This is a genomic window from Rathayibacter sp. AC182, from assembly GCF_979253875.1.
Map to the genome: position 1 here is coordinate 169025 of NZ_CEEDEK010000003.1, position 56753 is coordinate 225777.

Below are 56753 nucleotides of genomic sequence, written 5' to 3' on the forward strand. Positions count from 1 at the left end.
CGCCGCAGCGGGCTTCACGGTCTCCACCTCCGGAGCCGCCGAGCGCGCGGGCATCGTGCACCGCCTCGATGCCGGCACCAGCGGTCTCATGGTGGTCGCGAAGTCCGAGCGGGCGTACACGCACCTCAAGCGCGCCTTCCACGACCGCACGGTCGAGAAGGTGTACCACGCGGTCGTGCAGGGCCACCCGGATCCGCTGGCCGGCACGATCGACGCCCCCTGGGGCGTCATCCCTCGTCGGACTGGAAGTTCGCGGTCCGGTCCGACGGCAAGCCCTCCGTGACCCACTACGAGACCATCGAGGCCTTCCCATTCGCCTCCCTGCTCGAGATCCATCTCGAGACCGGTCGCACCCACCAGATCCGGGTGCACATGGCCGCTCAGCGCCACCCCTGCGTCGGCGACGCGATGTACGGCGCCGATCCGACGCTGTCGGCTCGGCTGGGTCTCACCCGGCAGTGGCTCGACGCGGTGCGCCTCGGCTTCGCCCATCCGGGCACGGGGGAGTGGGTCGAGTTCGAGGGCGTCCTACCCGGACGACCTCGCCCACGCGCTCGCGGTGCTGCGCGGCGAGTGAGCGGAGGGAGCGATCCGTCGCTCCCCGCCGTCCTGCCGCGCTCGCGCGGTTAGACTTTTCCACCGCGGTCGTTCACGACCCTCCCCGGGTCCCCGGTCCCCTCGCTCGCAGTCCGTCGGAGGCGCATCCTTGCCGAGTAACGATTCCTTCGTCCACCTCCACGTGCACAGCGAGTACTCGATGCTCGACGGTGCCGCGCGGGTGAAACCGCTCATCGACGCCGCCGTCGAGGAGGGATGCCCGCGATCGCCGTCACCGACCACGGCAACGTGTTCGGTGCCTTCGACTTCTGGCGCACGGCGACGGCCGCGGGGATCAAGCCGATCATCGGCACGGAGGCGTACCTGACGCCGGGCACGCACCGCTCGGACAAGACCCGGATCCGCTGGGGCGACGGCGGCGGCGACGACGTGTCCGGCTCGGGTGCCTACACGCACATGACGCTCCTCAGCTCGACGACCACGGGCATGCACAACCTGTTCCGGCTGTCGTCGAGGGCGTCGATCGAGGGCTACTACTTCAAGCCGCGCATGGACCGCGAGATCCTCTCGCAGTACTCCGAGGGCCTCATCGGCACGACCGGCTGCCCGAGCGGCGAGGTGCAGACGCGCCTGCGGCTGGGGCAGTACAAGGAAGCCCGCCAGGCGGCCGCCGACTACCGCGACATCTTCGGCAAGGAGAACTTCTTCGCCGAGATCATGGACCACGGTCTCGACATCGAGCGCCGCGTCATCGGCGACGTGATCAGGCTCGCGAAGGACCTCGACCTGCCCCTCGTCGCCACGAACGACCTGCACTACACCCACGCGCACGACGCGACCTCGCACGCGGCGCTGCTCTGCGTGCAGTCGGGCACGACGCTGGACGACCCCAAGCGCTTCAAGTTCGACGCCGACGAGTTCTACCTCAAGTCGCCGCGCGAGATGCGCCAGGTCTTCCGCGACCACCGCGGAGGCGTGCGACAACACCCTCCTGATCGCCGAGCGCTGCGACGTGCAGTTGCGACACCAGCGCGAACTACATGCCGCGCTTCCCGGTGCCGGAGGGCGAGACCGAGGACACCTGGTTCGTGAAGAGGTCGAGGCAGGGCTGCGCGAGCGCTACCCCGACGGGATCTCGGACGAGGTGCGCGCGCGTGGCCGACTACGAGACGCAGGTCATCCTGCAGATGGGCTTCCCGGGCTACTTCCTCGTCGTCGCCGACTTCATCAACTGGTCCAAGCGCAACGGGATCCGCGTGGGCCCCGGCCGTGGATCCGGCGCGGGTCTCGATGGCCGCGTGACGCATGAAGATCACCGACCTCGATCCGCTGCGCCACGGCCTCATCTTCGAGCGGTTGCAGACCCGGACCGCGTCTCCATGCCCGACTTCGACGTCGACTTCGACGACCGTCGACGCGGCGAGGTCATCCGGTACGTCACCGAGAAGTACGGCGACGAGCGCGTGGCGCAGATCGTCACCTACGGCACGATCAAGGCCAAGCAGGCCCTGAAGGACGCCTCCCGCGTCCTCGGCTTCCCCTTCGGGATGGGCGAGAAGCTGACCAAGGCGATGCCGCCGGCGATCATGGGCAAGGACATCCCGCTCAGCGGGATCAACGACCCGAGCACGCCCGAGCACAAGGAGGCGCTCGACGTCCGGAACGTCATCGCCGAGGACCTGCAGGCGAAGCTCGTCTTCGAGACGGCGCTCGGGCTCGAGAACCTGAAGCGCCAGTGGGGCGTGCACGCGGCCGGCGTCATCATGTCGAGCGACCCGCTGCTCGACATCATCCCGATCATGAAGCGGGAGCAGGACGGCCAGATCGTCACGCAGTTCGACTACCCCGCGTGCGAGTCGCTCGGCCTGATCAAGATGGACTTCCTGGGGCTGCGCAACCTCACGATCATCGACGACGCGCTCGACAACATCCGCGCCAACCGCGGGCAGGACCTCGTGCTCGAGGACCCGGAGCTCGACGACCCGGCGGCGCACGAACTGCTCGCCCGGGGCGACACCCTCGGCGTGTTCCAGCTCGACGGCGGGCCGATGCGCGGGCTCCTGCGCCTGATGAAGCCCGACAACTTCGAGGACATCTCGGCCGTCCTCGCCCTGTACCGGCCGGGCCCGATGGGCGCGGACTCCCACACGAACTACGCGCTGCGCAAGAACGGCGTGCAGCCGATCACGCCGATCCACCCCGAGCTGGAGGAGCCGCTGGCCGAGGTGCTCGGCGGCACGTACGGACTGATCGTGTACCAGGAGCAGGTGATGTCGATCGCGCAGAAGCTCGCCGGCTTCACGCTCGCTCAGGCGGACCTGCTCCGACGCGCGATGGGCAAGAAGAAGAAGTCCGAGCTGGACAAGCAGTTCGAGGGCTTCTCGGGCGGGATGATCGCCAACGGCTACTCGATGGAGGCCGTCAAGACGCTGTGGGACATCCTGCTGCCGTTCTCGGACTACGCCTTCAACAAGCGCACTCGGCGGCGTACGGGGTGGTCTCGTACTGGACGGCCTACCTCAAGGCGCACTACCCCGCGGAGTACATGGCGGCGCTGCTCACGAGCGTCGGCGACTCCAAGGACAAGATGGCCGCCTACCTGAACGAGTGCCGGCGGATGGGCATCAAGGTGCTCCCGCCGGACGTCAACGAGTCGATCGGCTTCTTCACCGCCGTCGGGACGGACATCCGATCCGGGCTCGGCGCCGTCCGCAACGTCGGCACGAACGTGGTCGAGGGCATCCGCGCGGCCCGGGAGGAGGGCCGGTTCGAGACCTTCCACGACTTCCTCCGCAAGGTGCCGATGCAGGCGACCAACAAGCGCACCATCGAGTCGCTGATCAAGGCCGGCGCGTTCGACTCGCTCGGGTCCACCCGTCGTGCGCTCGTCGAGATCCACGAGGACGCCGTCGAGGCCGCAGTGGGGGAGAAGCGGAACGAGGCGAACGGCCAGGTCGGCTTCGACTTCGACAGCCTCTGGGACGAGGCCTGCAGGCCGCGATCCAGGTGCCGGAGCGGCCCGAGTGGGCCAAGCGCGACAAGCTCGCCTTCGAGCGCGACATGCTCGGCCTCTACGTCTCTGACCACCCGCTCGCCGGCCTCGAGACGGAGCTCGCGAAGCACTACAGCACCACGATCGCCGACCTCCTCGTCTCGGAGACGATCGGCGACGGCGAGACCGTCGTCGTGGCCGGTTTGGTCACCAGCGTCCAGCACCGCATGGCGAAGACCTCGGGCAACCAGTACGGCATGATCCAGGTCGAGGACTTCGGCGGCGAGATCACCTGCATGTTCATGGGCAAGGCGTACCAGGAGTTCGCGCCCGCCCTCACCAACGACTCCATCGTGGTCGTGCGGGGACGGGTGAGCATGCGCGACGACGGCAGAACCTGCACGCGTTCAGCCTCTTCGCCCCCGAGATGAGCCAGGACGGCGACTCCGGACCCCTGACCGTCTCGATGCCCGAGGCCCGGGCGACGACGGACACGGTCTCGCAGCTCAGCGACGTGCTCATCCGCCACCCGGGGCGACCGAGGTGCGACTGAAGCTGATCAAGGGCGACACGGCGCGGTGTTCGAGGTGCCGTTCCCGGTGCGGATCACGCCCGACCTCTTCGGCGAGCTCAAGTCGCTGCTCGGGCCGAACTGCTTGTATTGAATACGAAGCCGGTCCTCGCCCGGCTTCGCGCGGTCGGCTTCGCGACGGGGTGCGGTCCGGGGAGCGGGGTGCGTTCGGCTACGGCGATCCGCTGGGACGCGGATCGGCGGTTCGCCTCGGAGAGGGCGCCAGGAGGAGGCGCGCCTGCGGCGGCGCGGGTTCCTCACCGACCCTGGGGTGGAGACAGCGGCTCCCTTCGGGGTAGTGGCGGCTCTCTGCTGGTCGAGTAGCCGCGGAGCGGCGCTATCGAGACCCCTGCACCCGCGGAGCGGATCCGGTGTAGCCCGCCAGATGGCGGAGCAGGCTCGGAGCGAACCACAATCGACGGGACATCGGCCGGCGACGCACGTCGGCCGCGATGGCGATCGAGTTCCGCTCCTGGCCGAGGTGCTGCGTTTGACGTCCCGGGCGGCGGGCCGCGGTCCTCGGAGCGCTCCCGCACGCCGGCGGCGCCGGGAGTGGCGGGGAGGGCGGCCGGTAGACTGGGGCGGCCATGATCCAGACTCTCGACCTCCGCGGCCGTCGTCCCTCCGCCGCCGAGCTGCTCGCCCTCGTGCCGCGCAACCCGGGCACCTCCGCCGACGTCGGTCCGGTCGTCGCCGATCTGATAGCCGACGTCCCGCGCGGCGCTGAGGCGCTCCTCGACCAGTCCGAGCGCCTCGACGGAGTCCGTCCACCGCACCTGCGCGTGCCGGCAGAGCAGATCGCGGCCGCCGTCCGCGACCTCGATCCCGCGATCCGCCCCGCCCTCGACGAGGCGATCTCGCGCGTGCGCCGGGCGAGCGCGGCGCAGATCCCGCCCGAGCGCACCACCGTCCTCGACGACGGGGCGACCGTCGTCCAGCGCTGGACCCGATCGCCCGCGCAGGCCTCTGCGTCCCCGGCGGCAAGGCGGTGTACCCGTCGAGCGTCGTCATGAACGCCGTGCCCGCGCAGATCGCGGGCGTCGAGTCCATCGCTATCGCTCTCCGCCGCAGAAGGCGTTCGGCGGAGCGGTCCACCCGACGATCCTCGCGGCCGCGGGCCTGCTGGGCATCGACGAGGTGTACGCCGCAGGAGGCGCGGGCGCGGTCGCCGCCCTGGCCTACGGCGTCGAGTCGATCGGCCTCGAGCCGGTGGGCATGATCACCGGCCCCGGCAACATCTGGGTCACGACCGCGAAGCGGCAGGTGCTCGGACAGGTCGGGATCGACTCCGAGGCCGGTCCGACGGAGATCCTCGTCATCGCCGACTCCACGGCGGATCCCCGCCTGATCGCCGCCGACCTGGTCAGCCAGGCCGAGCACGACGAGGCCGCCTCGGCCGTCCTGGTCACCGACGACGCCGAGCTGGCCCGCGCGGTCGGCGCGGAGATCGAGCGGCAGTCGGCGTCGACCACGCACTCCGCGCGCGTGGCGATCGCCCTCGACGGGCCTCAATCGGCCCTCGTGATCGTCGACGACCTCGAGACCGCCTGCGCCTTCAGCGACGCCTACGGCCCCGAGCACCTCGAGCTGCACACCGCCGACCCCGCCGCCACCGCCGTCCGCATCCGCGACGCGGGCGCGATCTTCCTCGGGCCGACCTCGCCGGTCAGCCTCGGCGACTACCTGGCCGGGTCGAACCACGTGCTGCCGACCCTGGGTCAGGCGCGCTTCTCCTCCGGGCTCGGCGCCTACACGTTCCTGCGCCCGCAGCAGCTCATCAGCTACGACCGCGCCGCTCTCCGAGCGCGTCGCCCCGCACATCCGCGCGCTCAGCGACGCCGAGGCGCTCTCCGCGCACGGCGACGCCGTCGACGCGCGCTTCGCCTGACCGAGAGGCACCTCCCGATGTTCTGCCCGTTCTGCCGGCACCCCGACTCCCGGGTGATCGACTCCCGCACCAGCGACGACGGCCTCTCGATCTCGGCGCCGCCGGCGCTGCGCTTCCTGTGGCCGCCGCTCTCGACGACCGAGACCGCCAGCCTCGTCGTGATCAAGCGCAGCGGAGTCGTGGAGCCGTTCAGCCGCAGAAGATCGTCAGCGGAGTGCGCAAGGCCTGCCAGGGCCGCCCCGTGACGGACTCCGACCTCGCGGTGCTCGCTCAGCGCGTGGAGGAGAGCATCCCGCTCGACGGGAGCGTCGCAGATCGACGCGAACGACATCGGCCTCTGCTATCCTGGCGCTGCTGCGCGAGCTCGACGAGGTGGCCTACCTCCGCTTCGCGAGCGTCTACCAGGCGTTCGACTCGCTCGACGACTTCGAATCGGCCATCACCCTCCTGCGTGCCGAGCGCACCGAGGCCGTGCAGGGAGGCGGCTCTGATGCCCGCGATCTACCCGGTCCTGTTCAGGACCGTCCTGCGCCGCCTCGACCCCGAGCGCGCGCACCACCTCGCCTTCCCGGTCATCCGGGCGCTGGGGATCGTCGCCCCCGTCGTCCGGCGCTTCACGCTGCCGAAGCGAGGACCGCTCGGTCGAGACGCTCGGACTGCGGTTCGCCACCCCGTTCGAGGTGGCCGCAGGCTTCGACGAGGACGCGACCGCCGTCCTCGGGCTCGGAGCCCTCGGATTCGGGCACGTCGAGGTCGGCACGCTGACCGCGCGTCCGCAGCCGGGCAACGACCGGCCGCGCCTGTTCCGCCTCAAGGTCGCGGATCGCGCGCTGATCAACCGTATGGGCTTCAACAACAGCGGCGCGCGGCCGCCGGTCGGCTCGCCCGCCTCCGAGGCGTGGCGGACGCCCCGTCATCGGCGTCAACATCGGCAAGAGCCGCGTGGTCAGCGTCGACGACGCCGTCGAGGACTACCTGGTCAGTGCGCGGATGCTCGCGCCGCTGGCCGACTACCTGGTCGTCAACGTCAGCTCGCCCAACACCCTGGGCTCCGCGGCCTGCAGGAGATCGACAAGCTCGAACCCCTGCTCGCCGCGGTGAAGGACGCGGCCGACGCGACTCCGCTGCTCGTGAAGATCGCCCCGGACCTGTCCGATGACGAGGTCGTCCGCGTCGCGGAGCTGGCCGTGCGCCTCGGGCTCGACGGCCTCATCGCCACGAACACGACGCTTTCGCGGGACGGCCTCGAGACGACCGCCTCCGTCGTCGACGCCGCCGGTGCGGGCGGCCTGTCGGGCGCGCCACTGGCCGCGCGCTCGCTCGCCGTCCTCCGAGTGATCCGAGGAGTCGTCCCCGAATCGTTCTGCGTCATCTCGGTCGGCGGCGTCGAAACCGCAGCCGACGTGCGGGACGCCTCGCCGCCGGCGCCACGCTGGTCCAGGGCTACACGGCCTTCATCTACGAGGGCCCCCTCTGGGCCCGGGCGATCAATCGGTCCTGAGCCGCGATTGCGGGGTGTGCTCGCGTTCGGCTGCGACGATCCGCTCGCACGCGAATCAACGGTTCGCCTCGAGGGCATCACCGGGCCGGGAGGCCGAGCACCGGACCTGCGGCGGCGGCTCCGCAGCGTTCCGGCTGGGCGTGTGCTCGACCCGGCGGGTCGTCGCGGGGTGAGAGGCGCTCGCCTTGCTCCGCAGCGGGACGCTCTCCGGGACGCGCCCTGGAGCACCCGAGCCGCGGGCGGTAGCTCGGCGAACCTGTTCCGGCAAGGAGATGCCTGAGGGGCGTAGGACGCCGTTTTGATCTGCGGAGATCGCCGACGCGAGGGACGTCCCGAGCGTCGGCGGGCCGACCGGCCGCGCGAAGCGACGAACGGTCGATCCGTGTGTCAGCGGATCGACCTGGTCGGACGCAGGTCGCTCCATCAGACGCGACTTCCTACTCAGCCGACCGCGACGAGGCCGGAGGCCGAGCGATCGAGCACAGGACCGCGCTACGCGCTCACCGGGAACGCCCCGCGCTTCACCTGGGGCTTGGGGAGGCGCACGACGCGCAGCCGGAGGGCGCGCATCGCGGCGTACCAGCGGATGCCCTTCTCGACCTTGTCGGTGCCGAAGCGCTCGCCCAGCTTCTGCGCAGGCGCAGGCCCAGCAGGAGGCAGTCGATGACCGCCACGACGAAGAAAGCCCAGAGCACGATCAGGGTCACGTACTGAAGCTCGGGCTGCGGGAAGAAGCTGAGCAGCAGCACCACGACCATCACGGGGATGAGGAACTCGCCGAGGCTGTAGCGCGCGTCCACGTAGTCGCGGACGAACTTGCGCTGCGGACCCTCGTCGCGCAGCGGGAGGTAGCGCTGGTCTCCCGCGGCAAGTCCGATGCGGGCCTGCTCGCGGGCCACGGCGGCCTCGCGGGCGTCGCGCGCGGCCTGCTTGCGGTCGGTCGTCACGAGCGGCCGCTGGTTGGCGAGCTCCCGCTCGCGCCGGGTGGGCGTCGGCCGCCCTTGCCGGTCGCCGGCGCGGAGTCGGCGTCGTCTGGCGTGTCGGTTGCGATCGGGTGCTTGGCCACGGTGAACGTCCTTGGAATCGAGGGTCTCTTAAGATTACCCGCATGGCTCACGACGCTCCGACTCCGACGTCCACTCTCCCAGCAGCCGAGGATGCGGTCCTGGCCGCGGTCCGCGACGACCTGCCCCGCTCGCTCGCCGAGCTCGGCCGCCTGGTGCGCATCCCCTCCGTCTCGTGGGACGGCTTCGACGCGACGCGGGTGGCCGCGAGCGCCGAGGCGATCGCCGAGCTCGCCCGGGAGACCGGCGCCTTCGAGGACGTCTCCATCCGCCGCTCCACCATCGGCGACTCCGGCGTCCTCGGGCAGCCGGCGGTGCTCGCGACGCGCGCCGCCCGCAACGGCGCTCCGACCGTCCTCCTCTACGCGCACCACGACGTGCAGCCCCAGGGCGCGGAGTCGGCGTGGCAGACGCCGCCCTTCGAGCCGACCGTCCGCGGCGACCGGCTCTACGGGCGCGGTGCCGCCGACGACAAGGCCGAGTGGTGTCGCACCTCGCCGCCGTGCGCGCGCTGCGCGAGGTGGCGGGCGACGGCCACGACCTCGGCCTCGTGCTCTTCATCGAGGGCGAGGAGGAGTTCGGCTCCCGCTCGTTCCCGACGTTCCTCCGCGAGCACCACGACGCCCTGCGCGCGGACGTGATCGTGGTCGCCGACAGCGACAACTGGGACGTCGACACTCCGTCGCTGACCGTCGGCCTCCGCGGGAACGTCACTCTCACGCTCACCGTGAGCACACCCTCGAGCACGCCTCGCACTCCGGGATGCTCGGCGGCGCCGTCCCGGACGCGATGCTCGCGACGGTGCGCCTGCTGTCCACGCTCTGGAACGAGGACGGCTCCGTCGCCGTCGAGGGGCTGCGCTGAGCACGACGGCGCCGTCCCCGAGATCAGCGAGGACGAGCTCCGGCGCGATGCGGGCCTGCTCGACGGCGTCTCGCCGATCGGCTGCGGACCCTTCCTCTCGCGGATCTGGTCGAAGCCGTCGATCACCGTGACCGGCATCGACGCGCCGAGCGTCGTCGACGCGTCGAACACCCTGAGCCCGTCGGTGCGCGTGAAGATCAGCGCCAGGATCGCGCCCGGACAGGAGGCGCCGGAGGGCTTCACGGCGCCTCGAGCGGCACCTGCGCGCCCACGCCCCGTTCGGTGCGCACCTCGCCATCGAGGACGTCGACACGGGGAGCCCTTCCTCGTCGACACCTCGGGCTGGGCGGTGGGCCTGGTCAAGGAGGCGATGGCCGACGCGTGGGGCCGTGCGGCGCTCCGAGACCAGCGCGGGAGGCAGCATCCCCTTCATCGCCGACCTCGTGCGCGAGTTCCCCGCCGCCCAGATCCTGGTGACCGGCGTCGAGGACCGGACTCCCGCGCGCACAGTCCGAACGAGTCGCTGCACCTCGGCGTCTTCAAGCGCGCGGCTCAGACGGAGGCGCTCTTCCTCCTGCGCGCCGCCGCCCACCGGGACTGACCGCGGGTGGATCCGGAATACCCGGCCGCACCTAGCGGTTGCCCCCGTAGAATCGACATGGCATCACGCCGTCCATCACGCACCGACCTCTCGAGGAGTGACATGTCCGACACGACACTGACCGTCGACCAGACGACCGCGGCGCACGGCGTCCCGGATGACCCCCGTCGCCGCCGCCAAGGTGAAGAGCCTCCTCGAGCAGGAGGGTCGCGACGACCTGCGCCTGCGCGTCGCCGTGCAGCCCGGCGGCTGCTCCGGCCTCATCTACCAGCTCTACTTCGACGAGCGCACCCTCGAGGGCGACGCGGCGGTCGAGTTCGAGGGAGTCGGCCTCGTCGTCGACAAGATGAGCGTCCCCTACCTCGATGGCGCCTCCATCGACTTCGAGGACACCATCCAGAAGCAGGGCTTCACCATCGACAACCCCAACGCGGGCGGCAGCTGCGCCTGCGGCGACAGCTTCCACTGACGCCCGAGCGGCGACACGCCGCTCCCGCTCCTCCGGACGGCGTCCGACGGCTTGCATCTGCGGCTCGTCGGGCGCCGTTCGTCGTCCGTCGCACCGTCGGGCCCGGAGGTCAAGAGCGGTGTCCCGTGCACTCCGGCCGCCGGGGGGAAGGTAGGCTGGAGCCGGTCTAATACAGTTTCGTGTGAACTGGTCCCCAGTCTTCCGAAAGGTCACCGGTGCGCTTCAATCGCCGAATCCGCAGATGGGTCGCTGCACCCGTTGCAGGAGCCCTCGCCCTCGTTCTCGCGGGCTGCACGCAGGAGCAGCTCCAAGGCTGGCTCCCCACCGAACCCGGGACGACGAACCACGTCGACCGGGTCATCGGACCTGGGTCACCTCCTGGATCGTCCTCCTCGCCGTCGGCGTCGTCACGTGGGGGCTCACGGATCTGGGCCGTCGTCGTGTACCGCCGCCGCAAGGGCCAGACGGGCCTCCCGGTGCAGCTGCGCTACAACATGCCGATCGAGATCTTCTACACGATCGTGCCGCTGATCCTGGTGATCGGCTTCTTCGCCTTCACGGCGCGCGACCAGGCCGCGATCGAGGAGCCCTACGAGAACCCCGACGAGACCATCCAGGTCTACGGCAAGCAGTGGGCGTGGGACTTCAACTACGTCGACGAGGACGTCTACTCGGCGGGCATCCAGGGCCAGTACGAGGGTGCCGACGGCGACGCGAACGGCTCGCTCGTCGAGTCCGAGGTGCCGACGCTGTACCTGCCCGTGGGCGAGAAGATCAAGATCCAGCTCGACGCGCGCGACGTGATCCACTCGTTCTGGGTCGTGGACTTCCTCTACAAGAAGGACATGATCCCCGGCAAGACGAACTACATGTACGTCACGCCGCTCAAGGAGGGCACGTACGCCGGCAAGTGCGCCGAGCTCTGCGGCGAGTACCACTCCGCGATGCTCTTCAACGTCGAGGTCGTTGATCGCGACACCTACGACGACTACATCCAGTCGCTCCGCGACGCGGGCCAGACCGGCCAGCTGGGCGCCGAGTACGACCGCAACAGCAACCTTCCCGGAACCGGTGCGCCGGTCCGCACCGAGAACGAGGAGTAGGGAGCATGAGCACCGCCACCGCACCCGCCCCGTCGTCCCGCACCTTCGGAACACCCCCGTCGAGCGCAAGGCGAACGTCCTCGTTCGCTGGATGACGTCCACCGACCACAAGGTCATCGGGTACATGTACCTGATCACCTCGTTCATCTACTTCTGCATCGCGGGAGTGATGGCCCTCGTCATCCGCGCCCAGCTGTTCGAGCCGGGTCTGGCCGTCGTCGAGACGCGCGAGCAGTACAACCAGCTCTTCACGATGCACGGCACGATCATGCTGCTGATGTTCGCGACGCCGCTCTTCGCCGGCTTCGCCAACGTCCTCATGCCGCTGCAGATCGGCGCACCCGACGTCGCGTTCCCGCGGCTCAACGCGTTCGCCTACTGGCTCTACAGCTTCGGCTCGCTGATCGCCGTCGCCGGCTTCGTCACCCCCCAGGGCGCCGCGTCGTTCGGATGGTTCGCCTACGCGCCACTCTCGAGCACGACGTTCTCGCCAGGGCTCGGCGGCAATCTGTGGGTCTTCGGACTCGGCCTCTCCGGCTTCGGCACGATCCTCGGCGCGGTGAACTTCATCACGACGATCATCACGATGCGCGCACCGGGCATGACCATGTTCCGCATGCCGATCTTCACGTGGAACATCCTCGTGACGTCGATCCTCGTGCTGCTGGCCTTCCCTGTCCTCGCCGCGGCCATGTTCGCGCTCGGCGCCGACCGCGTGTTCGACGCGCACATCTACGACGCGGCCAACGGCGGCGTCCTGCTCTGGCAGCACCTCTTCTGGTTCTTCGGCCACCCCGAGGTGTACATCATCGCGCTGCCGTTCTTCGGCATCGTCTCCGAGGTCTTCCCGGTGTTCAGCCGCAAGCCGATCTTCGGCTACAAGACGCTGATCTACGCGACCATCGCGATCGCAGCGCTGTCCGTGACCGTATGGGCGCACCACATGTACGTCACCGGCTCCGTCCTGCTGCCGTTCTTCTCGCTGATGACGATGCTCATCGCGGTTCCGACCGGCGTGAAGATCTTCAACTGGATCGGCACCATGTGGCGCGGGTCGGTCACCTTCGAGACCCTGATGATCTGGGCGATCGGCTTCCTGATCACCTTCACCTTCGGCGGGCTCACGGGCGTCATCCTGGCCTCGCCTCCGCTCGACTTCCACGTCTCGGACTCGTACTTCGTCGTGGCGCACTTCCACTACGTGGTGTTCGGCACCGTCGTCTTCGCGATGTTCTCGGGCTTCTACTTCTGGTGGCCCAAGTGGACCGGCAAGATGCTCAACGAGACGCTGGGCAAGTGGCACTTCTGGCTGCTGTTCATCGGCTTCCACACCACCTTCCTCATCCAGCACTGGCTCGGCGTCGTGGGCATGCCCCGCCGCTACGCGAGCTACCTCCCCGAGGACGGCTTCACCTGGATGAACCAGTTGTCGACGGTCGGAGCGATGATCCTCGCGGTCTCGCTGATCCCGTTCTTCCTCAACGTGTACATCACGGCTCGCAAGGCGCCGAAGGTCACCGTGAACGACCCGTGGGGCTTCTCGCGGTCACTCGAGTGGGCGACCTCCTGCCCGCCGCCCCGTCACAACTTCACGTCCATCCCGCGCATCCGCAGCGAGGCTCCGGCCTTCGACCTGAACCACCCCGAGGCCGGCATCCCCGTCGGAATCGGTCCGGCGAAGGACGCTCCGGACGCCCCCACATACGACAAGTCCGAAGGCACGGTGAAGTAGGGCCATGCGCGCCAACGTCAATCTGTTCTGGCTCCTGGCCGGCTTCTTCCTCCTCGCGGGCGTCGCCTACACGACGTGGTCCCTCATCGACACCGAGCAGGTGGAGTGGGTCGGCACCGTCGGCATCTTCCTCTCGGCCGTGCTGGGCGCGTTCATCGCGTTCTACGTCGGCCGGGTGCACAAGGCGCAGGGCGCCGAGCTGCTCGAGGACCGCCTCGACGCCGACATCGACGACGGGGACCCCGAGCTGGGCTTCTTCAGCCCCTGGAGCTGGTGGCCGTTGATCCTGGCCGGCGCTGCGGCGCTCGCCTTCCTCGGCCTCGCCGTCGGCATCTGGATCACCTACATCGCGGCCGGGATCTTCCTGATCTCGATCACGGGCTGGGTGTACGAGTACTACCGCGGATACTTCGCGCGCTAGGCGGAGGACTCCGGCAGAGGGCCGGGTGCGGTGGGCGACAGCCCACGGCACCCGGCCCTCTGCTGCGCTGAGCGTCGTCTGCGCGCGTTCCAGGGCGGCCTGCGGCGTGCGATCACCACTGCGTACGAGCGCGGGCTGTCGGTCGCAGCACGACGGGGAGGGGCGGCCCCGGACGCAGGGGGCCACAGCCCGAGGAACGGCTCCTGTGGCGCCTCGACGGCCGCCGTGTGCGGGTGCGGTCGGGTGGGGCGAAGGGACGTCCGACAGGCTTCAGTTGCCTTCGAGGGCCCGATACGAAGCGGGGCGATCCGTTGCACTTGACGGCGGCGTCCTCGAAGCCCCGGACCGGATCGGAAATGCAGGACCCGGAGTCGGGAGAGCTCGACTCAGCGCCTGCCTTCCTGAGCAGACTCGTCGTCCCGGCCCTGACTTCGCTCGACGGCCGCGACCAAGGCTCCGACGTCGATCTCTCGCGCGTTTCCCCGTTCTCGCTGCGAACGGCTCGGACGAGCACGACCCTGCTGTCGGCCGGCGGCAGGGCGGCTCGGAACCCGCTCCGGCGCGAGGGCGACGTCGCTGATCTGATGGGTCTTCACGTGAGCCGGACTCTCCGCTCGTGCCTGTCGGAGGTGTCGTGGCAGGACCAGCCGGTTCGTGACCGCGAGGATCCGGAGTAGCTGCAGCGAAGCTGCACTCGTTCCAGTGCATGACCGTCTTCGGTGACGGGTCGCACGGGAAGGCGCCGGGGGAGATGCGAGGGGGCGAGGGGCCCGAACTGCGCAGCCCGTTCCTCCTCCCGTCGCGCACTCCGACCTCGAGCTGCGCGTCGACTGCGCCGACGTCGACATCGTCGACACGCGGGGCGCTCGGCCGCCGCTGCCGCCTCGGCGCGGCCCGACGACGTGAGAACGGGGCCGCGGTCCTCCTCACGAACCCGTCGCGTCCTCGCAGGACGGAACCGGCGCCGTGACGAGGAGGATGCGCCGCTCGTTCTGGGGTCGATCGTGACCAGGCAGCGGTGAGCGCGGAGGACCAGCCCGGGGACGACGAAGGGCCCGGACGACGGATCGTCCGGGCCCTTCGGGAAGGAGGTCAGTGCTCGCTGTGCGAGCTCTCGAGCTCCTTCTGGGTGACGGGGTGATGCGGTCCTCGAAGAACCAGCGGGAGAGGCCGGCACGGACGCGCTGCGGGGCGGTGATGCGACCACGCGAGTCCGGGCGGATCATCAGCGGCTCGTACTCGTCCTGGCTGACCAGCTTCCAGCGCTCGTACTCGTCGAGCTGCTGGTGCACCTCGATGAACTCACCGCCGGGGAGGCGGACGATGCGGCCGGACTCGAAGCCGTGCAGAGCGATCTCGCGGTCCTTCTTCTGCAGGGCGAGGCAGATGCGCTTCGTGATGAAGTACGCGATGAAGGGGCCGGCGATCAGGCTGAACTGCAGGGCGTGGATGACGCCTTCCATCGTGAGGTGGAAGTGCGTGGCGATGATGTCGGAGGACGCCGCGGCCCAGAGGACGGCGTAGAACGTGACTCCGGCGGCGCCGATCGCGGTGCGGGTGGCGGCGTTGCGCGGGCGGTCGAGCAGGTGGTGCTCGCGCTTGTCACCGGTGATCCAGGCCTCGAGGAACGGGTACAGCATGACCGCGACGATGAACAGACCCAGGCCGACGAGCGGGATGAGGATGTTGAACGACAGCGTGCCGATGCCCGGGATGGCCCACTCGAGTCCCGGCGGAACGAGGCGCAGCGCGCCGTCCGCGAAGCCGATGTACCAGTCGGGCTGGGTGCCTGCGGACACGGGCGAGGGGTCGTAGGGGCCGTAGTTCCAGATCGGGTTGATCGTGAACAGCGACGCGATGAGGACGACGACACCGAAGACGATGAAGAAGAACCCACCGGCCTTGGCGGCGTACACCGGGAGGACCGGGTAGCCGACGACGTTCTGCTCGGTCTTGCCCGCACCGGGGAACTGGGTGTGCTTGTGGACGACCACGAACACGAGGTGCAGCGCGATGAACGCGAGCACCAGCGCCGGCAGGAGCAGGATGTGCAGGGTGTACAGGCGGCCGACGATGTCGGTGCCCGGGAACTCGCCGCCGAAGAGCAGGAACGAGATCCAGGTGCCCACGATCGGGATGCCCTTGACCATGCCGTCGATGATGCGGAGGCCGTTGCCCGAGAGCAGGTCGTCGGGGAGCGAGTAACCGGTGAAGCCCTCGGCCATCGCGAGGATGAAGAGGACGAAGCCGATGACCCAGTTGAGCTCGCGCGGCTTGCGGAACGCACCGGTGAAGAAGATGCGGAGCATGTGCAGGCCGATCGAGGCCACGAACAGCAGTGCCGCCCAGTGGTGGATCTGGCGCATCAGCAGGCCGCCGCGGATGTCGAACGAGATGTCGAGCGACGAGGCCATCGCCGCGGACATCTCGATGCCCTTCATCGGCAGGTAGCTGCCCTCATAGTGCGTCTCGACCATGGAGGCCTGGAAGAAGAACGTGAGGAAGGTGCCCGACAGCAGGATGATGACGAAGCTGTAGAGCGCGACCTCGCCGAGGAGGAAGGACCAGTGGTCGGGGAAGATCTTGCGGCCGAACTCCTTGACGACGGCCGAGATGCTCGTGCGCTCGTCGATGTAGTTCGATGCGGCTCCGACGTAGCCCTTCTGAAGCTTGCCGCTGCCGAGGATGACGCCGTTGCCGTCGCCCTGGGGCGACGACGCGAGGTCGTGACGGTGTGGTGGTGGACATGTGAGTCATCGCTCCCAGAAGGACGGTCCGACGGGCTCCGTGAAGTCGCTCTGCGCGACCAGGTAGCCCTCGTCGTCGATGGTGATGGGCAGCTGCGGAAGCGGGCGCTTCGCCGGGCCGAAGATGACGGCAGCCTCGTGCTTGATGTCGAACTGCGACTGGTGGCACGGGCACAGCAGGTGGTGGGTCTGCTGCTCGTACAGCGCCACAGGGCAGCCGACGTGCGTGCAGATCTTCGAATAGGCGACGATTCCGTCGTAGTTCCAGGTCTCGCGACCCTCACTGACGACGAGGTCCTCGGGCTTCAGGCGCATCAGGAGGACGGAGGCCTTGGCCTTCTCCTCGAGCTTGCCCTCGACCTGGTCGAGGCCTTCGGGGATCACGTGGAAGGCGGAGCCCAGGGTGACGTCCGACGCGAGGATCGGGGCACCGGAGGGGTCCAGCGTGAGCCGGGTGCCCTCCTTCCACATGGTGGTCTTGAGGAGTGCGACGGGGTTCTGGTCCTGCGGGCCGAGGCCGCGGAACAGGATGACCGCGGGCAGCGGGAACACGACGAGCGACGCGATCAGGCTGTTGCGGATGACCGAGCGCCGACCGAAGCCGGACTCCTTGTCGGACTGGTCGAAGATCTCGAGCGCACGCGCGCGGGTGTCCTCGGAGGAGCGGACCGGGTGGCGGATGTCGATGCCCTCGTGGTCCGACATCAGCTGCTTGCCCCAGTGGACAGCCGCGATGCCGATCGCGAGGAGGGCGAGGGACATGCCCAGTCCGATGAACAGCGTGTTCAGGCGGACGGACTCGATCTCCTCCGTGATGGGGAAGGCCATGTACGCGGCGACCGCGAACAGGGATCCCGCGAAGGAGAGGTAGAAGAGCGTGTACACCGTGCGCTCGGCACGCTTCTCGACCTTGGGGTCGAGATCGGTCATCCGGGGGCGGTGCGGCGGGAGGCCCGGGTCCTGGACCCGGCCCCGCGTGACGACCGCGGTGCCGGCCGGAGCCGAACCGTGCCCGGTGGCCGACGAGGTGGCGAGGTCCGTGCCACCCTCATCGTGCTCTGCCATGGTTCTCCTTTTCACGCCTATCGGCTCCGTACGGGGCCGTGGGGGTTGTCACGCCCGTCAGGGCGCTGATGTCTACTAGTTCGAGCGGGCGGTGATCCACACCGTGAGCGCGACGATCGCGCCGAGGCCGAAGATCCAGAGGAAGAGGCCCTCCGCGACCGGCCCGAGGGAGCCGAGCGCGAATCCGCCCGGGGACGGGTTCGCCTCGAGGTACTTGAGGTACGAGATGATGTCGCGCTTGTCCTCGGGCGAGATGTTCAGGTCGTTGAAGACCGGCATGTTCTGCGGGCCGGTGACCATCGCCTCGTAGATGTGCGCCTCGGTGACGCCGCCGAGCGGGGAGCGAACTTGCCCTCGGTCAGCGCACCGCCGGCTCCGGCGACGTTGTGGCACATGGCGCAGTTGATGCGGAAGAGCTCGGCGCCGTTGGCGGTGTCGCCCTGGCCGTCGAGGACCTCGCCGGTCGGGATGGCGGGTCCGGGAGCGAGGGACGCGACGTACGCGGCCAGCTCGGCGACTTGCTCGTCGGTGAACTGGACAGGCTTCTCGAGCGCCTGCGGGCCGTGCATCTGCATCGGCATGCGGCCGGTGCCGACCTGGAAGTCGACGGAGGCGGCTCCGACGCCGATGAGCGACGGAGCGTTGTCGGTGCCGGCGGCGTCGAGGCCGTGGCAGGTGGCGCAGTTCGCGGCGAAGAGCTTCGAGCCCTCGTCGATCGTCTGCTGGCTGTTCGCCGAGGTCTCGGCGGAGGCCGAGGTGGCGACTCCGACGGCCGCGTAGGTGCCGCCGGTGAGACCGAGGCCGATGGCGATCAGGGCCAGCGTGGCGAGAGGGTGACGGCGACCCTTCTTGGCACGGCTCTTCGTCTTCGGGGAGGCCATCGAGGCAACCTTCCTGCGGGGGTCGGGGGTGGAGGAGTTCATCGGAGCGGCACGCATCACTTCAGGAAGTAGATGACCACGAAGAGGCCGACCCAGACGACGTCGACGAAGTGCCAGTAGTACGAGACGACGATGGCGCTCGTCGCCTCCTTGTGACCGAAGTTCTTGACCGCGAACGCGCGGCCGATGACGAGGAGGAAGGCGATGAGCCCGCCGGTGACGTGCAGGGCGTGGAAGCCGGTGGTCAGGTAGAACGCGGAGCCGTAGGCGTTGCTCGAGGCTGACGCCCTCGGAGACGAGGGTCGCGTACTCGAAGACCTGGCCGCAGACGAAGATCGCGCCGAGGGCGTAGGTGAGGAAGAACCACTCGACCATGCCCCACTTGAACGGGCTGAGCCCGGTGGAGCGCGCCTGCAGGTCGCTCGGCCGCGAACACGCCGAACTGGCACGTGAACGAGGAGGCGACCAGGATCACCGTGTTGACGCTCGCGAACGGCACGTTGAGGATGCTCGTCTCGGCCTCCCACAGCTCCGGGGAGGTGCTGCGCAGGGTGAAGTAGATCGCGAACAGGCCCGCGAAGAACATGACCTCGCTGCCCAGCCAGACGATCGTTCCGACCGCGACCGGGTTGGGTCGGTTCACTACGGGCGCGGTGGCCGTGGGGGTAAGAGTGCTGCTCGTCACACAGACCATTATGGACGATGGCCGGAGGGGTGATTCGCACTTCCCGTACGGCGTTCCTACCCGGATAATCTGAGTGCCATGTCGGAAACCCTGTCCTGGCCGCGTCTTCTCAGCTCTCTGCTCGACTCCTCCGATCTGAGCGTCTCGGAGGCGACGTGGGCGATGGAGCGGGTGATGCAGGGCGAGGCGACCCCGGCGCAGCTCGCCGGGCTGCTGATCGCGCTGCGGGCGAAGGGCGAGACCGTCGACGAGATCGTGGGCTTCCGCGACGCGATCCTCGAGCACGCGGTGCCCCTGGACGTGGATCCGATGGCGCTGGACATCGTCGGGACGGGCGGCGACCGCTTCGGCACCGTGAACATCTCCTCCACCGCGTCGATCATCGCCGCGGCGGCGGGCACTCCCGTGATCAAGCACGGCAACAAGGCCGCGTCCTCCTCGTCCGGGTCCTCGGACGTCCTGGCCGCGCTGGGCGTGGATCTGACGCTGCCGCCCGAGCGCGTCGCCGAGGTGTTCCGGCGCACCGGCATCGCCTTCGTCTTCGCCGCGATGTTCCACCCCGGCTTCCGCCACGCGGGGGCGGTGCGGGCCGAGCTCGGAGTGCCGACCGTCTTCAACTTCCTCGGCCCGCTGTGCAACCCGGCGCGTCCCGAGGCCTCGGCGGTGGGGGTCGCCCACCTGGATCGCGTGCCGCTGTTCGTCGGCGTGTTCCGGACCCGCGGCGCGACGGCGCTCGTCTTCCGCGGCGACGACGGGCTCGACGAGCTGACGACCACGGGCCACAGCCACATCTGGGAGGTGTCGCGCGGCCTGGTCGTCGAGCACGACCTCGACCCCCGCGACCTCGGGCTGCGCCGGGCGAGCATCGACCAGCTCCGCGGCAAGGACGCCGCGTACAACGCGCAGGTGGTGCGCTCGGTCCTGGCGGGGGACGGCGGACCCGTCCGGGACATCGTGCTGCTCAACGCGGCCGCGGGGCTCATCGCCTACGACCTGGCCCGCGACCCGTCCCTCATCCAGACCGCGATCCTGGAGCGCTTCCGCTCCGCGATGGAGCGAGCGGCCGAGGCCGTCGACTCCGGAGCGGCCGCGGCGAAGCTCGACGCGTGGGTCGCCGAGACGCAGCGGGAGGACTGAGCGTCCCCGACCCGCGTCGAGGAGCCTGCGCCTCCGCGGTGCCAGGGCGTAACGTGGCAGTGCTGTCCGCGACGGAGCGGGCCGTGATCCACCCCGAGCCGGATCGCCCCGGACGTCGAGCGGTGGTCGGACCCTGGAGGAGACCTCGATGAAGAAGCTCATCAACGACCCCAAGAACGTCGTCGCGGAGTCCGTGGCCGGTTTCGGCCTCGCGCACGCCGATCTCGTCCGGGTCGAGACGGACCCGCTGTTCGTCGTGCGCGTCGACGCACCGCGCTCGGGCAAGGTCGGGATCGTCAGCGGTGGAGGGAGCGGCCACGAGCCGCTGCACGCCGGTTTCGTCGGTCACGGGATGCTGGACGCGGCGGTGCCGGGGCCGGTGTTCACCTCGCCCACCCCGGATCCGATCGTCGCGGCCACGCAGGCCGTCGACGGCGGAGCGGGTGTGCTCCACCTCGTGAAGAACTACACGGGGGACGTGCTCAACTTCGAGACCGCCGCCGATCTCGCCGAGGCCGAGGGCATCGAGGTCCGCTCCGTCGTCATCGACGACGACGTCGCGGTCAAGGACTCGCTCTACACGGCAGGGCGCCGCGGGGTGGCGGGGACGGTGCTCGTCGAGAAGATCGTGGGAGCGGCCGCCGAGCGCGGCGACTCCCTCGACGCGGTCGCCGCGATCGCCGAGGCGGTGAACGCGAACGTCCGCTCGATGGGCGTCGCGCTCTCGCCGTCGATCGTCCCTCACGCGGGGGAGCCCAGCTTCGAGCTCGGCGACGACGAGATCGAGATCGGCATCGGGATCCACGGCGAGCCCGGCCGCGAGAAGATCGCCCTCGAGCCGGCGGACCGGATCGTCGACCGCATCCTCGGCCCGATCCTCGAGGACCTGCCGTTCTCCTCCGGCGACAGCGTGCTGCTCTTCGTCAACGGCATGGGCGGAACGCCCCTGGTCGAGCTCTACATCGCCTACCGCCGCGCCGCGGAGGTGCTCGCCGAGAAGGGCATCGAGGTCACCCGCAGCCTGGTCGGGAACTACGTCACCTCGCTCGAGATGCAGGGCTTCTCGCTGAGCGTGCTGAAGCTGGATGCGGCGATGACCGAGCTCTGGGACGCGCCGGTCGAGACCGCCGCGCTGCGCTGGGGACGCTAATCGACGCGCACGGCGCCCGGGACGCAGACGACACGACGGCCGCGGGAGCGGTCGCGGGAGAGGGAACGATGCAGGACGGACGGACGGCGCTCGACGCCGAGTGGGCGACCCGGTGGGTGCGGGCGGCGGCGCAGTCGATCGCGGAGCACCGGGTGGAGCTCATCACCCTGGACCGGGCGATCGGCGACGGCGACCACGGCGAGAACATGGACCGCGGCTTCCAGGCCGTCGTCGCGAAGCTCGAGGCGACGGGCGGCGGGTCGACTCCGGCCGAGGTGCTGAAGCTCGTGGCGACGACGCTGATCTCGACGGTGGGAGGCGCGTCCGGCCCGCTCTTCGGCACGGCGTTCCTCAAGGCGTCGGCGGCGGTCGCCGGGAAGGAGTCGCTCGACGGCGAGGCCCTCGTCGCACTGCTGACCGCGGCCCGCGACGGCATCGTGCTGCGGGGCAAGGCGGAGGCCGGCGACAAGACGATGGTCGACGCGTGGATCCCGGCGGTCGAGGGCGGCAGGGACCGCGGTCGCAGGGGGAGCGGCGCCGGCGGAGGTCCTCGCCGCTGCAGCCGAGGCCGCGCAGACCGGAGCCGAGGCCACCGATCCGCTCGTCGCGCGCAAGGGCCGAGCGAGCTACCTGGGGAGCGGGCCGTCGGTCACCGCGACCCGGGAAGCGTCTCGACCGTGCTGCTGCTGCGCGCGGCGGCCGAGGGCGGCAGCGTGAGCGTCGGGCTGGTCCTCGTCTCGCACAGCGCACGGCTCGCCGAGGGCCTGGTGGAGCTGGCGGAGCAGATGGCGCCGTCCGTGGCACTGGTCGCCGCCGGCGGCACGGACGAGGGAGGGGATCGGCACCAGCTTCGATCGCATCTCGACCGCCCTCGGCGAGGCGGACTCGGGCGAGGGCGCGGTGGTGCTCTGCGATCTCGGCTCGGCGATCATGACGGCCGAGACGGCTCTGGAGTTCCTCGACGACGACGCGCGGGCGCGCGTGCGCCTCGTCGACGCTCCGCTCGTCGAGGGCGCGGTCGCCGCGGCGGTGGCGGCGGAGACGGGAGCCTCGCTCGAGGAGGTCGTCCGCGCCGCGGAGTCGGCCCGCGGTGCCGGTGCGCCGGCGTCCGAGGAGCCGCCCGTCGCGGCTGGCGTGCGCCGCAGCGTGGTGCTCGTCAATCCCAACGGGCTGCACGCCCGCCCGGCGGCCGACTTCGTGAAGCTCGCGACCACCTTCGACGCGCGGATCGACGCGAACGGCAAGGACGCGACGAGCCTGCTGGGCGTGATGTCGCTGGGCCTGGACCGGGGGGACGAGGTCGTGATCTCTGCCACCGGACCGCAGGCGGAGGAGGCGGTGGGCCGGCTCGGCGACCTCGTCGAATCGGGCTTCGGCGAGGTCTGAGCGGTCGGCGCTCCGTCAGGCCCGGACTCCTAGGCTGAGGCCATGGCCCTGCGCGGAACACGACCCCCACTCGTCCTGCTCCGGCGTCTGACGGGCGTGCCGCGGGCGGTGCGTCGCGCGGACGCCCGTGCGGCGCGGCGCCTGAATGCGAGACGCTCTCCGGCCGTCGTGGACGGCGCCCTCGTCGCCGCGTCGCGGGCGGCGGATCACGGGGTGCTCTGGTTCGCGCTCGGAGCGGTGCTGCTGGCGGCGGGCCGTCCCCGGGAGGCCGTGCGCGGCGTGCTGTCGCTGAGCGTCGCGAGCGCGGCGGCCAACCTGATCGGCAAGCGCGTCTTCGGCGGCGCGCGGCCGCTGATCGTCGACGTGCCCGTGGGGCGCAGGCTCGCCCGCGTGCCCGCGTCGCCCTCGTTCCCCTCCGGTCACGCGGCGAGCGCCGCCGCCTTCGCCGTCGGCGCCGCCCTGGAGAATCCGAAGGTGGGCGCCGCCGTCGTGCCGCTGGCCGCGGCGGTGGCGTTCTCGCGTCTGCACGTCGGGGTCCACTGGCTGTCGGACGTGCTCGGCGGTGCGGCGCTCGGCGCGGCCGTCGCGACGCTGGGGCGCGTGCTGGTGCCGGCGACCCCCGGCACGTGCCCGTCTCGGAGCGCGCGCTGCTGCCCCCGGTCGACACGCGGCCGCTGGGCGACGGGGCGTCGCTGCTCGTGGTGCTGAACCCGGGGGCGGGCCGCGACTCGCACCGCCCCGATCCCGAGCCGATGATCCTCGACCGCTTCCCGCGGGCCCGCGTGCACCGCCTCGCGGACGGGGAGGAGCTCGCGGACGTCGTGCGCGAGGCCCGATCGGGCGGGACGCCTCCGGAGGTGCTCGGCGTCTACGGCGGCGACGGCACGATGTCGGTCGGCGCGGCGCTCACCCGCGCGGAGGGCATGACCCTGCTCGTGCTGCCCGGCGGCACGATGAACCACTTCGCGAAGGCGCTGGGGCTGCTCACGATCGAGGACGCCCTCGACGCCGCCGCCCACGGCCAGCGCCGCGACGTCGACGTGGCGGAGGTCGTGGCGGGCGACTCCGATCCGATCACGGTGCTCAACACGGTGTCGGTCGGCGTCTACCCCGAATTCGTGGCCGCGCGGGAGAAGCACGAGAAGGTGCTCGGCAAGCCCGTGTCCGCCGTGCTCGCGGCCCTGCGGGTCGTGCGCAGCACGGATCCGTTCGAGCTGCGGCGCGACGGGCGGAGCGAGCTCGTCTGGTCGTACTTCGTGGGCGTCAATCAGGAGCACCCCCGCACGGCCGCGCCGCTCGCGCGCCGCCGGCTCGACGACGGGAAGCTGGACGTGCGCATCCTGCACGCGGGACGCCGCCCGCGCACCCGCGGGGCGGTCTCGCTCGTGCTGGGCCGCACGGCGACTCCGATCGTCGGGCGGATCCCCGGCTGGCGCGCGCCGGTCGTGGAGTCGTACTCGACCGACGCCCTGACCATCTCGGTGCGCCGGGACGCCGGGGAGGACCCTGGCTGGGCCCACGACGGCGAGACCGAGGTCTTCGACGGGAGGCGCGACGGCTACGAGGAGGCGTCGGTGCGGATCGTGCGCCCTCGCGCTGCGGGTCTACTCCACCGCGGACTGACGCGACCGCCTCCGACGGAGCGGACCGCCGCCGGTGAGCGAGCGCAGCGCCGGAGCGATGCTCTCGCGCCGCAGGGCCGCCGTGGCCAGCAGCAGCGCGAGCAGCACGACGCCGCGCAGGAGGCCCTGCCAGTAGAAGGACAACCCGATCAGCACCATGCCGTTGTTGAGCAGGCCGAAGATCAGCACTCCCACCGCGGTGCCGAGGACCGTGGGGCGGCCGAGCCGGCTGAGCGTGGCGCCGATGAAGACGGCTCCGATGGCGTCGAGCACGTAGGGCTGCCCGCCCGCGGGCGGAAGCCGTAGCTGCGCGAGGCGAGGACGATCCCGCCGACCGCGGCGATGAGGGCCGCCACGACGTACGCCGAGGCGAGCACCAGCGAGGTGCGGCGGCCGGCGATGCGCGCCGCCGTGGGCTGCTCGCCGGTCGCGGTCAGGACGCGGCCCCAGCGGGTGCGGTCCAGCAGCAGCCAGACCACGACTCCCAGCAGAGCGGCAGTGATGACGGGCACCGGCACTCCGGCGAGTGTCGCGTTGCCGATCGCCGCGAAGTCGTCGGGCGTCCCCGTCCGCCGGAGGTAGACCAGGGCGCCGCCGCCCGTCGAGAAGCTGCTCGACGCTCGTGCCGATGAACCAGACGCTGAGGGTCGCGAGGAAGGCGCGGATGCGCAGCACGACGATCAGGACCGCGTTGACGAAGTCCGGCGAGCGCGCCGAAGGCCAGGCCGATCGAGACGGCGAACCAGCCCACGTAGCCGTCGGCGATGAGTCCGGCGGCGCCGAGCGCGGCGAGGTCGATCGCCACTCCGATCGAGAGGTCGATGCCGCCCGTGCGGACGACGACGGTCATGGCCGTGGCGGCGATCAGGAGGATCGCGCCGGCGCTGAGGACGCTCAGCAGGTTGCCCGCCGCGCAAGTACCCGGGGGCGAGCGTGCCGAACACCAGCAGGATCAGGGCGACCGTCCCGGGGGCGAGCAGGCGCACCGCGAGGAGCGCGCCGCCGCTCGGACCGGACCGCCGGAGCGATGTCCGCGGGTGCGACCGCAGGGTCTCGGTGATCGTGCTCATCGGCGGGTGCCTCGCTCTCGGACGGCCGCGAGGCCGAGGACCAGCAGGATCAGGATCCCCTTGATGGCGCCGACCCACTGGCTGCCGACCCCGAGGAGGGTGAAGCCGTTGCCCAGCGCGGCGACGAAGACCGCCGCGAGCAGCGTGCCTCCGATCGTCACGACGAGCCGACGGGAGAAGACGACGGAGAGGAACGCGGTGAGGATGATGTCGAGCAGGATCTGCGCGCCGATGCCGGGCACCGCCGCGGCGAGGCGCGCGGCGAGCAGGACGCCGGCGACCCCCGCCAGGAGGCCGGCGATCACGTAGCTGCCGCCGACGTACCGCCACACAGGACGCCCGCGACGCTCGCCGCCGTGCGGTTCTGCCCGACGGCGTAGCTGCGGATCCCCAAGGCGTGCGTCCGACCAGGAAGCCGGTGAGCAGCGCCGTGACGCCGAGCACCAACACCGGAGCGGGCACTCCGAGGACCGATCCGGAGCGCAGCCACACGAAGAGCGGATCCTCGAGCGGCACCTTGACGTTGTCGGTGGCGAGGAAGACCGTGCTCGTGACGATCCCGGAGGTCGCGAGCGTGGCGAGCAGGGGGCGGAGGCCGAGCACCACGGCCGTGCCGTTGACGGCGCCGAAGCCGGTGCTGACGAGGAGCGCCAGCCCGATCGCCGCCGGCGCCGTCCAGCCGGACTGCAGCGCGACGGCGGCGACGACTCCGGAGAGCCCGACCACGGGGCCCGAGGAGAGGTCGATGCCGCCGGTGACGACATCGTCGCCGCCGGTGATGACGACGATCGCGAGACCGAAGCCCGCGATGGCGGGCACGGCCGCCTGCAGGAGGATCGTCGCGGCGTTCCCGGGTGTCGCGAAGGACGGCGACGCGAGGGAGAAGAGGAGGATCTCGGCGGCGACGACGAGGTAGCCGATCACGGCGAGAGCGCCGAGGCCGCGCCGACGGGGCGCGGCGCCCACGGGAACGCGGGACGGGGCGAGGGCGGTCATCGTGACTCCTGGGGGACGGGCGCGTCGGCGCCGGAGGCGAGGGCGAGGATGCGGTCGCCGGTCGCGTCCCGGCGCGGGAGCTCGGCGCGGACGGCCCCGCGGTGCAGCACCACGACGCGGTCCGAGAGCCCCACGAGCTCCTCGAGGTCGAGGCTGACCAGCAGGACGGCGGCGCCGGAGTCGACCAGCGCCTCGATCCGCCGGTAGAGGGCGGTGCGCGCGCCGATGTCGACGCCGGCGGTGGGGGAGTCGAGCACGAAGACGCGGGAGCTCGCGGCGAGCCACTTGCCAAATGCGATCCTCTGCTGGTTGCCGCCCGACAGGGTGCCGACGACGGCGTCCGGATCGGCGGGGCGGATGTCGAGGGTCCGGATCCACTGCGCGGCGAGCGCCCGCTCCCGCCGGCGGTCGGACACGAAGCCCAGGCGCGAGACGGCGCCCAGCGCCGCGAGGGAGAGGTTCTCGGCCACCGTGTAGCCGGACGAGCACCCCGTCGCGGCGGCGGTCGCTCGGCACGTACGCGCCGCCGGCCGCCACGAAGGCGCGGGCGGAGGAGACGCGGCGTCCCGCGACCCGCACGCGGCCCCCGTGCGGCACGACTGCGGCGACCGCGTCGGCGAGGATCTCGACGCCGGAGCCGACGAGTCCCGTCACTCCGACCACCTCGCCGGGGCGGACGGCGAGCGAGAGCGGGTCGAGTCCGGGCGCCGAGAGCCCCTCGAGCTCGAGCAGGGCGACGGCGTCCTGATCGACGACGCGCCCGGGTCCCTCGGCGAACTCCTCGACGTCGCGGCCGATCATGAGGCCGCACGACGTCGTCCAGCTCGCCGGGTGCTCCGTGCAGGAGGACCTCGCCGGCGTTGGCGCCGTTGCGGAGGACCACGACCCGGGACGCGATGCGGCGCACCTCCTGCAGGTAGTGCGAGATGTAGACGACCGCCGTGCCGCGGGCGGCCAGACGGCGCAGCGCCGAGAAGAGCATCTCGACCTCCTCCGAGGCCAGCGGAGCGGTCGGCTCGTCGAGGACCAGCACCCGCGGGTCGCTGGAGAGGGCCCGCGCCACCTGCACGAGCTGCTGCTCGGCCACGGTGAGGTCGTCGACGAGGGTGTCGCCGCGGAGGGCGAGTCCGACGCGCTCGAGCAGCTCGCGCTCGGCCCGCAGACGCAGGGCGCGCGGCGAGACGAGGCCTCGGCGCCCCTCCGACCGGCCGAGGAAGAGCTGCTCGGCGACGGTCAGCCGGCCTGCGACGTGGCGGTCCTGGTGCACCACCTGCACGCCGGCCCGCTCGGCGTCGCGCGGGCTCGCGATCGCGACGGGCTCGCCGTCGATCGCGACGGATCCCGCGTCCGAGGAGTAGAGGCCCGTCAGGATCTTGATCAGGGTGCTCTTGCCCGCGCCGTTCTCGCCGACGAGCGCCACGATCTCTCCCGCCACCAGCTCCAGCCCGACGTCGCGCAGGACCGGCACTCCCGCGAACGCCTTGCCGATGCCGCGCATCGACAGGGCGGGCGCGGACGGGAGCGGCTCAGCCACCGAGACCGAGCTCCTGGATCGTGGCCGCCGCGTTCTCCTTCGTGATCAGGACGGGGGCGAAGTAGCTGGTCGTGGGGACGCTGTCCTCCTCGCCGCCGAGGAACCGTGCGACGTTCTCGGCCGAGCCGCTGCCGATAGCCTCGGTCTGCTGGGCGACGGTGGCGGTGTAGGAGGAGGCGGGGTCCAGGATCAGGTCCAGCGCGCCCTGGTCGGCGTCCACCCCGTAGATCTTGATCTCGTCGCGGCCCGCGGCGTCCACGGCCTGGGCGGCGCCGATCTGCGGGGTGTCCCAGCACGACCAGATCGCCGAGATCTCGCCCTCGGGGTAGCGGGAGAGGGCATCCGTGATCTGCTGCTTCGCGTCCTCGATGGTGCCCTCGTACTTGTCCTGCAGCTCGGGCTGGATCAGCGTGATGCCGGGGTAGTCCTCGAGTACGAGAGCCAGCTCGTTGTAGCGGATGCGGCAGGGCGCCACTCCGGGGAAGCCGTTGAAGACGAGGATCTGCCCCTGGCCGCCGATGTCCTCGGCGATGGTGCGGGCGAGCGTCGATCCGATCTGCCAGTTGTCGCTCGTCGCGTTGTTGATCGACAGCGGCGACACGTTGTCGATCGTGAACAGCGGGATGCCCGCGTCGTCGACCTCCTGCAGCGCCGGGGCGAGGGTGGTCGCGTCCCCGAGGATCACGATGATGGCGTCGGGCTTCTGCGCGACGAGGTTCTCGATGTCGCTGACGTGCTTGTCGTCCTTGGCCTCGGCCTGCGTGGCGACGACCTCGCCGCCGAGGGCCTCGATCCGGTCCTGGACGCTCTCGTACACGATGCGGCTGAAGTCGTGGACGATGTCCTTCGCCGCGACGCCGATCGTCTTCCCCTCGAGGCTCGGCACGTCGACGGCGGCGCTCGCCGCGGCCGGAGCGGCGTCGGCGGCCGAGTCGTCGTCGGCGGCCCCGGTCTTGAGGCTGCAGCCGGAGAGCACGAGCGCGGCGGCTCCGAGGAGCGCCACGGAGGCGGTGAGGGTGCGGGTGGATCGCATGGTCTGTCCTGATCGTCGGGCCGGGGCCGGGTCGTCGTGGGGAGTCGGCACCGATCGTGGTGGACGCGGACGTCCCGCGTCGCCCCGCCGCTCCACGGTTCGTCACACAGGCCTCGTGTGACGAAAGGCTGCGCCGCGCGGCGGAGACGCGTCGCCGGTCGGGGCTACCGTCGAGCCCGCCGAGGCGCTGCCGCGCCGCCCGCGACGAAGAGGATCCCCCCATGCCCCAGGACGTCCCGCTGCCCCAGGACACACCGCGCGACGACGCACCGCTCGAGCAGGAGCCGTCGAGCGGACGCCCGCGTCGCATCGTGCTCAACGCCTTCGACATGACGTGCGTCGGGCACCAGGCGCCGGGGCTCTGGCGCCACCCCGACAGCCAGGCCCACCGGTACACCGACCTCGAGTACTGGACGACCCTCGCCCGGACGCTCGAGCGCGGCACCTTTGACGCCCTGTTCCTCGCCGACGTGCTGGGCGTCTACGACGTGTACCGCGACTCCGCCGGACCCGCGCTGATCGACTCGGCGCAGATCCCCGTCGGCGACCCGATCCTGCAGATCCCGGCGATGGCGGCGGTCACCGAGCACCTCGGTTTCGGGGTGACCATCGCCCCCACCTACGAGCAGCCCTACGCGCTCGCCCGCCAGCTCTCGAGCCTGGACCACCTGACGAAGGGGCGGATCGGCTGGAACGTCGTCACCTCCTACCTCGAGAGCGCCGCGAAGAACCTCGGCCTCGGAGACGCAGATGCCGCACGACGACCGCTACGAGCTGGCGGAGGAGTTCCTCGACGTCTCGTACAAGCTCTGGGAGGGCTCGTGGGAGGAGGGCGCGGTGCTGCGCGACCGCGAGCGCGTGAGTCTTCACGGATCCGCGCAAGGTGCACCCGGTGGCGCACGACGGCCGCTTCTACCGCGTCCCCGGCATCCACCTGGCCGAGCCCTCGCCCCAGCGCACCCCGGTCGTGTTCCAGGCCGGAGCATCGCCCCGCGGCCGCGACTTCGCCGCGCGCCACGGCGAGGCCGTCTTCATCAACGGGGTCACCCCCGAGCTGACGAGGCGGACGACGGACGACATCCGCGACCGCACCGAGGCGGCCGGCCGCGACCGCGACGCGATCAAGATCCTCGTGCTCGCCACCGTCATCGTGGCCGAGACCGACGAGGCCGCCCGCGCCAAGCACCAGGAGTACCTCGGCTACGCCAGCCGCGAGGGCGCGCTGACCTTCTACGGCGGCTGGTCGGGCCTGGACCTCTCGCTCTACGACCCGGAGGAGGCGCTGCGCTACGTCGACACCGAGGCGGTCCGCAGCGCGCTCTCGATCTTCACGAAGGCGGATCCCACCCGCGAGTGGACACCGGACGACGTGGCGGACTTCCTCGCAGATCGGAGGCATCGGCCCTGTGATCGTCGGCAGTCCGAGCACCGTCGCGGACGAGCTCGAGCGCTGGGTCGACGTCGGCGGCATCGACGGCTTCAACCTCGCCTACGTCATCACCCCCGGCACCTTCGAGGACTTCGTCGACCTGGCGGTCCCCGAGCTGCGCCGCCGCGGCCGCGTCTGGGACGAGTACGAGGGCTCGACCCTCCGCGAGTACCTCCAGGGATCCGGGAACGCGCGCGTCGCCGACAGCCACCCCGCCGCGGCCTACCGCGGCGCCTACGCTCGGGGGCCCGTCCGCCGCCGACGGCCTGCCTCCCGAGGTCCTGGCGGTCCTGCCGCCGGAGCCCGCCGCCACCCCCATCCCCGATCAGGAGTCCGCACGATGACGCTCGACAGCACCCTCGCCCGCCCGCTGCACGCACTGGGTCGGCACCGCCTCCGCCCGAGAGACGGCGCACTGGACCGCGGTCGCCGAGGAGGTGGGGCGCGTGCTCGCCGCCGACGTGCTCGAGCGCGACCGCGCAGGGCAGGACCCGACCGTCGAGCTCGCGCCGCTGCGGGACTCGGGCCTCGTGAACCTGCTCGACCCCTCGGAGCTCGGGGAGGCGGTGCCCACTGGAGCACGGCGTTCCGCGTCGTGCGGATCCTCGCCCGCGCCGACGCGTCACTCGCGCAGCTGCTGCTCTACCACTTCGTCAACTCGGCGAACATCGCCTTCACCGCGCGGGCGGAGGAGCGCGAGCGCTTCTACCGCGCGACGATCGAGGGCCGGCACCTGTGGGGCGACTCCGTGAATCCCGTCGACCCCGACCTGCGGCTGACCCCGGAGGGCGACGGCTACCGGCTCGACGGGCTGAAGCGCTTCTCGACCGGTGTGTCGGCGGGGGACGTCGCCCTCGTGAACGCGGTGATCGCGGAGGGGCCCGACGCGGGCACCGCCGTGGCCTTCGTGATCGAGCGGGACCGCGACGGGGTGGAGCCCCTCGGCGACTGGGACTACCTCGGTCAGCGGCAGAGCGCGTCGGGGTCCGTCCGGCTTCACCTCGGTGCGGGTCGAGCCGGAGGACCTGCTCGGGCCGCTCACGGACGAGCCCTTCGCGACGCTGATCACCCCGAGCATCCAGCTCGGCTTCGGGAACCTCTACCTCGGCATCGCCGAGGGGGTGCTCGCCCGCGCCCGCGAGATCACGGTCGCCCGACCGAACGCCTGGTTCCTCAGCGGGGTCGACCGCTACTCCGAGGACCCCTTCGTGCGACGCCTCTACGGCGAGCTGGTCGCGCACACCGCGGCCGCCGAGGCGCTCGCCGACCGGGTCGCCGTGCTGCACGACGCCGAGATCGCGAAGGGCGACGGAGTGACCGCCGCCTCCCGCGCGGCCCTCGCGATCGAGATCGCCAAGGTGAAGGTCGTGACGAACGACCTCGCCCTGGACGCCGCCTCCCGCGTCTACGAGGCGACAGGCTCGAGCTCGGCCAAGAGCTCCGTGGGCCTGGACCTGTACTGGCGCAACGTCCGCACCCACTCGCTGCACGATCCGGTGGACTACAAGAAGCTCGAGGTCGGAGCGGCGTTCCTCACGGGCGAGGTGCAGCCCCTGTCGCTCTACACCTGACTCCCGCGCCTGCACGTCGTACCGCCCCGTGGGAAGCCCCTCCGGACATCCGCCGTGCGAGCGGCGCCCGCCGGAGCGCGTGCGACCCTGGAAGAGCGGGCAGGGACACGGTTCCCCGCCGCAGAGGGAGACACCCGTGAGACGCATCCACTACGCGGAGGACAGCATCGTCACGGGGGACGAGATCGCCGACGCCGTCCTCGAGTACGCGCGCATGCTCGCGGTCACCTCCACCGCCGACACCGTCGAACTGCCGACCCTGCACCACGACTCCGTGCGGCCCGTGCGCCTGCTGCTCGGACCGGCCAGCCAGATGCTCGTGACCGAGGAGGACACGCGGGCGGACGAGATCGTCGACGACGCTCTCGTGTCCGACCTCCGCGGCCGGGCCGGGCACCTCCAGGCCGTCGCCGGTCTACTCCGACGACGACGTCTCGGTGCCGCTCGTGACGGCCGACGGCGAGCTCTTCTAGGAGCCGGAGGCCGATCCGCCGGCGATCGCCGCCCTCGAGCGCGTCGAGCGCCGGCACCTGCCCGGCGACGAGCTCGGAGCGGGCCTGGTGGATCGGCATCCAGCGCGCGGTCTCGATCTCGGGGTACTCGCGCATCCGGCCGGACCCTCGCGGCCACTCGAGCGCGAACGTGTTGCTCGCCACGAAGCGCACGGAGTCGTCGCCAGGAGCGTCGAAGACCGTGACGATCTTGCCGGAGCCCTGCCGGTACGACCCGAGGAGCCGGTACTCGGCGTCGGGCGGGAGCGCCCCGATCTCCTCCTCGAACTCGCGCTTGGCGGCGTCCAGCGGCGCCTCCTCGACGGTGTGCTGCCCCTTGGGGATCGACCAGGCGCGGGGCCGCCGCCTCCAGAACGGTCCGCCCATGCGCCCGAGGAACACCTCGAGGCCGTCCGCAGTGCCGCGGTGCAGCAGGAGGCCCGCGCTCGTCGGGGCGGTCATCGCGGGCTCCGGTCCATCCCTCCATCCTGCCGTGCCCGCGTGGAAGGATCGAGGGACCGACCACGAGCGCACGGAGTGGACCATGAGCAGCACCGCCGTCCTGCGGGCACTGGGCGAGGCCGTCCCCGAGGCGCTCGTCGTCTCCGGCCCGGAGTTCGAGGCCGTGCACACCGACAAGTCGGGCTTCGTGACGGGGGAGCGGGCGCTCGCCCTGGTGCAGGCGCGCTCGATCGCCGAGGTCCGAGGCCGTGCTGCGGATCGCCACCGAGCACCGCGTGCCGGTCGTCCCCCGTGGTGCGGGGACGGGTCTCGCCGCCGGAGCGGTCGCGAGTGCCGGAGCGATCGTCCTCTCGACCGCCCGGATGGACCGGATCCTCGAGATCTCGCTCGAGGACGAGCTCGCGGTGGTCGAGCCCGGCGTGATCAACCAGGCGCTCTCGGACGCCGTCGCTGCGGACGGGCTGATCTTCTCGCCCGATCCGGCCAGCAAGGCGATCTCGAGCATCGGCGGCAACATCGCCACGAACGCCGGCGGCCTGCTCTGCGCGAAGTATGGGGTGACGCGGGAGGCCGTGCTCGGTCTCGCGGTGGTGCTCCCCGACGGCCGCCTCGTCCGGACCGGTCGGCGCAGCGTCAAGGGCGTCACCGGCTACGACCCTGACCGCGCTGCTCACGGGGTCGGAGGGCACGCTCGGCGTGATCGTCGAGGCCACCGTGCGGCTGCGGCCGATCCCGCAGGGGCCGGTCGTCACCGTCGGCGCCTACTTCCCCAGCGTGGTGGCCGCGGCCGCCGCCTCCGCCGCCGTGACCGCCGCGCGGCTCCGGCCGGCCGTGATGGAGCTGATGGACGAGGCGGCGCTCGCCGCCATCGGCCGGTACACGGGCGTGCCGATGGACCGGGGCGCCGCGTACCTGCTCGTGCAGACCGACGGCGGGGGAGCGCGGGACGAGGCGGAGCGCGTCCTCGCGATCATCGCGGGAGCCGGAGGAGACGCCGAGTCCACCGAGGACCCGGTCGCGGGCGAGGCGCTGCTCGCGGTGCGGCGCGCCTTCCACCCGGCGCTCGAGGCCGAGGGGGAGGTGCTGATCGAGGACGTCTGCGTCCCGCGCTCGGCGCTGCCGGCGATGTTCGCCGCGATCCGGTGCATCGAGGAGCGGACCGGTCTGCGGATCCCGACGGTCGCGCACGCGGGCGACGGCAACCTGCATCCGAACTTCGTCCTGCCGCGCGGGTCCCAGGTCGTCGGCGAGGAGGTCTGGGCGGCGGCCGCCGAGCTCTTCCGCACGGCGGTGGCGCTCGGCGGGACCCTCACGGGGGAGCACGGCGTCGGACTGCTCAAGCGGCGCTGGCTCGAGGAGGAGCTGGGCGAGGACTCCACCGCCCTCCAGCGGGGCATCAAGGCGGTCTTCGATCCGCTCGGGATCATGAACCCCGGCAAGGTCTTCTGAGACGTCAGGCGGGCAGCAGCCCGCCCACCAGGAGTGCGGCCGTGAGGACGAGGGTCGCGGTCGACATCAGCCAGTAGAGGATCGTCTCGCGCCACGAGCCGGCCGAGCCGAGGACCGGCAGGGCCGCGTACCCGCCGGAGGTCCAGAGCCGGCGGATCACCGGGGTGCGGCGGACGAGGCGGGGCGCGCGGATCCGCAGCGGCCAGAGCCAGTTGATGCCCCCGGTGGTGAGGGCGTCGCCCGCGATGTGCACCAGGTAGCCGAGGGTCGCCGCGACCCGCAGCCACGCCCAGCTGCCGTCGGCGAGACCGACGAGCAGCCCGGTGACCACCGCGGCCACCGCCCACGCGAGCGGCCAGGAGCGGGCGGTCGCGGTCGCCTTCGCCGCGAAGGCGAGGGCGGGGAGCGTCAGCACCGCGGCGAGGGAGACCGTGCCCAGCGGCGGCAGCGGGAAGCGGATCGCGGTGAGCACCGGGACGAGGTACCAGACGACCGCGATCGCCAGGAGGGAGTGCATGCCGTGGCGGTGGCCGCCGCTGATGCGGCCGGCGGTCGCGGTGAGGAGGGAGGCGCCCGGAGCCGAGCGGGAGATGGTCGCCCGAGCGTGGTCGGCGTCGGGCGCGAGCGCCCAGCCCGCGGTGACGCCGAGACCCACGAGGCGGATGTCGAGCGGCAGGTCCGAGACTCCGAGCGGCCCCGCGAGGGCCGGGACGCTCGTCGCGACCGACCAGGCGAGTGCGCCGGAGACGGCGTGGGAACGGCCCATCACGGCGGGAGGCACCTCGTCAGCGGATCGGGTGCACGGCGGTGCACGAGAAAACCCCCGGCGCCGCGCTGCTGCACGGGCCGGGGGTGAGGGTGGGCGATACCGGACTCGAACCGATGACCTCTTCCGTGTGAAGGAAGCGCGCTACCAACTGCGCCAATCGCCCAGAGGGACGTCGCGTGGACGACCCGAGAGACGATGTTAGCGGATCCTCGGGCGTCCGACGCACGCGCACGTCGCGCCACGCCCGGGTGAACGGGATGTGACGGGCCGGTTTCCGGCGGAAAGACGGGCGAGCGGCCGATCCGCTCCGGATTCGCGTCCGCTCGATTTGGTTTCTCGAGCAGCCGTCCTATAAAGTCTTCTAGGTCGAGCCGGGCAGCGAAAGCGCCGGGGAGGCGAAGACGGGGACACATCAGGCAAGGTGTGCGACCGGCAAGGCAGCAAGGAACAGCACGGCAGAACAACTGAATACGACCTACATGCGGATGTGGCGCAGCGGTAGCGCATCACCTTGCCAAGGTGAGGGTCGCGAGTTCGAATCTCGTCATCCGCTCGAATATCGGCCTCCGGGCCGATGTTTCTGAGAGGGCCTCCGGGCTCTCCCACCCCGGTCGGCTCGCCTCGCGGGTCGCCGACACCGAACCCAATACACGGTGGATTGGCCGAGAGGCGAGGCAGCGGCCTGCAAAGCCGTATACACGGGTTCGAATCCCGTATCCACCTCGATCGTTCCGACGAACGAGGCGCTCCTCGCGGAGCAACGGGCGATTGGCGCAGCGGTAGCGCGCTTCCCTGACACGGAAGAGGTCACTGGTTCGATCCCAGTATCGCCCACCACCTGGAACCCCGGCCCTTGGCCGGGGTTCCGTCGTTACTCGGTACTCGACACCGGAGGAGCGCCACTGCTCGGCGGGACTCGTTCGACGAGGTTCTGCGCACCCGGCACCCGGGCTACCCTCGGGGACGTGCCTGCTGCGATCCGTCTCGACGAGAGCACGATCCTCCGTCTCGTCGCCCGCGAGGACGGCCCCGCGCTGTCGGCCGCGTACCGCCGCAATCGCCGGCATCTCGCGCCCTGGGAGCCGCTGCGGTCGTCCCGGTTCTTCGAGTCGGGTGGCCAGACCGACGCGATCGCCGACTCCCTCTTCGCGCACCGCTCCGGCAGCGTGCTCCCTCTCGTCCTCGCGCAGGGCGACGCGATCGTCGGCAGGATCACGCTGTCGAACATCCTCCGGGGCGCCTTCGAGAGCGCCGAGATGGGCTACTGGCTCGACGCCGATCTGCAGGGACGCGGGCTGATGACCCGCGCCGTCGGCGAGGCGGTCCGTCTCGCCCGCGACGAGTTGAATCTGCACCGGGTGCAGGCGGGGACGTTGCTTCACAACGTCGCCTCGCAGACCGTGCTCGAGCGCAACGGCTTCGAGCGCATCGGTGTCGCCCGGCGGTACCTGCGCATCGCGGGGGAGTGGCAGGACCACCTCCTCTTCCAGCGCCTGCTCGAGCTCTCGGCCGAGGCGCCTCTGGTGCCGCCCGGGCCGCAGGCCCCTCCGAGCCGCAACGTCTAGGGTGGGCGGCGGCCGCGCGGGCGATCGACCGGCGCACGGACCGAGAGGGACGGCTGGAGCATGACCCGCACCATCGGCGGACGCGAGTTCGACTTCGAGCGGCAGGTCGCCGTGATGGCGGTCGTGAACCGCACCCCCGATTCCTTCTACGACAAGGGCTCGACCTTCGCGCTCGACAGGGCGGTCGCCGCATCGGTGCGCGCGGCCGAGCAGGGCGCCGACTGGGTCGACATCGGCGGGGTGCCCTTCGGGCGCGGGCCCGCGGTGTCGCTGCAGGAGGAGATCGACCGGGTGGTCCCGGTCGTGGCCGGGATCCACGAGCGGAGCGACGTGGTCGTGTCGGTCGACACGACCCGCGCCGAGGTGGCACGGCTGAGCATCGCCGAGGGCGCCTCCGTCGTCAACGACACGAGCGGCCTGCACGATCCGGCGATGCTCGGGACCGTGGCGTCCTCGAGCGCCCAGCTCGTCATCACCCACAGCCTGGGCGAGCCGCGGAGCGAGCCCGTTCGACCCGAGTACGACGACGTCGTCGCCTCGGTGATCGAGCACCTGCGCGAGCGGATGGAGCGGGCACTCGCGGGCGGGATCCCGCGCGAGCGGATCATCGTCGACCCGGGCCACGACCTCAACAAGAACACCCTGCACACGCTCGAGCTCACGCGTCGGCTCGGCGAGGTGGCGGCTCTGGGCCTCCCCGTGCTCGCGGCCGTGTCGAACAAGGACTTCATCGGCGAGACGCTCGACCGGCCGCAGGGGGAGCGGCTGGAGGGCTCTCTCGCCGCCGCCGTGATCTGCATCCTGAACGGAGCGAGGATCGTGCGGATGCACGACGTGCGGCAGGCGGTGGACGCCGTGCGGCTCACCGAAGCGGTGCTCGGCTGGCGGGCGCCCGCCTTCCTCCGTCACAACATCGAGCCCGTCGCATGAGCGCGGCGATCGATCGACTGCTCCCCTCGCCGCTGCGCGCGCTCGACGACGACGCGCTCCTCGCGCTCTACACCGAGGACTCGGCCGACGAGTGGCTGCGGGTCAACTTCGTCTCGAGCATCGACGGAGCAGTCACCCGCGACGGGGTGTCCGGCGCGCTCGGCGGCGAGGCGGACGAGCGGGTCTTCGATCTGCTGCGCCGACTCGCCGACGTGGTGCTCGTCGCGGCCGGCACGGTGCGCACCGAGGGCTACGGGCCGATGGTGCTGGGGGAGGAGTCGGCGCGCGCGCGATCCGCCCAGGGCCGGGAGCCGCATCCGGTGTTCGCGATCGTCTCGGGCTCGCTCGAGCTCGATCCTGCGTCGCGGATCTTCACCGAGGCGCCCGTGCGCCCGATCGTCGTCACCACCGCGGCGTCCCTGTCGCGCAGGCGCTCGGAGCTCGGCGAGGTGGCCGATGTGCTCGTCTGCGGGGAGCAGGCGCTGGACGCCGTGCGGATGAGGGACGCCCTCGCCGACCGCGGCCTCGCCCGCATCCACTGCGAGGGCGGGCCGGGACTGCTCGGACCCTCCTCGCCCACGACGTGGTCGACGAGCTCGACCTGACGATCAGCCCGACGCTGGAGTCGGGCGGCGCCGGGCGCATCGCCCGCGCGGACGCGCCGGAGGCGAGGACGCAGCGCCTCGCGCACGTCCTCGCCTCCGGGGACACCCTCCTGCTGCGCTACCTGCGCGCCCGCTGACGGGGCGCGCAGGTAGCGCAGGCCGCTAGTCCGCCAGGACGAACTGCGGCGACACGCTGCGCGGCGCCAGGCGCTGGAGCTGCGTGACGTGCGACGGGTTCAGCTCCTCGAGGGAGTTGACGCCCAGCAACCGCATGGTGCGGGTGATCTGCTCGGAGAGGATCTCGATCATGCGGTTCACGCCCGCCTCTCCGCCGGCCATGAGGCCGTAGAGGTACGCGCGGCCGACGAGCGTGAATCGGGCGCCGAGCGCCACCGACGCGACGATGTCCGCACCGGACATGATGCCGGTGTCGAGGTGGATCTCCATGCCGGAGGTGCTGCCGGTCCCGACCTCGCGCACCACCTCGGGGAGGAGGTGGAAGGGGATCGGCGCGCGGTCGAGCTGACGGCCGCCGTGGTTCGAGAGCACGATCCCGTCCACGCCCAGTTCTGCGACGCGGCGGGCGTCGTCGACCGTCTGGATGCCCTTGACGACGATCTTCCCGGGCCACTGGTCGCGGATCCACGCCAGGTCCTCGAAGCCGACCGTCGGGTCGAACATGGTGTCCAGCAGCTCGCCGACGGTGCCCGACCAGCGGTCCAGTGACGCGAACGACAGCGGCTCGGTGGTGAGGAAGTCGACCCACCACCACGGGCGCGGCATCGCGTTCACGACGGTGCCCAGGGTGAGCTGCGGCGGGATCGAGAAGCCGTTGCGCTTGTCGCGCAGTCGGGCGCCGGCCACCGGGACGTCGACCGTCACGAGGAGGGTGTCGAAGCCGGACGCGGCGGCCCGGTCGACCAGAGCCATCGACCGGTCGCGGTCCTTCCACATGTAGAGCTGGAACCAGTTGCGCCCGTCGGGGTTGGCGGCCTTCACGTCCTCGATGGCGGTGGTCCCCATCGTGGAGAGCGAGAAGGGGATGCCCCACTTGGCCGCGTTGCGCGCGCCGGCGATCTCGCCCTCGGTCTGCATCATCCGGGTGAAGCCGGTCGGCGCGATGCCGAAGGGGAGCGAGACCGGGGCGCCGAGGACGTCCCAGCCGGTGCTGACCTCCGACACGTCGCGGAGGATCGCCGGGTGGAACTCGATGTCCTCGAACGCCTGGCGCGCGCGGCCGAGCGAGATCTCGGCTTCGGCGGCGCCCTCTGTGTAGTCGAACGCGGCCTTGGGCGTGCGCCGCTTCGCGATGCGCTGCAGATCGTGGATCGTCAGCGCCTTGTCGAGCCGGGCCTTCTTGAGGTCGAGCTCGGGCTTCTTGAACTGCATCAGGGGCGCGAGATCGCGCACCTTCGGGATTCGTCGGTCGACCATGGTCAGTCCTTCTCCGCTTCGCTGGGTGTCAGGTGGGTCTCGGCGTAGTAGCCGGAGATGTGGGCCTCGACGAGCGCGCGGGCGCGGTCGGGGTCGGCGGCCGCGATCGCGGCGACCAGGGCTCGGTGCTCGCTGCGCAGGCGGTCGCGGGTGCGCGGCCAGTCGGGCAGGGTCTGCGCGGCTGCGAGCACGTAGCTCTCGACGGCGTCGCGCAGCCCCGCCGTCATCGCGGCGATGACGGCGTTCCCGGACGCCTCGGCGAGGGAGAGGTGGAACTGCTGATCGAGCGCCAGGAAGGCGTCGTGATCGATCGCGTCCGCGTCCATGGCGTCCAGGAGCTCGCGGCTCTCGCCCAGTGGGATCGACACCGTGCGCGCCAGGTCGTCGACCACGGCCGTCTCCAGGACCAGGCGCGTGCGGACGACGTCCTCGACGGCGAATCCGCTCGCGGCGACCTGGAGTCGCAGGAGGGCGCTCATCCCTCCTGTCGGCCGGGCGACGATGACGGCGCCGGCCGCAGGGCCGGAACCGGCTCGGGTGCGCACGAGCCCCATCACCTCGAGGACGCGGACGGCCTCGCGGACGGACGAGCGGCCGACACCCAGCTCCTGGGCCAGCGCGCGCTCCGCGGGAAGGCGGTCGCCGGGACCCAGAGCACCGGTGAGGAGGAGGCCCTCGACGTGGGCGAGGACGGCCTCCCAAGCGCGCTCGGACCTCGCTCATGGTCGCCTCCTCCTGTGGTCAGACCACACCGTAGCATGTGGTCTGACCACATGTGCGAGGGGCGGTGCCTGAGGCTGGCCGGATGACCGGACCCGACCTCTCGCGGCAGTACTCGCTCGACGGGGTCGTCCTCCCGGCCGTCGTGCGCCGTCTCGGCGGTCCGTCACCGGAGCTCGCGTGGCGGAACCAGGCCGACGGTCTGACGTTCCGCGTGGCATCGGGCTACCTCAAGTGGAACCCGGCGGGCAGCGGTATCGACCTGGAGCGCGAGGCGGTGCGGTTGCGCTGGCTGCAGGGCCGGCATCCGGTGCCCCAGGTGCTCGACGCGGGGGAGGAGGACGGCGGTCAGTGGCTGCTGACCGAGGCCATCGACGGACGCAGCGCCGTCGATCCCCAGTGGATCGCCCGTCCGGAGACCGCGGTGAGAGCCATCGCACGGGGCTTGCGAGCTCTGCACGACGTCCCGGTGCACGAGCTGCCGGACGAGCTGCGGCACGACTCCTGGTTCCACCGCTCGCTGCCCGGCGCGACCGTCCCGGTCCTCGAGGATCCGGTCCCGGTGCACGGCGACGCCTGCGCTCCGAACACGCTCCTCGACGACCGCGGAGAGTGGTGCGGAACGGTCGACGTCGGCGATCTCGGTCTCGGCGACCGCTGGGCCGATCTCGCCGTGGCCGCGATGAGCCTGGGCTGGAACTACGGCGAGGGCTTCGAGGAGCTGCTCCTCGAGGAGTACGGCGCCACCCCGGACGAGGCCCGGAGCGCCTGCTTCCGCGCGCTCTGGAGCGCCGAGTCCTGAGCCGGGCGGCTCACCGGGTCGAGCCGTCCTCGGCGGCCTTCTCCTGCCCGAGCCCTTCTTGTTCTCGGACGCCAGGCGCAGCCAGCGGCCGTCGCGCAGGTCCTGCTCGTGCACCGCGGCCTTCTTGTCGCTCGCAGCGGTGTCGCGCGGCGGGAGCTGGATGGTCTCCTCCGCCTCGATGCCGGCCTGAAGCTCGCGACCTCGCTCGAGCTCGGCGTCGAACTCGGCGCCGAAGAGCAGAGCGATGTTGGTGATCCAGATCCAGAGGAGGAACACGATGACCGCGCCGAGCGAGCCGTAGGTCCGGTCGTAGTTCGAGAAGTTCGCCACGTAGAAGCCGAAGCCGACCGAGGCGACGAGCCAGATCAGCAGGGCGATGATCGAGCCCGCGCCGATCCAGCGGAACTTCGGCTGGCGGATGTTCGGCGCCCAGTAGTAGAGGATCGCCACGATCACGATCGCGATGACGAGGAGCACGGGCCACTTCGCGATGTTCCACACCGTGAGGGCGGCGCCGAGCCCGACCACGTCCCCGACGGCTTCGGCGACCGGTCCGCTGAGCACCAGGATGAGGGCGGCGACGACGATCAGGACGACCGTGGCCACGGTGACGCCGAGCATGGTCGGGCGGAGCTTCCAGAAGGGACGTCCCTCGTCGATCTCGTAGACGCGGTTCATCGCGCGGCCGAACGCCCGACGTAGCCCGAGGCGGACCAGAGGGCGCCGAGGATACCGGTGACGAAGGCGACACCGGCGGCGGGGGAGCTCGGTGAGCGACTCGATCGGGTCGCGCAGCACGTCCACGACCTGCGGGGACGCGAGGTTCCGGATCAGCTCGAGCACGGTGTCGGTGGTCGCCTGGGCCTGGCCGAAGAGCCCCAGCACCGAGACGATCGCCAGCAGCGCAGGGAACAGGGCCAGGACCGCGTAGTACGTGAGCGCCGCGGCGAGATCGGTGCACTGGTCGGCGCCGAACTCGCGCATCGTCTTCTTGAGCACGTAGCCCCACGAGCGCTTCGTCAGATCGCTCAGCTCGTCCGGCTTGCGCGCGTCGTCGGGCTCGGGCGCGGTCTTCTCTCGGGTCGTGCTCTTCTCGGCCATGCCGCCACGCTACGGCGCGCAGCGGGTGCGCGGTGGCCCTTGACGCCGGTGCCCTGCGCTGTCAGGCAGCGCTCAGGCGGGCGGCCGACGCGGTGCGCGTCCCTGCCCTCGCCGCTGCCAGCACTCCGAAGAGGAGGAAGGAGCAGGTCGCGGCGAGGACGAGGAGCAGCGGGGCGTCCCAGCCGCCGCTCGCGTCGTGCGCGACACCGAGGACCGTGGGGGCGGTGGCGGCGACGAGGTAGCCGATCCCCTGGACCGTCGCCGAGAGCCGCGAGGCGTGGGCGTCCGACTGCGACAGCCGCACCACGAGGACGAAGACGACCGTGGAATCCGCCGCCCTGCGCGACGCCGCCGAGAGCGCACCACAGTGCCCACAGATCGGGGGCCAGCAGGAGTCCCGCCGGCACGGTGCACCAGAGGGAGCCGACGAGGGCGATGCTGCCCAGCGGCCGCAGCCGGCGCACCATGAGCGGGACGCCCAGCGCGCCGACGACCGCGGCGAGCTGGAAGACGGAGGAGCTCGCTCCGGCGGTCTCGACCGAGAAGCCGTTGCGGTCGACGAGGAGGCTCGGCAGCCACGCGGTCACGCCGTAGTAGGAGAACGCCTGGCTGGAGAAGCAGATCGCGAGTGCGAGCACCGTGGCGCTCCGCCAGATGCGCGGAGGAGCCTCCGTCCGCCGATCGGGCGCCGGGGTGCGCGGCACGGCCGGACGGCGCGCCTCGGGCCGACGGCGGCGAGCCAGCCGAGCAGCGCGAGCAGAGTGAGGACGAGCCAGACCAGGAGGGCGCCGCGCCAGCCCAGGAGGAGGGCGAGGGGTGCCGTGCCCAGGGACGTGATCGTCGAGCCGATGTTGAGAGCGGCCGTGTAGACGCCCGTGGTCAGATCGACCCGCGCGGCGGAGACGTCCCGGCGGATCACGACGGGCACGACCACGTTGCCGATGGTGATGAAGACGCCGATGAGCACGGTGCCCGCCATGACGGCGACCGTGTCGCCCGACGAGCGGACGATCGTGCCGAGTGCGACACCGAGCACGGTGACCGTCACCGCGGCATCGGGCCTGGCGCGTCGGATGACGAGCAGCGCGAGCGGCGTCGCCAGGGCGAAGCAGAGCACGGGGATGCTCGTCAGGACGCCCGCCTGACCGGAGGAGGCGAGAGGTCGTCGCGGATCGCGTCGATCACGGGCGCGACGGCGACGATCGGCCCGCGCAGGACCAGTGCGACGAGGGCGACGGCGACGACGAAGAGCCAGGGGGCGCTCCGACGCGGCGTCATCGACGCATCGGGGCGGGTGCGGGGCGGCGGCCGCGCACCGCGGTCAGGATCCGAGCTGGGAGAGGAAGCCCCCGAGGTTGACGAGGAAGCCGATGCCGCCGAAGACGATGCCGGCGATGCCCGTCACCAGGCCGGCGGTCGCCATGCCGCGGCCGATGCCCGTGACGGCGGCGGCGGCGCGGCCGCGCACCGAGAACACGATGGCGAGGATGGAGGGGACGAAGAGCGGGTTCACGAGGAGGCTGAGGATCCCCAGCACGAGGCTCGCGATCGCCATCGGGTTCCGGCCGGACGCTGCCGGAGAGGCGTACGGGTTCGTCGCGTACGGGTTCGACGAGTACGTGCTCGAGGCGTACCGGGTTCGCCGCCGTCGAGTCGGACGAGTACGGGTCGGTCGTGCCGGCGCCGTAGGGGGCCGACCCGTACCCGGGTTCCGCCGAGGGCGCCGGGCGGCCGGAGGCGGCGTCGGGCGCGTCCGGCGTGCCGTAGATCGGAGCCGCGGGCGACTGCGGGCCGGCCGGACGGGACCGGTCGGTCCAGGCGGATCCGTCCCAGTAGAGCCTCCGGAGCCGAGATCGGCGGGATGCGGGTACCACCCGGGCGCGGGAGTGCGAGGGGATTCGTCGGACATGGGGGAATTCTAGGGCTCGGCACCCGGGCTCCGGGGCCGAGCCCGCCGGGTCAGTCCTTGGGCTGCTCGATGCCGAGGGCGTTGCCGTCCGGGTCGAGGATCCACGCCGACCAGACGCTGCCGCGATCGGCGACGCCGTTCTCGGTGCGCAGCTCGTCGGTGTCGTAGTCCTCGGGGGTCACGCCGCGCTCGGCGAGGGCGTCGAGCTCGGCGCGCAGGTCCGAGACGCGCCAGGACGCCTTGGTCTGCTCGTCCTTCGAGCCGGTGGTGCTGGCGGTCACGGTCAGGCGGGTCCCGCCGGTGAGGTAGGCGACGGCGGAGTCGCTCTCCTCGATCACCTGGAGGCCGAGCGCATCGGCGTAGAAGGCGCGCGAGGCGGCGAGGTCGGTCGAGAGCAGGACGGGGCCGATCGGGGAGTCGGAGAGCACGGATGCACCTTTCGTCGGGGGAGTCGCTCGGGGCGACGGGTGCTCTCAGCCCACGCCCTCGCTGCAGGGTCGACAAGGGGTTGCGTGCTCGGCTGTCCGGAAGGCGCAGCGGGGCTGCGCAGGGCTCCGTCGGTCGCGCAGGATCGTCCCCGACGCGAGGAGGCGTGATGAACGGACTGGACCGGCACGAGGCGTCCGCACTCGCGGCCCTCACCCGGCTGGTGGCGGAGCTCGTCGAGGACGGAGCGCTCGAGGCGGAGGAGCTAGCGTCTCCTCGCCCGCGCTCTGGCGGCCGAGGAGACGGCGTCGCTCGGACAGGAGCTGGACCGGCTGGCTCGGCGCGTGAGCGCCCTCCGCTGATCCCGCCCTCTGCTGATCCCGCCCTCTGCTGATCCCGCCCTCCGCTGAACCTCAGTCCCGGATGACGGCCCTCTCGGAGAGCGGCCCGAGGAGACCGAGCGCCTCGCCGGGGCCGACGCGGCTGCCCGGCGTGAGCATCCGCATCCGCAGGCCGTCGACGAGAGCGAGTATCAGCTCGACGTGCTGCTCGAGAGGCCCCCGCCGCAGCACTCCCTCCTCAGACAGCACAGCGATCCATCGCGCGGTGCTCTCGCGGCTGCTCGCGGCGACGGCTTCGAGCAGCACCCGGCCCTGATCGGTCGCTCCCACTCCCAGCCCGGCGGCGTGGAGCGCGAACCAGCCGCTCAGGGCCGGAGGAGCGTCCGCCGCGGGCAGGAACTGCCCGGCGCACTCGACGAGGCGCTCCAACGGGTCCAGGCGGCGATCGGCGATCCGGTGGTCCTCGAGGCCGGCGTGGAAGAGCTCGGCGACCACCGCGTCGTGCAGACCCCGCTGGGTGGGGAAGTGGTGGCGCAGCGTGCTGGCGCCGATCCCTGTCTCTCGCGGCGACCGTCCGGACGCTCAGGGCGGCGACGCCGGACTCGGCGATCACCGACCGTGCCGCCTCCAGGATCTGCTCGCGTCGGTCCACCGGTTCGCCCTCTTGTCAGCGCCTCCTCGGGCGTGCACCAACCCGGCACACCGTACCGGCACGGCGTGCCAGGAGGAGACGGCACAGCGTACCAGGCGCTGTTCCGACGGATCGGACGAGTCCGCCGGGGAGGAGCGCCCTCCGGGACCGGTGTACGGGAAACGAAGTCCCGCCGCGGCGCCGCCACTCCCGGCCGTCGTCTTCGCCAGGCTGGACGGGAACCTCGACGGGTGCCGGTGCTCCGGCGCCCGGGATCGGACGCATGGACACGGACAGCAGCGAGCACCCGCTGGCGGTCGACGACGCACTGGCACTGGTCTCGGTCCTCGCCGTGCTGGAGGGCGCGCTCGCCTCGGGCGGACTGCCGTCCGACGTGGAGTCGGTGCTCATCCGCCACCTCGTGCAGAACGACCTGCTGCTCCCCGGTGCCGACCGGGGCGAGCTGCTCGACGCCTTGCGCGGTCTCGACGAGCGCGTGCGCGCCGTCCTCGGCTAGGCGCCGGACGCTCGGCCGCGGGCCGTCGCCCGCGGACGACCCCCGCCCGGCGGGCGGCTAAAGTCGAGGGGCTTGGCGAAGCCCCGAGGAGTGTCCGCGCGTGTCGAACGAACCGTCGAATCCGTCCGAGAACGAGTCCCCCGCGGTGGTGACCGAGGCCGGGACGGGCTTCACGCACTTCTCCGACCGGGCCGTCGTGGCGATCCGCGTCAACGGCGAGTTGAAGGACCTGGCGGCGGACGTCGTCCCCGGAGACCGCATCGAGCCGGTGCTGATCTCCTCGCCCGACGGGCTGAGCATCCTCCGCCACTCCGCCGCGCACGTCCTCGCGCAGGCCGTGCAGCAGAGCAACCCGGAGGCGAAGCTGGGCATCGGCCTGCCCGTCACCGACGGCTTCTACTACGACTTCGACGTCGAGGAGCCCTTCACCCCCGAGGCGATGAAGGCGCTCGAGAAGGCGATGGACCGCATCATCCGCCAGGGCCAGCGCTTCGTGCGGCGCGTGGTGACCGAGGAGGAGGCCCGGAGCGAGCTGTCCGCCGAGCCCTACAAGCTCGAGCTCATCGGCCTCAAGGGCGGGGAGCGGACGAGGAGTCGGTCGAGGTGCCGGCGGCGCCGAGCTCACCATCTACGACAACGTCGACCCGCGCACCGGCGAGACGGTGTGGAAGGACCTCTGCCGCGGTCCCCACCTGCCCAACACCCGCATGATCGGCAACGGCTACGCACTCACCCGCAACGCCGCGGCCTACTGGCGGGGCTCCGAGAAGAACCCGCAGCTGCAGCGCGTCTACGGCACGGCCCTGGCCGACGAAGGACGAGCTCCGTGCGCACCAGGCGCGCCTCGAGGAGGCCGCCCGCCGCGACCACCGCAAGCTCGGCCACGAGCTCGACCTCTTCTCGTTCCCCGACGAGATCGGCTCCGGGCTCGCCGTCTTCCACCCCAAGGGCGGCATCATCCGCTACGAGATCGAGCAGTACATGCGCGAGCAGCTGCTCGCCCACGACTACGAGCTCGTCTACACGCCCCACATCACCAAGGGCGACCTCTTCACCACCAGCGGGCACCTGCGGTGGTACTCCGAGGGCATGTTCCCCCCGATGCACCTCGACGAGCTGCAGGACGAGGACGGGAACGTCACCCGCCAGGGCCAGGACTACTACCTCAAGCCCATGAACTGCCCGTTCCACAACCTCATCTTCCGCTCGCGCGGACGCAGCTACCGCGAGCTGCCGCTGCGCCTGGCCGAGTTCGGCACCGTCTACCGCTACGAGAAGAGCGGGACCCTGCAGGGCCTCACCCGCGTGCGCGGGCTCACCCAGGACGACGCTCACATCTACGTGACGCAGGAGGACGTGGCGGCCGAGCTCACCCGCAACCTCGAGTTCGTCCTGCAGGTGCTGCGCGACTACGGCCTGAACGACTTCTACCTCGAGCTTTCCACCAACGAGGAGGGGAACCCGAAGTTCGTCGGCGCCCCCGAGCAGTGGGAGGCGGCCATCGAGTCCCTCCGCGCTGTCGCGGTGGAGCCGGGCCTCGAGCTGGTCCCCGATCCCGGCGGAGCGGCGTTCTACGGCCCGAAGATCTCGGTGCAGGCGCGCGACGCGATCGGCCGCACCTGGCAGATGTCGACGATCCAGCTCGACTTCAACCAGCCCGAGCGCTTCGAGCTGGAGTACACCGCGTCCGACGGCTCGAAGAAGCGGCCCGTGATGATCCACCGCGCGCTGTTCGGCTCGATCGAGCGCTTCTTCGCGATCCTCACCGAGCACTACGCCGGCGCGTTCCCGGTCTGGCTGTCGCCCGTGCAGGTCGTCGGCATCCCCATCGCCGACGAGTACCTCCCCTACCTCGAGGAGGTCGTCGGCGAGCTCAAGCGATCCGGCGTCCGCGCCGAGATCGACTACTCCAGCGACCGCATGCAGAAGAAGATCCGCAACGCGACCCTGCAGAAGGTCCCGTTCCAGATCATCGTCGGCGAGAAGGACCGCGACGCCGGAGCGGTCAGCTTCCGCTTCCGCGACGGCACGCAGGAGAACGGGATCCCTGTCGCCGACGCCGTGGCGCGCATCCGCGAGGCGATCGCCTCGAAGGCGCAGGTGTGAGCGTGGACGACCTCGTCCCCGAGGGAGCGGAGGGGTCCGCGCACCTCGCGGGCGTCCCCGACGAGTTCCAGCGCCTGTGGACCCCGCACCGCATGGTCTACATCCAGAAGGGGCAGCCCGGGCCCGACGACTGCCCGTTCTGCGTCGCCCCGACTCTGAGCGACGAGGAGGCGCTGATCGTCGCCCGCGGCGAGCACGCCTACGTCCTCCTCAACCTCTTCCCGTACAACTCCGGCCACCTCCTCGTCTGCCCGTACCGCCACATCCCGCTGTACGACGAGGCCACCCCGGAAGAAGTGGCCGAGATCGGCTCCCTCACGCAGACGGCGATGCGGGTGATCCGCGAGGTGTCGAACAACGACGGCTTCAACCTCGGGATGAACCAGGGCGCGGTCGCCGAGGCCGGGATCGCCGCGCATCTGCACCAGCACGTGGTGCCGCGCTGGGCGACGGACGCGAACTTCTTCCCGATCATCGCGCGCACGAAGGCGCTGCCGCAGCTCCTCGGCGACGTCCGCGCCAGCATCGCCGCCGCCTGGCCGACGGCGTGAGCAGGGTCCGCGCAGGCGGACCTCGGTAGACTCGACGGCGCTGTCGGCTGGAGACAGAGCCCAGCCGTCGGCTGGAGACAGAGCAGAGAAACAGGACCCGCGATCATGACCGACACCCCCACTCCTCCTCCTCCGCTGCCTCGGAGCAGTTCGGCTCGAGCCGCGTCAAGCGCGGTCTCGCCGAGATGCTCAAGGGCGGCGTGATCATGGACGTCGTCACCGCCGAGCAGGCCCGCATCGCCGAGGACGCCGGCGCCGTGGCCGTCATGGCGCTCGAGCGCGTCCCCGCCGACATCCGCTCGCAGGGCGGCGTCGCGCGGATGAGCGACCCCGACCTCATCGACGCGATCGTCTCCTCCGTGTCGATCCCCGTCATGGCGAAGGCCCGCATCGGCCACTTCGTCGAGGCGCAGGTGCTGTCGGAGCTCGGTGTCGACTACATCGACGAGTCCGAGGTCCTCTCGCCGGCCGACTACGTGAACCACATCGACAAGTGGAAGTTCACCGTCCCCTTCGTCTGCGGAGCGACGAACCTGGGCGAGGCGCTGCGCCGCATCACCGAGGGCGCCGCGATGATCCGCTCGAAGGGCGAGGCCGGCACCGGCGACGTCTCCGAGGCCACCAAGCACATCCGCACCATCTCGGCCGAGGTGAACCGCCTGAAGGCGATGACCAAGGACGAGCTGTACGTCGCGGCCAAGGAGCTGCAGGCCCCCTACGACCTCGTCGCCGAGATCGCGCAGACCGGCAAGCTGCCGGTCGTGCTGTTCACGGCGGGTGGCGTGGCGACTCCGGCCGACGCGGCGCTCATGATGCAGCTCGGCGCCGACGGCGTCTTCGTCGGCTCCGGCATCTTCAAGTCGGGCGACCCGGCCAAGCGCGCCGCGGCGATCGTCAAGGCGACCACCTTCTACGACGACGCGAAGGTCATCGCGGAGGCGTCCCGCGGACTCGGCGAGGCGATGGTCGGCATCAACGTGTCCGACGTCCCCGCGCCGCACCGCCTCTCCGAGCGTGGCTGGTAGCACTGGGCCCCGCGTCGCGGGGGAGGAGAGACCCGCGAGTCCCTCGAGGGGCTCCGGGTCGGCGTCCTCGCCCTCCAGGGCGACTTCCGCGAGCACGCGAAACGTGCTGCGCGAGCTCGGCGCGGAGGTGGTGCTCGTGCGCCGTCCCGCCGAGCTGGCCTCCGTCGCCGGGCTCGTCATCCCCGGCGGCGAGTCGACGGTCATGGACAAGCTCTCGCGCCTCTTCGGACTCGCGGAGCCGATCGGCGAGGCGATCGAGGCGGGCCTGCCCGTCTACGGCACCTGCGCCGGGCTGATCATGCTCGCCGACCGGGTGCTGGACCGCATCGACGGGCAGCACAGCTTCGGCGGGCTCGACGTGACCGTGCGCCGCAACGCGTTCGGCAACCAGCTCGACTCCTTCGAGACCGACCTCGACGTGCCCGCGATCGGCGACCCTCCGGTGCACGCGGTGTTCATCCGGGCGCCCATCGTGGAGGAGCTGGGAGAGCGGGGCGACCGCTCTCGCCGCGGTCGCCGACGGCCGGGTCGTCGCGGTCGAGCAGGGGAACCTGCTCGGCACGTCGTTCCACCCCGAGATCACGGGCGACTACCGCTTCCACGAGCTGTTCCTGCGGAAGGTCGCGGCCACGCGCTACGGAGCCTGACCCGGGACTCCGCCAGGGGTGGCCCCTGTCGGTGGTGACCGGCACAGTGGACGCATGCCCGAACTCCCCGAAGTGCAGGCCCTCGCCCGCGATCTCGACGAGCGCCTCGGAGGACACGTCCTCGAGCGGCTCGACGTCTTCGCGATCTCGGCGCTCAAGACGGTGGCGATCCCGCCGTCCTCCCTCTCCGGGCAGCCGATCCACGGCGTCCAGCGGCACGGCAAGTTCCTCGACCTCTCGATCGGCGACGTGCACGTGCTGCTCCACCTCGCCCGGGCGGGCTGGGTGCGCTGGCGTCCCGAGCGCCCCACGGCGCCGGTGAAGCCGGGCCGCGGGCCGCTCGCCGCGCGCCTGATCCTCGAGGACGGCTCCGGGATCGACGTGACCGAGGCCGGCACCAAGAAGAGCCTCGCCCTGTCGATCGTCGCCGATCCGCGCGACGTCGACCGGGTCGCGCGACTGGGCCCCGATCCGCTCGACCCCGCCTTCACGCGCGAGATCCTCGGCGCGATCCTCGCGACCGCCGGCCGTGCGCAGCTCAAGGGCGTCCTCCGCGATCAGTCGCGCATCGCCGGCATCGGCAACGCCTACTCCGACGAGATCCTGCACGTCGCGCGCATGTCGCCGTTCAAGCCGGCGACCCTCTCGCCCGAGGAGCTCGACCGCCTCTACTCCGCGCTGCGGTACACGCTCGATGAGGCGCTCGGCCGAGCCGAGGGACTGCACGCCGCCGACCTCAAGAAGGAGAAGAAGCTCGGCATGCGCGTGCACGGCCGCACCGGCGAGCCCTGCCCGGTCTGCGGGGACACCGTCCGCCAGGTGATCTTCGCGGACTCCACCCTCCAGTACTGCCCCACCTGCCAGACGGGCGGGAAGCCCCTCGCGGACCGTGTCCTCTCGCGACTGATCAAATAGCGGGCCGGTCCCCGCCCGGCCCGCCGCGGTCGGCTTCTCGGCGTGGACGCGCAGGTGGAGCGTCCTGCGTCCGCCTACGGCGATCCGCTCGCACGCGGATCACCTGTTCGGCTCGGAGGTGGGCGGCGATCCGGTTACCGCGGATCCGAGAACGCGCGCGTGCTGGTCGAGTGCGCGTGTGCAGAGCGGCGGGGCCGCATCGCGTCTGGGCGTTGGGGGCTCCGGCTGGTCGCCGTCGGCCTGCTGACCGAGCGCGTGAGACGACTTCTCGGGGAGAAGCTGTCTGGACGACCACGGGTTCCGCGAGGACGGCGGTGCGGTCTGCGATGATGCCTGATCGTTCGTGAGAACCTCGGCCAGGACGGCTCGTCGGCCACGATGGCGTCTGCGCCCGTTCCTGACTGCCGTTGTGCGTCACTCCACAGAACGTCCGGCTCGGGCGGCGTCGGGGTCCCCGGGTGCACGTCAGAAGTGAGGCTCCGTGACGCGATCGGGCGATTCGCGCTCGGATCCGCGCGCTCAGCCTTCGTTCCGCTTGCTGAGTGGTCCGCAACCGAGGTCGGGAACCGTCCGGACGCCTCGAGCGGACTCCGCGAGCCCTCCCGACCTCGGTTGCAGACAGGACGGCGGCCCAGAAAGCCAGAAGCCGGTCTCGGTCGAGCCGGATCGTCTTTCCGCGTGTCAGCGGATCGGCGTAGCCGGACGCACGACGCTCCACCTGCGCGACCGTTTCGGGGAGCCGACTGCGGAGAGCCGGGCGGGGACCGGCTCTCAATTAGACTGGCTCAGCTATCAGCGGCGCCCGCGGGGGTCGCACACGACGATTTTCCGAGGGAGCACCGTGTCCGGGCATTCCAAGTGGGCCACGACCAAGCACCAGAAGGCGATCAAGGACTCGCGTCGCGCGAAGTCGTTCGCCAAGCTGATCAAGAACATCGAGGTCGCCGCCAAGATCGGCGGAGCCGACCTCTCGGGCAATCCGACGCTCGTCGACGCCGTGCAGAAGGCGAAGAAGACGTCGGTCCCGAACGACAACATCGACCGCGCGATCAAGCGCGGCGCCGGCCTCACCGGCGAGGTCATCGACTACACGACGATCATGTACGAGGCCTACGGCCCGAACGGCATCGCCCTGCTCGTCGAGTGCCTCACCGACAACAAGAACCGCGCCGCCGCCGATGTGCGCACGGCCATGACCCGCAACGGCGGCACCATGGCCGACCCGGGCAGCGTCGCGTACAACTTCGCGCGCAAGGGCGTCATCAGCGTGCCGCACGGCGAGAGCGTCACCGAGGACGACGTCCTGGGCGCGGTCCTCGACTTCGGCGTCGACGACGTCCTCGACCACGGCGAGAGCTTCGAGGTGCGCGTCGAGCCGAGCGAGCTCGTCCCGGCGCGCTCGGCGCTGCAGGAGGCGGGCATCGACTACGACTCCGCCGACATCGAGTTCGTGGCCTCGCTGCAGGTCGAGGCCGACGCCGAGACCGCCCGCAAGGTGTTCCGTCTCATCGACGCGCTCGAGGACTCCGACGACGTGCAGAACGTCTACACGAACCTCGACATCACTCCCGAGGTCCGCGCCGAGCTCGAGAACGAGGAGTGACCCGGTGACCCCGGATCGCCCGATCGGGTCGCGCTGATGCGCGTCCTCGGGATCGATCCGGGGCTCACCCGCTGCGGTGTCGGCATCGTCGACGTCGCTCGCGATCGGCGCGCGACGCTGGTGCACGTGAGCGTCCTGCGGACTCCCGTCGACGACCCGCTCGAGCGGCGGCTCCTCGCCCTCGGCGACGGCATCGAGGCCCTCCTGGACGAGCACCGGCCGGACGCGGTGGCCATCGAACGCGTCTTCGCCCAGAACAACGTGCGCACGGTCATGGGCATCGCGCAGATCAGTGGAGTCGCGCTCGTCGCCGCCGCACGCCGCTCCTCCCGGTCGGCATGCACACCCCGAGCGAGGTGAAGGCCGCGGTGACGGGCTACGGAGCCGCCGACAAGCGGCAGGTCACCGCGATGATCCAGCGCGTGCTCCGCCTGGACGCGCCTCCGACTCCGGCCGACGCGGCCGATGCGCTCGCCCTCGCGGTCTGCCACGCGTGGCGCGCGCCGCTCGCCTCCGGGCCGTCGTCCGCGGCCGAGGGGGAGACGCCGGCGCAACGCGCATGGCGCGCCGCGGAGGCCTCCTCTCGAACGCCTGTTCGAGCACCTGAGACTGACGCGGTGATCTCCTCTCTCCGCGGCACCGTCCTCTCCGCCCGCGGGAGTCTCGCCGTGATCGACGTCCACGGCGTCGGCTACGCGGTCAACGTGACTCCGCAGCACGCGCTCGAGATGCGCGTCGGCGACGAGACCGCGGTCACGACCACGCTCATCGTCCGCGAGGACTCGCTCACCCTGTACGGGTTCCCGGACGCGGAGCAGCTCGAGATCTTCGAGCTCCTCATCGCGGTGACCGGGGTCGGCCCCAAGTCGGCTCTGGGGGTCCTCGGCGCCGTCGAGCCCGAGCGCATCGCGCAGGCCGTCGCCGATGAGGACGACGCCGTGTTCCGCAAGGTGTCCGGCATCGGCCCGAAGACGGCGAAGCTCATCATCCTGTCCCTGGCGGGCAAGCTCGCCGTCCGCCCGCGCGCCGCCCGCGGCACCGGTCCCGGGGCGACCGCCGCGCAGAGCGTGCTCTCCGCCCTCGTCGGACTCGGCTGGCCCGAGCGCATCGCCGCCGAGGTGGTCGACGAGATCCTCCTCGACGCCCAGGCGTCCGACGCCGCGAACGTGCAGGCGCTCCTGCGCCTCGCCCTCGCCCGACTCGGTCCGGCGGCCCGCTCGTGAGCGGCGACGGACTGCTCGGACCGGAGGTCGTCTCCGAGGCCGAGATCGCGTTCGAGGGCGCCCTGCGTCCGAAGAGCCTCAGCGAGTTCGTCGGCCAGCGGAAGGTCCGCGGCCAGCTGGAGCTGCTGCTGAAGGCGGCGGCGATGCAGGGCCGCACCCCCGACCACATCCTGCTCGCGGGTCCTCCCGGTCTCGGCAAGACGACGCTGGCGATGATCGTCGCGGAGGAGAGCTCGTCGCCGCTGAGGCTGTCCAGCGGTCCCGCGATCCAGCACGCCGGCGACCTGGCCGCGGTGCTGTCGTCCCTGCTGCCCGGCGAGATCCTCTTCATCGACGAGATCCACCGCATGGCGCGCTCCGCGGAGGAGATGCTCTACCTGGCCATGGAGGACTTCCGGATCGACATCATGGTCGGCAAGGGCGCCGGAGCGACGTCCGTCCCGCTGGATCTCGCCCTTCACCCTCGTGGGCGCCACGACCCGGTCCGGTCTGCTGCCCAATCCTCTGCGCGACCGCTTCGGCTTCACGGCGCACCTCGAGTTCTACGCCGAGGACGAGCTGCGCCAGGTCCTCGCCCGTGCGGCGCGCCTGCTCGAGCTCGACATCGACACCGAGGCGATCGCCGAGATCGCCGGGCGCTGCCGCGGCACCTCGCATCGCGAACCGGCTGCTGCGTCGCGTGCGCGACTTCGCCCTGGTGCACGGCGGACGTGCCGACATCGCCGCCGTCCGCGCCGCTCTCGACCTGTACGACGTCGATCCGCTGGGCCTGGACCGCCTCGACCGCGCCGTCATGGAGATCGTCCTCACCCGGTTCGACGGGGGACCGGTGGGCCTCAACACGCTCGCCGTCTCGGTGGGCGAGGAGGCCGAGACCGTGGAGGCCGTGGTCGAGCCCTTCCTCGTCAGGATCGGCCTGCTGACGCGCACACCGCGGGGGCGCGTCGCCACTCCCGCGGCCTGGCGCCACTTCGGGCTCGACCCGCGCGGTGCCGCCGCCTCCCAGCAGTCGCTCTTCGGGGATGACCTATAATCTTCAAGGCCCGACGGGCCGCTCGATCCCGCGCATCCGGCTGAGACGCCGCGCGGGCTCGCCACCCACTCCGGAAGGCTCACCCATGGATCCGACGATCATCCTGCTCGTCCTGCTGCTCGCCGTGATGATCATCTTCATGTTCCGCAACAACAAGAAGCGCCAGCGCGACGCGGAGAACATGAAGAACAACCTGGTCCCCGGCGTCGAGCTGATGACGGGGTCCGGACTCTTCGGCACCGTCGTGTCGATCGACGAGGACGCCAACAAGATCGTCATCGAGTCGACCCCCGGCACCCTGCTGACGATCCACCGCCAGGCCATCGCGCGCCTCATCGACCCGAGCGAGAACGTCGTCGCGACCGACGAGGACGACACCGTCGACGGCGCCGCTCCCGCGTTCGGCGAGCGCGACGCCGCTCACCAGGGCGACCCGCTGGTCGACCCGATCGAGCGCGACCGCAAGCCGGACGCCCAGTAGTCTCCAGGGCGGGCCGGAGCGCGAGAGCGTCCGGCCCGCCCTTCCTGTCCGCGCCCGGATCCGGGCCGTCATCGTCGACCGAAGAGAAAGCTGAGCCCTGGGTGGCCGCATCAACCCCCGTCCGGAAGGCCCGGCGCTCCCTGAGCTGGCTCGGTGTCCTGATCCTGGCTCTCGTCGGACTGAACACCGCCGCCGTCCTCTGGGGCGGCGGGTCCTGGACGCCGAAGCTCGCCCTCGACCTCGAGGGCGGGACGCAGATCGTCCTCCAGCCGCAGCTGAACGACGGCGACACCGTCTCGTCCGAGCAGCTGACCCAGGCCGTCTCGATCATCCGCCAGCGCATCGACGCCTCGGGCGTCTCCGAGGCCGAGATCACGACGCAGGGCTCGAGCAACATCGTCGTCTCGATCCCCGGGACCCCCGACGACGAGACGCTCCAGCGCATCGAGGCGTCCGCGAAGCTCGACTTCCGCCCGGTCCTCGTCGGCAGCCAGGCGACGAACACCGCGGTCGGCGGCGACGCGACGTCCTCGCCGACGCCGACGCCCGTCGATCCGTCGCTCGCCACGGAGCCCACGGCCGAGCCGACGAACGCGAGCGACCTCGCGTACATCACTCCGGCGCTCGAGGCGCAGTACACCGCCTTCGACTGCGCGTTCCTGAACAGCCAGGACCCCAACCTCGCGCCGGCCGACCAGCCGCTGATCACGTGCGACGACACCGGCACGGTGAAGTACATCCTCGGCCCCGTCGAGGTGACGGGCCAGGACATCGCCGACGCCTCCAACGGCCTGGTGACGACCCAGTCCGGTGCGAGCACCGGCACGTGGGCGGTCAACCTCTCCTTCGACGACGCCGGGACCACGGCGTTCTCGGACGTGACCACGCGCCTCGTCGCGCTGCAGGGCGCCCAGAACCAGTTCGCGATCGTCCTCGACGGCCGCGTC

The 56753-nt window shown here is 71.3% G+C and carries 46 protein-coding genes, 4 tRNA genes and 20 pseudogenes (2 of these 70 running past the window's edge); 45 read left to right on the forward strand and 25 right to left on the reverse strand.

Annotated elements, in window-relative coordinates:
- The 9 genes and pseudogenes from AC0CII_RS03765 to AC0CII_RS03805 form a co-directional block, all read left to right on the forward strand.
- Positions 1-577, forward strand: a pseudogene (locus AC0CII_RS03765) (RluA family pseudouridine synthase); it begins 343 nt to the left of the window's first position.
- A 180-nt stretch (positions 578-757) separates the two neighbouring features.
- Positions 758-1650: pseudogene (locus AC0CII_RS03770) on the forward strand (PHP domain-containing protein).
- A complete protein-coding gene (dnaE, locus tag AC0CII_RS03775) occupies positions 1599-3161 on the forward strand; it encodes a DNA polymerase III subunit alpha (protein ID WP_465228710.1) in 1563 nt (520 codons plus the stop codon). The pseudogene AC0CII_RS03770 and the gene dnaE overlap by 52 nt, the downstream one beginning before the upstream one ends.
- On the forward strand, positions 3053-3811 hold the full coding sequence (locus tag AC0CII_RS03780) for a helix-hairpin-helix domain-containing protein (protein WP_465228711.1): 759 nt from the start codon (positions 3053-3055) through the stop codon (positions 3809-3811). Before dnaE ends, AC0CII_RS03780 begins: the two co-directional genes overlap by 109 nt.
- The gene (locus AC0CII_RS03785) at positions 3778-3981 is read left to right on the forward strand and encodes an OB-fold nucleic acid binding domain-containing protein (RefSeq protein WP_465228712.1); all 204 of its coding nucleotides are present in this window, start codon (positions 3778-3780) and stop codon (positions 3979-3981) included. Before AC0CII_RS03780 ends, AC0CII_RS03785 begins: the two co-directional genes overlap by 34 nt.
- Entirely contained in the window at positions 3978-4103 is a 126-nt protein-coding gene (locus tag AC0CII_RS03790) for a hypothetical protein (RefSeq protein WP_465228713.1), read from the forward strand. Before AC0CII_RS03785 ends, AC0CII_RS03790 begins: the two co-directional genes overlap by 4 nt.
- A 605-nt stretch (positions 4104-4708) precedes the next feature.
- Positions 4709-6009: pseudogene (hisD, locus tag AC0CII_RS03795) on the forward strand (histidinol dehydrogenase).
- Between the two features lie 17 nt (positions 6010-6026).
- A pseudogene (gene nrdR, locus AC0CII_RS03800) lies at positions 6027-6462 on the forward strand (transcriptional regulator NrdR); the annotation flags it as partial.
- Positions 6463-6508: 46 nt separating this feature from the next.
- Positions 6509-7510, forward strand: a pseudogene (locus AC0CII_RS03805) (quinone-dependent dihydroorotate dehydrogenase).
- 492 nt (positions 7511-8002) lie between these two features.
- Here the strand turns inward: AC0CII_RS03805 and AC0CII_RS03810 are convergent.
- Positions 8003-8457: pseudogene (locus AC0CII_RS03810) on the reverse strand (DUF3043 domain-containing protein).
- 161 nt (positions 8458-8618) lie between these two features.
- Here AC0CII_RS03810 and AC0CII_RS03815 point away from each other — a divergent pair.
- The 6 genes and pseudogenes from AC0CII_RS03815 (at position 8619) to ctaF (ending at position 13764) form a co-directional block, all read left to right on the forward strand.
- Positions 8619-9215 carry a M20/M25/M40 family metallo-hydrolase gene (locus AC0CII_RS03815; protein WP_465228714.1) on the forward strand — a complete coding sequence of 199 codons (597 nt, stop codon included), beginning with the start codon at positions 8619-8621 and terminating at the stop codon, positions 9213-9215.
- Positions 9125-10039 carry a hypothetical protein gene (locus AC0CII_RS03820; RefSeq protein WP_465229031.1) on the forward strand — a complete coding sequence of 305 codons (915 nt, stop codon included), beginning with the start codon at positions 9125-9127 and terminating at the stop codon, positions 10037-10039. Before AC0CII_RS03815 ends, AC0CII_RS03820 begins: the two co-directional genes overlap by 91 nt.
- 157 nt (positions 10040-10196) lie before the next feature.
- Complete coding sequence (locus tag AC0CII_RS03825) at positions 10197-10508, forward strand: HesB/IscA family protein (RefSeq protein WP_465228715.1); 312 nt, start codon at positions 10197-10199, stop codon at positions 10506-10508.
- A 215-nt stretch (positions 10509-10723) separates the two neighbouring features.
- Positions 10724-11611, forward strand: a pseudogene (ctaC, locus tag AC0CII_RS03830) (aa3-type cytochrome oxidase subunit II).
- Between the two features lie 91 nt (positions 11612-11702).
- On the forward strand, positions 11703-13343 hold the full coding sequence (gene ctaD / locus AC0CII_RS03835) for an aa3-type cytochrome oxidase subunit I (RefSeq protein WP_465228716.1): 1641 nt from the start codon (positions 11703-11705) through the stop codon (positions 13341-13343).
- Positions 13344-13347: 4 nt separating this feature from the next.
- On the forward strand, positions 13348-13764 hold the full coding sequence (ctaF, locus tag AC0CII_RS03840; protein WP_465228717.1) for an aa3-type cytochrome oxidase subunit IV: 417 nt from the start codon (positions 13348-13350) through the stop codon (positions 13762-13764).
- A gap of 926 nt (positions 13765-14690) precedes the next feature.
- Here the strand turns inward: ctaF and qcrB are convergent.
- The 4 genes and pseudogenes from qcrB to ctaE all read right to left on the reverse strand — a co-directional run bounded on the left by qcrB (position 14691) and on the right by ctaE (position 19151).
- A complete protein-coding gene (qcrB, locus tag AC0CII_RS03845) occupies positions 14691-16451 on the reverse strand; it encodes a cytochrome bc1 complex cytochrome b subunit (RefSeq protein WP_465229032.1) in 1761 nt (586 codons plus the stop codon).
- 66 nt (positions 16452-16517) lie between these two features.
- The gene (qcrA, locus tag AC0CII_RS03850; RefSeq protein WP_207405026.1) at positions 16518-17576 is read right to left on the reverse strand and encodes a cytochrome bc1 complex Rieske iron-sulfur subunit; all 1059 of its coding nucleotides are present in this window, start codon (positions 17574-17576) and stop codon (positions 16518-16520) included.
- 75 nt (positions 17577-17651) lie between these two features.
- Positions 17652-18457 (reverse strand): annotated as a pseudogene (gene qcrC, locus AC0CII_RS03855) (cytochrome bc1 complex diheme cytochrome c subunit).
- Between the two features lie 56 nt (positions 18458-18513).
- Positions 18514-19151 (reverse strand): annotated as a pseudogene (gene ctaE / locus AC0CII_RS03860) (aa3-type cytochrome oxidase subunit III).
- Positions 19152-19220: 69 nt separating this feature from the next.
- On the opposite strand from ctaE, the gene trpD reads away from it, so the two are divergent.
- The 6 genes and pseudogenes from trpD to AC0CII_RS03890 form a co-directional block, all read left to right on the forward strand.
- Positions 19221-20279, forward strand: coding sequence for an anthranilate phosphoribosyltransferase (gene trpD / locus AC0CII_RS03865; RefSeq protein ID WP_465225954.1), 1059 nt, complete (start codon positions 19221-19223; stop codon positions 20277-20279).
- A 148-nt stretch (positions 20280-20427) separates the two neighbouring features.
- Positions 20428-21429: a dihydroxyacetone kinase subunit DhaK gene (gene dhaK / locus AC0CII_RS03870; protein ID WP_465225953.1), complete on the forward strand. Its 1002-nt coding sequence runs from the start codon at positions 20428-20430 to the stop codon at positions 21427-21429.
- A gap of 68 nt (positions 21430-21497) precedes the next feature.
- Positions 21498-22208, forward strand: a pseudogene (gene dhaL / locus AC0CII_RS03875) (dihydroxyacetone kinase subunit DhaL); the annotation flags it as partial.
- Between the two features lie 79 nt (positions 22209-22287).
- Positions 22288-22815, forward strand: coding sequence for an HPr family phosphocarrier protein (locus AC0CII_RS03880; RefSeq protein ID WP_465229033.1), 528 nt, complete (start codon positions 22288-22290; stop codon positions 22813-22815).
- A 168-nt stretch (positions 22816-22983) separates the two neighbouring features.
- A complete protein-coding gene (locus tag AC0CII_RS03885) occupies positions 22984-23523 on the forward strand; it encodes a phosphatase PAP2 family protein (RefSeq protein WP_465228718.1) in 540 nt (179 codons plus the stop codon).
- 44 nt (positions 23524-23567) lie between these two features.
- Positions 23568-23807, forward strand: a pseudogene (locus tag AC0CII_RS03890) (diacylglycerol kinase family protein); the annotation flags it as partial.
- Positions 23808-24619: 812 nt separating this feature from the next.
- On the opposite strand, the gene AC0CII_RS03895 reads toward AC0CII_RS03890, so the two are convergent.
- From AC0CII_RS03895 to AC0CII_RS03920, 6 genes and pseudogenes are all read right to left on the reverse strand, one after another.
- Positions 24620-24955, reverse strand: a complete 336-nt coding sequence (locus AC0CII_RS03895) for an ABC transporter permease subunit (protein ID WP_465228719.1) — start codon at positions 24953-24955, stop codon at positions 24620-24622.
- A complete protein-coding gene (locus tag AC0CII_RS03900) occupies positions 24871-25287 on the reverse strand; it encodes a hypothetical protein (protein ID WP_465229100.1) in 417 nt (138 codons plus the stop codon). The genes AC0CII_RS03895 and AC0CII_RS03900 overlap by 85 nt, the downstream gene beginning before the upstream one ends.
- Positions 25288-25503: 216 nt before the next feature.
- Positions 25504-25812: a hypothetical protein gene (locus AC0CII_RS03905; protein WP_465228720.1), complete on the reverse strand. Its 309-nt coding sequence runs from the start codon at positions 25810-25812 to the stop codon at positions 25504-25506.
- 687 nt (positions 25813-26499) lie between these two features.
- A complete protein-coding gene (locus tag AC0CII_RS03910; RefSeq protein ID WP_465229034.1) occupies positions 26500-26973 on the reverse strand; it encodes an ATP-binding cassette domain-containing protein in 474 nt (157 codons plus the stop codon).
- Between the two features lie 548 nt (positions 26974-27521).
- Positions 27522-28001, reverse strand: a pseudogene (locus AC0CII_RS03915) (ATP-binding cassette domain-containing protein); the annotation flags it as partial.
- A 28-nt stretch (positions 28002-28029) separates the two neighbouring features.
- Entirely contained in the window at positions 28030-29070 is a 1041-nt protein-coding gene (locus AC0CII_RS03920; protein WP_465225947.1) for a sugar ABC transporter substrate-binding protein, read from the reverse strand.
- Positions 29071-29399: 329 nt separating this feature from the next.
- Between AC0CII_RS03920 and AC0CII_RS03925 the strand changes: the two are divergent.
- Positions 29400-30770: pseudogene (locus AC0CII_RS03925) on the forward strand (LLM class flavin-dependent oxidoreductase); the annotation flags it as partial.
- Positions 30771-31121: 351 nt separating this feature from the next.
- On the opposite strand, the gene AC0CII_RS03930 reads toward AC0CII_RS03925, so the two are convergent.
- Positions 31122-31499 (reverse strand): hypothetical protein, encoded by a 378-nt coding sequence (locus AC0CII_RS03930; protein WP_465229101.1) that lies wholly within the window; start codon positions 31497-31499, stop codon positions 31122-31124.
- Positions 31500-31503: 4 nt separating this feature from the next.
- On the opposite strand from AC0CII_RS03930, the gene AC0CII_RS03935 reads away from it, so the two are divergent.
- Positions 31504-32070: an acyl-CoA dehydrogenase family protein gene (locus AC0CII_RS03935; RefSeq protein ID WP_465229035.1), complete on the forward strand. Its 567-nt coding sequence runs from the start codon at positions 31504-31506 to the stop codon at positions 32068-32070.
- A 224-nt stretch (positions 32071-32294) separates the two neighbouring features.
- On the opposite strand, the gene AC0CII_RS03940 is transcribed toward AC0CII_RS03935, so the two are convergent.
- Positions 32295-33023 carry an NUDIX hydrolase gene (locus AC0CII_RS03940; protein WP_465228721.1) on the reverse strand — a complete coding sequence of 243 codons (729 nt, stop codon included), beginning with the start codon at positions 33021-33023 and terminating at the stop codon, positions 32295-32297.
- Positions 33024-33105: 82 nt separating this feature from the next.
- On the opposite strand from AC0CII_RS03940, the pseudogene AC0CII_RS03945 reads away from it, so the two are divergent.
- A pseudogene (locus AC0CII_RS03945) lies at positions 33106-34472 on the forward strand (FAD-binding oxidoreductase).
- 4 nt (positions 34473-34476) lie between these two features.
- Here AC0CII_RS03945 and AC0CII_RS03950 read toward each other — a convergent pair.
- Both AC0CII_RS03950 and AC0CII_RS03955 read right to left on the reverse strand, forming a co-directional pair.
- Positions 34477-35238, reverse strand: a complete 762-nt coding sequence (locus AC0CII_RS03950) for a metal-dependent hydrolase (RefSeq protein WP_465229036.1) — start codon at positions 35236-35238, stop codon at positions 34477-34479.
- Between the two features lie 93 nt (positions 35239-35331).
- Positions 35332-35404, reverse strand: a tRNA-Val gene (locus AC0CII_RS03955).
- A 318-nt stretch (positions 35405-35722) separates the two neighbouring features.
- On the opposite strand from AC0CII_RS03955, the gene AC0CII_RS03960 reads away from it, so the two are divergent.
- The 7 genes from AC0CII_RS03960 to AC0CII_RS03990 all read left to right on the forward strand — a co-directional run bounded on the left by AC0CII_RS03960 (position 35723) and on the right by AC0CII_RS03990 (position 38478).
- Positions 35723-35794, forward strand: a tRNA-Gly gene (locus AC0CII_RS03960).
- A 99-nt stretch (positions 35795-35893) separates the two neighbouring features.
- A tRNA-Cys gene (locus tag AC0CII_RS03965) sits at positions 35894-35964 on the forward strand.
- A gap of 39 nt (positions 35965-36003) precedes the next feature.
- Positions 36004-36078, forward strand: a tRNA-Val gene (locus tag AC0CII_RS03970).
- Between the two features lie 128 nt (positions 36079-36206).
- Positions 36207-36806, forward strand: coding sequence for a GNAT family N-acetyltransferase (locus tag AC0CII_RS03975; protein ID WP_207404989.1), 600 nt, complete (start codon positions 36207-36209; stop codon positions 36804-36806).
- Between the two features lie 60 nt (positions 36807-36866).
- Positions 36867-37736 carry a dihydropteroate synthase gene (gene folP, locus AC0CII_RS03980; protein WP_465225940.1) on the forward strand — a complete coding sequence of 290 codons (870 nt, stop codon included), beginning with the start codon at positions 36867-36869 and terminating at the stop codon, positions 37734-37736.
- Complete coding sequence (locus AC0CII_RS03985; protein WP_465228722.1) at positions 37733-38341, forward strand: dihydrofolate reductase family protein; 609 nt, start codon at positions 37733-37735, stop codon at positions 38339-38341. Before folP ends, AC0CII_RS03985 begins: the two co-directional genes overlap by 4 nt.
- Positions 38320-38478 carry a hypothetical protein gene (locus AC0CII_RS03990; protein WP_465228723.1) on the forward strand — a complete coding sequence of 53 codons (159 nt, stop codon included), beginning with the start codon at positions 38320-38322 and terminating at the stop codon, positions 38476-38478. The genes AC0CII_RS03985 and AC0CII_RS03990 overlap by 22 nt, the downstream gene beginning before the upstream one ends.
- A gap of 25 nt (positions 38479-38503) precedes the next feature.
- Here the strand turns inward: AC0CII_RS03990 and AC0CII_RS03995 are convergent, their stop codons facing one another.
- The 3 genes and pseudogenes from AC0CII_RS03995 to AC0CII_RS04005 all read right to left on the reverse strand — a co-directional run.
- Positions 38504-39775 carry an alpha-hydroxy acid oxidase gene (locus AC0CII_RS03995; protein ID WP_465225938.1) on the reverse strand — a complete coding sequence of 424 codons (1272 nt, stop codon included), beginning with the start codon at positions 39773-39775 and terminating at the stop codon, positions 38504-38506.
- Positions 39776-39777: 2 nt separating this feature from the next.
- Positions 39778-40254, reverse strand: a complete 477-nt coding sequence (locus AC0CII_RS04000) for a FadR/GntR family transcriptional regulator (RefSeq protein ID WP_465228724.1) — start codon at positions 40252-40254, stop codon at positions 39778-39780.
- A gap of 54 nt (positions 40255-40308) precedes the next feature.
- Positions 40309-40458, reverse strand: a pseudogene (locus AC0CII_RS04005) (FadR/GntR family transcriptional regulator); the annotation flags it as partial.
- A 122-nt stretch (positions 40459-40580) separates the two neighbouring features.
- Between AC0CII_RS04005 and AC0CII_RS04010 the strand changes: the two are divergent.
- Positions 40581-41297, forward strand: a complete 717-nt coding sequence (locus AC0CII_RS04010; RefSeq protein ID WP_465229037.1) for a phosphotransferase — start codon at positions 40581-40583, stop codon at positions 41295-41297.
- Positions 41298-41558: 261 nt separating this feature from the next.
- Here AC0CII_RS04010 and AC0CII_RS04015 read toward each other — a convergent pair.
- The 6 genes and pseudogenes from AC0CII_RS04015 to AC0CII_RS04040 form a co-directional block, all read right to left on the reverse strand.
- Positions 41559-42398, reverse strand: a pseudogene (locus tag AC0CII_RS04015) (YihY/virulence factor BrkB family protein); the annotation flags it as partial.
- The gene (locus AC0CII_RS04020; protein WP_465229038.1) at positions 42326-43054 is read right to left on the reverse strand and encodes a hypothetical protein; all 729 of its coding nucleotides are present in this window, start codon (positions 43052-43054) and stop codon (positions 42326-42328) included. The pseudogene AC0CII_RS04015 and the gene AC0CII_RS04020, both read right to left, overlap by 73 nt.
- On the reverse strand, positions 42982-43515 hold the full coding sequence (locus tag AC0CII_RS04025; protein WP_465228725.1) for a hypothetical protein: 534 nt from the start codon (positions 43513-43515) through the stop codon (positions 42982-42984). Before AC0CII_RS04025 ends, AC0CII_RS04020 begins: the two co-directional genes overlap by 73 nt.
- A gap of 11 nt (positions 43516-43526) precedes the next feature.
- Positions 43527-43676, reverse strand: coding sequence for a hypothetical protein (locus AC0CII_RS04030; RefSeq protein WP_465228726.1), 150 nt, complete (start codon positions 43674-43676; stop codon positions 43527-43529).
- A 43-nt stretch (positions 43677-43719) separates the two neighbouring features.
- Positions 43720-43953 carry a DUF4190 domain-containing protein gene (locus AC0CII_RS04035; protein ID WP_465228727.1) on the reverse strand — a complete coding sequence of 78 codons (234 nt, stop codon included), beginning with the start codon at positions 43951-43953 and terminating at the stop codon, positions 43720-43722.
- A gap of 404 nt (positions 43954-44357) precedes the next feature.
- The gene (locus AC0CII_RS04040) at positions 44358-44735 is read right to left on the reverse strand and encodes a VOC family protein (protein ID WP_465225932.1); all 378 of its coding nucleotides are present in this window, start codon (positions 44733-44735) and stop codon (positions 44358-44360) included.
- A gap of 164 nt (positions 44736-44899) precedes the next feature.
- On the opposite strand from AC0CII_RS04040, the gene AC0CII_RS04045 reads away from it, so the two are divergent.
- On the forward strand, positions 44900-45127 hold the full coding sequence (locus tag AC0CII_RS04045) for a hypothetical protein (protein WP_465228728.1): 228 nt from the start codon (positions 44900-44902) through the stop codon (positions 45125-45127).
- A gap of 19 nt (positions 45128-45146) precedes the next feature.
- On the opposite strand, the gene AC0CII_RS04050 is transcribed toward AC0CII_RS04045, so the two are convergent.
- Positions 45147-45569: a hypothetical protein gene (locus AC0CII_RS04050; RefSeq protein ID WP_465228729.1), complete on the reverse strand. Its 423-nt coding sequence runs from the start codon at positions 45567-45569 to the stop codon at positions 45147-45149.
- Positions 45570-45988: 419 nt separating this feature from the next.
- Between AC0CII_RS04050 and AC0CII_RS04055 the strand changes: the two genes are divergently transcribed.
- The 12 genes and pseudogenes from AC0CII_RS04055 to secD form a co-directional block, all read left to right on the forward strand.
- Positions 45989-46222, forward strand: a complete 234-nt coding sequence (locus AC0CII_RS04055) for a hypothetical protein (protein WP_207404965.1) — start codon at positions 45989-45991, stop codon at positions 46220-46222.
- Positions 46223-46370: 148 nt separating this feature from the next.
- Positions 46371-48328: pseudogene (thrS, locus tag AC0CII_RS04060) on the forward strand (threonine--tRNA ligase).
- Positions 48329-48330: 2 nt separating this feature from the next.
- Complete coding sequence (locus AC0CII_RS04065) at positions 48331-48879, forward strand: HIT family protein (protein WP_465229039.1); 549 nt, start codon at positions 48331-48333, stop codon at positions 48877-48879.
- A 71-nt stretch (positions 48880-48950) separates the two neighbouring features.
- A complete protein-coding gene (gene pdxS, locus AC0CII_RS04070; RefSeq protein WP_465229040.1) occupies positions 48951-49904 on the forward strand; it encodes a pyridoxal 5'-phosphate synthase lyase subunit PdxS in 954 nt (317 codons plus the stop codon).
- Positions 49905-49952: 48 nt separating this feature from the next.
- Positions 49953-50551: pseudogene (gene pdxT / locus AC0CII_RS04075) on the forward strand (pyridoxal 5'-phosphate synthase glutaminase subunit PdxT); the annotation flags it as partial.
- A gap of 54 nt (positions 50552-50605) precedes the next feature.
- Complete coding sequence (locus tag AC0CII_RS04080; RefSeq protein WP_465225929.1) at positions 50606-51466, forward strand: Fpg/Nei family DNA glycosylase; 861 nt, start codon at positions 50606-50608, stop codon at positions 51464-51466.
- Positions 51467-52307: 841 nt separating this feature from the next.
- Positions 52308-53069: a YebC/PmpR family DNA-binding transcriptional regulator gene (locus AC0CII_RS04085; protein ID WP_207404959.1), complete on the forward strand. Its 762-nt coding sequence runs from the start codon at positions 52308-52310 to the stop codon at positions 53067-53069.
- 36 nt (positions 53070-53105) lie between these two features.
- Positions 53106-53656: pseudogene (gene ruvC, locus AC0CII_RS04090) on the forward strand (crossover junction endodeoxyribonuclease RuvC); the annotation flags it as partial.
- Positions 53657-53686: 30 nt separating this feature from the next.
- Complete coding sequence (gene ruvA, locus AC0CII_RS04095) at positions 53687-54292, forward strand: Holliday junction branch migration protein RuvA (RefSeq protein WP_465225927.1); 606 nt, start codon at positions 53687-53689, stop codon at positions 54290-54292.
- Positions 54289-55325 (forward strand): annotated as a pseudogene (gene ruvB, locus AC0CII_RS04100) (Holliday junction branch migration DNA helicase RuvB). Before ruvA ends, ruvB begins: the two are co-directional and overlap by 4 nt.
- A gap of 85 nt (positions 55326-55410) precedes the next feature.
- Positions 55411-55806: a preprotein translocase subunit YajC gene (gene yajC, locus AC0CII_RS04105; protein ID WP_207404953.1), complete on the forward strand. Its 396-nt coding sequence runs from the start codon at positions 55411-55413 to the stop codon at positions 55804-55806.
- Positions 55807-55907: 101 nt separating this feature from the next.
- Positions 55908-56753, forward strand: partial view of a protein translocase subunit SecD gene (gene secD, locus AC0CII_RS04110; protein ID WP_465228730.1) — the beginning only. The gene runs 876 nt beyond the window's last position; the window shows 846 of its 1722 coding nt (coding positions 1-846); its start codon is at positions 55908-55910; the stop codon falls past the right edge of the window.

Coding starts and splice junctions, on each gene's coding strand:
- dnaE (WP_465228710.1), top strand. CDS start 1,599: ATGCCGCGCTTCCCGGTGCCGGAGGGCGAGACCGAGGACACCTGGTTC.
- AC0CII_RS03785 (WP_465228712.1), top strand. CDS start 3,778: ATGGCGAAGACCTCGGGCAACCAGTACGGCATGATCCAGGTCGAGGAC.
- AC0CII_RS03790 (WP_465228713.1), top strand. CDS start 3,978: ATGAGCCAGGACGGCGACTCCGGACCCCTGACCGTCTCGATGCCCGAG.
- AC0CII_RS03815 (WP_465228714.1), top strand. CDS start 8,619: ATGGCTCACGACGCTCCGACTCCGACGTCCACTCTCCCAGCAGCCGAG.
- AC0CII_RS03825 (WP_465228715.1), top strand. CDS start 10,197: ATGACCCCCGTCGCCGCCGCCAAGGTGAAGAGCCTCCTCGAGCAGGAG.
- ctaD (WP_465228716.1), top strand. CDS start 11,703: ATGACGTCCACCGACCACAAGGTCATCGGGTACATGTACCTGATCACC.
- ctaF (WP_465228717.1), top strand. CDS start 13,348: ATGCGCGCCAACGTCAATCTGTTCTGGCTCCTGGCCGGCTTCTTCCTC.
- qcrA (WP_207405026.1), bottom strand. CDS start 17,576: ATGGCAGAGCACGATGAGGGTGGCACGGACCTCGCCACCTCGTCGGCC.
- trpD (WP_465225954.1), top strand. CDS start 19,221: ATGTCGGAAACCCTGTCCTGGCCGCGTCTTCTCAGCTCTCTGCTCGAC.
- dhaK (WP_465225953.1), top strand. CDS start 20,428: ATGAAGAAGCTCATCAACGACCCCAAGAACGTCGTCGCGGAGTCCGTG.
- AC0CII_RS03900 (WP_465229100.1), bottom strand. CDS start 25,287: ATGACCGTCGTCGTCCGCACGGGCGGCATCGACCTCTCGATCGGAGTG.
- AC0CII_RS03920 (WP_465225947.1), bottom strand. CDS start 29,070: ATGCGATCCACCCGCACCCTCACCGCCTCCGTGGCGCTCCTCGGAGCC.
- AC0CII_RS03940 (WP_465228721.1), bottom strand. CDS start 33,023: ATGACCGCCCCGACGAGCGCGGGCCTCCTGCTGCACCGCGGCACTGCG.
- AC0CII_RS03950 (WP_465229036.1), bottom strand. CDS start 35,238: ATGGGCCGTTCCCACGCCGTCTCCGGCGCACTCGCCTGGTCGGTCGCG.
- folP (WP_465225940.1), top strand. CDS start 36,867: ATGACCCGCACCATCGGCGGACGCGAGTTCGACTTCGAGCGGCAGGTC.
- AC0CII_RS03985 (WP_465228722.1), top strand. CDS start 37,733: ATGAGCGCGGCGATCGATCGACTGCTCCCCTCGCCGCTGCGCGCGCTC.
- AC0CII_RS03995 (WP_465225938.1), bottom strand. CDS start 39,775: ATGGTCGACCGACGAATCCCGAAGGTGCGCGATCTCGCGCCCCTGATG.
- AC0CII_RS04000 (WP_465228724.1), bottom strand. CDS start 40,254: ATGAGCGCCCTCCTGCGACTCCAGGTCGCCGCGAGCGGATTCGCCGTC.
- AC0CII_RS04010 (WP_465229037.1), top strand. CDS start 40,581: ATGACCGGACCCGACCTCTCGCGGCAGTACTCGCTCGACGGGGTCGTC.
- AC0CII_RS04030 (WP_465228726.1), bottom strand. CDS start 43,676: ATGACGCCGCGTCGGAGCGCCCCCTGGCTCTTCGTCGTCGCCGTCGCC.
- AC0CII_RS04035 (WP_465228727.1), bottom strand. CDS start 43,953: ATGGCGATCGCGAGCCTCGTGCTGGGGATCCTCAGCCTCCTCGTGAAC.
- AC0CII_RS04055 (WP_207404965.1), top strand. CDS start 45,989: ATGGACACGGACAGCAGCGAGCACCCGCTGGCGGTCGACGACGCACTG.
- AC0CII_RS04080 (WP_465225929.1), top strand. CDS start 50,606: ATGCCCGAACTCCCCGAAGTGCAGGCCCTCGCCCGCGATCTCGACGAG.
- yajC (WP_207404953.1), top strand. CDS start 55,411: ATGGATCCGACGATCATCCTGCTCGTCCTGCTGCTCGCCGTGATGATC.